This is a genomic window from uncultured Allobosea sp., assembly GCF_945956895.1.
Classification (GTDB): Bacteria; Pseudomonadota; Alphaproteobacteria; order Rhizobiales; family Beijerinckiaceae; genus Allobosea.
In genome coordinates this window covers 1-40,872 of the sequence record NZ_CAMFJF010000032.1, presented here as the reverse complement: position 1 = coordinate 40,872, position 40,872 = coordinate 1, and the positions used below count along the sequence as shown (strand labels likewise).

Sequence of the window (40,872 nt, the reverse complement as noted above, 5' to 3'; positions counted from 1 at the left end):
AGGACCCCAGACTCTGACTCTGGTTGTCTAGGTTCGAATCCTAGTCCCCCAGCCACTTCTGCGTGGCCCGGAAAATCCGAAATCTGACGCGCGCGAACAGGCCACTGGCTGTATTTCGGCCTGTGTCGATCGGTCATCCGGCGTGGCGCCGATCACGTCGCCTTCACCTCTGCGCCTTCGAGGAACACTTCGAGACAGAGCCGCGCATGCCGGGCGCGCTCTTCGACCGTGGGCAGGCGGTCTCCGGGGAAGCGCTTGATCAGCGCCGAGAAGATCATGTCCATCAGCATCCGCGCCATCGCTGCCGCCGGAAAGGGACGCAATCTGCCCCGCTCCTGCTGAGCTGCGAGCCAGTCTTCGAGAAGGCGCCGCGCCGGCTCCGCGCCTTCCTCCACGATCACCTCGCCGATTTCGCTGAAGCGGTCGGAATCGGCGAGGACCAGTCTGATGAAGGCCAGCCGATCGCGATCGTCGATCTCGTCGATGTCGAGGCGGAAGATCGCGGCGAGCGCCTCCGCCAGCGGCAAATCCTCGTCGGGATCGCGCGGCAGCGCCAGCATCGAACGCCGGTGATCGGCCACCATCACGCGGAACAGGTCGGTCTTGGCCGGGAACAGCTGATAGAGCGTACGCTTCGAGACACCGCAACGCGCCGCCACTGCATCCATCGTCGTGCCGCCATAACCGACATCGAGGAACAGGTCGCGAGCGGATCGCACGATCCGCTGCCGCTCGGCCTCGTCGGAGCGCGTCTTCGGGCGCCCGCGCACGCGGCCTTGTCCCCCTGCCATCTCGCCGATTTTGCTGTCTGTCATCGTGGCGTCCGTCATCGCGCCGCAATCCTGGGTTTGACAGTCTCGGAAATCAAGAGATAAGAAACCAATAAGTTTCCAAAAGAGAGTCCGCATGCCGGCCGAGCGCGCCCCCTCCTCTTCCCGTCACGCCTTGCCGAGCGCCCTGTTGCTCGCGATGGCTGTGGCCGCCTGCAATTCCGAGAAGGCTGCAGCGCCCCCGCCGCAACCGCAGCTCCAGGTCAGCGTCGTGTCGCTGCACCCGCAGCCGGTGGCGATCACCGCGGAGCTGCCCGGCCGCGTCTCGGCCAACCTCATCGCCGAGATCCGCCCGCAGGTCAGCGGCATCATCAAGTCGCGATTGTTCCGCGAGGGCAGCGAGGTCAAGGCCGGCGACGTGCTCTACGAGATCGATCCTGCCCCTTATCAGGCGGCACTCGACAGCGCCGTCGCCGCCCGGGCCAAGGCGGAGGCCGCTGTCGCCAATGCCCAGGTGCGGGCCGATCGCTATCGCGAGCTGCTCCTGCGCAATGCCGGCAGCAAGCAGGATGCCGACGATGCAGCCGCCACGCTCGGGCAGGCCCAGGCCGATGTCGCAGCCGCCAAGGCCAGCGTCGAGACCGCCCGGATCAACCTCGCCTACACCAAGGTGACCGCCCCCATCGACGGGCGCATCGACAAGTCGGCGCTGACCCAGGGCGCGCTCGTTACCGCCAACCAGACCGCCATCCTGACTACGATCCGCAAGCTCGATCCGATCAATGTCGACGTCACCCAGTCGAGCACCAACCTGCTGAAATTCCGCAACGACATCGCCGCGGGCCGGCTGAAGTTCACCGGCCCGAACGTCGCGGTGAAGCTGAAGCTCGATACCGGCGACGCCTATGCGCAATCCGGCAAGCTCGAATTCGCCGAGGCGAATATCGACGAAACCACCGGCACCTTCAGCGTGCGCGCCGAATTCCCGAATCCGGAGCGGCTGCTGCTGCCCGGCATGTTCGTCCGCGCGGTGATTCAGGAAGGTATCGCCGAGAACAATTTCCTGCTGCCGCAACGCGCCGTCGGGCGCAACACCAAGGGCGAGGCGACCGCGAAATTCGTCTCGGCCGACGGCAAGGTCGAGGAGCGCGTGCTGACCACGCGCCGCAATATCGGCAATAACTGGCTGGTCGACAGCGGCGTCAAGGACGGCGAGCGCGTGATCGTCGAGGGCGGGCAGCTGGTGCGTTCGGGCCAGGCCGTGACGGTCAAGGAGGTCAGCGTCGACGAGGCGACCGGCGAGCTCAAATCGACCAATCGCCGGGCAGAGCTGCCGGCGGCCGCCATCACGGCGAAGAACTGACATCATGTCGCGCTTCTTCATCGAACGGCCGATCTTCGCCTGGGTCGTTGCCATCGTCATCATGCTGGCGGGCCTGCTGGCGCTGCGCACGCTGCCGATCTCGCAATATCCGCAGATCGCGCCGACGACCGTCCAGATCAGCGCCAACTATCCCGGCGCCGACGCGCAAACCGTCGAGAACTCGGTGACCAAGGTCATCGAGCAGGGCATGACCGGCGTCGACAACCTGCAATACATGACGGCGACCTCGACCTCGACCGGCAACGCCCAGATCACCCTGACCTTCAACAGCCAGGCCGATCCCGACGTCGCGCAGATGCAGGTGCAGAACAAGCTGCAGCTCGTCACGCGCCAGCTCCCGGCGGTGGTGCAGAGCACCGGCATCTCGGTCGCCAAGGCCTCCACCGGCTTCCTGATGGTCGTCGCCTTCGTCTCGAAGGATGGGCGGATGACGACCACCGACCTCGCCGACTATGTCGACTCGACGCTGAACGACACGCTGAAGCGCGTCGAAGGCGTCGGCACGACCCAGCTCTTCGGCGCCGGCTACGCCATGCGCATCTGGCTCGACCCCGACAAGCTGCGGAAATACGCGCTGATGCCCGCCGACATCGCCGCGGCGATCGAGGCGCAGAACACGCAAGTATCGGCCGGCCAGCTCGGCGGCCTGCCGCAGGTCGGCGGCCAGCAGCTCAACGCCACCGTGACGGCGCTCTCGCGGCTGCAAACCGTCCAGCAATTCGAGAACATCATCCTCAAGAGCGGCTCGTCGGGCTCGATCGTCCGGCTGAACGATGTCGCCCGTGTGGAGCTCGGCGCCAAAAGCTACGACACCTCGTCGCGCTACAACGGCCAGCCGACGACTGGCCTCGCCATCAGCCTCGCGACCGGCGCCAACGCGATCGAGACCGCGAAGTCCGTGACCGCGACGATCGAGCGCCTGAAGCAGACCCTGCCCGAAGGCGTCGAGGTCACGTACCCCTACGACACCACGCCCTTCGTGACGCTCTCGATCGAGAAGGTCGTGCACACGCTGTTCGAGGCGATCATCCTCGTCTTCATCGTGATGTACGTCTTTCTGCAGAACCTGCGCGCCACCTTCATCCCGATGCTGGCGGTGCCCGTCGTTCTGCTCGGCACCTTCGGCGTGCTGGCGCTGGCGGGCTATTCGATCAACACGCTGACCATGTTCGCGATGGTGCTCGCCATCGGCCTGCTCGTCGACGACGCGATCGTCGTGGTCGAGAATGTCGAGCGCGTGATGCAGGAGGAGAAGCTCTCGCCCAAGGAAGCGACGATCAAGTCGATGAGCGAGATCACCGGCGCGCTGGTCGGCATCGCCACCGTGCTCTCGGCCGTGTTCGTGCCAATGGCCTTCTTCGGCGGCTCGGTCGGCATCATCTACCGGCAGTTCTCGGTGACGATCGTCACGGCGATGGCGCTCTCCGTCCTCGTCGCGCTGGTGCTCACCCCTGCCCTCTGCGCCACCATCCTCAAGCCGGCCGGCGACCATGGCCACCGGAAGGGCTTCTTCGGCTGGTTCAACCGCAATTTCGAGCGCACCACCAACGGCTATCGCTCCGGCGTCGCCGCCATGATCGCGCGGCCGATGCGCTTCATCGTGGTCTTCCTGCTGATCGGCGGCGGCATGGCCTGGCTCTTCGCCCGCATGCCCTCCTCCTTCCTGCCCGACGAGGACCAGGGCATCCTCCTGACCAGCGTCCAGCTTCCCGTCGGCGCCACCCAGGACCGGACGCTGCGCGTGCTCGACCAGGTGCAGAAGCACTATCTCGAGAAGGAGAAGGACCTCGTCGAAGGCGTGCTGACCGTCGCGGGCTTCGGCTTCGGCGGCCAGGGCCAGAATGTCGGCCTCGCCTTCGTGCGCCTCAAGCCCTTCGCCGAGCGCACCGGCAAGCAGGCGACGGCCCAGGCCATCGCCGGGCGCGCCATGGGTGCCTTCCGCGGGATCAAGGACGGCATGGTCTTCGCGCTCGCTCCGCCGGCGATCCAGGGCTTCGGCAACACCGCGGGCTTCGACTTCTACCTGCAGGATATCGCCGGCGCCGGCCACTCCCGTCTGATGGAAGTCCGCAACCAGTTGCTCGGCCTCGCAGCCCAGAGCAAGCAGCTCACCGGCACGCGCCCGAACGGCCAGGAGGACACGCCGCAATACGCGGTCGAGATCGACCAGGAGAAGGCAAGCGCGCTGACCTTGTCGCTCGCGGCCATCAACAACACGCTGTCGACGGCCTGGGGCTCGGCTTATGTCAACGACTTCATCGACCGTGGCCGGGTGAAGTCCGTCTATGTCCAGGCTGATGCGCCCTTCCGCATGCAGCCCGGCGATGTCGGGCGCTGGTATGTCCGTAACCAGGGCGGCGAGATGGTGCCGTTCTCGGCCTTCTCCAGCGGTCGCTGGACCTACGGCTCGCCGCGGTTGGAACGCTATAACGGCGCCGCCGCCGTCGAGATCCAGGGCGCGGCCGCGGCGGGCATCAGCTCCGGCGCGGCGATGGAGGAGATCGACAAGCTGATGGCGAAGTTGCCCACCGGCTTCAGCCATGAATGGACCGGCCTCTCCTTCCAGGAGAAGCTCTCGGGCAGCCAGGCTGTGGCGCTCTATGCCATCTCGATGCTGGTCGTCTTCCTCTGCCTCGCGGCGCTTTACGAGAGCTGGTCGATTCCCTTCGCGGTCATGCTCTCGGTGCCGATCGGCATCTTCGGCGCCCTGCTGGCGGCGACGCTCTTCGGCCAGACCAACGACGTCTATTTCAAGGTCGGCCTGCTGACGACGATCGGCCTCGCTGCCAAGAACGCGATCCTGATCGTCGAGTTCGCGATCGAGCAGGAAGCCCAGGGCAAGGGTCTGGTCGAGGCGACGCTGGAGGCGGCGCGCCAGCGCCTGCGGCCGATCCTGATGACCTCGCTCGCCTTCGTGCTCGGCGTGCTGCCGCTCGCGGTTGCGACGGGCGCAGGCTCCGGCAGCCAGAACTCGATCGGCATCGGCGTGATGGGCGGCATGATCGCCGCAACCCTGCTCGGCGTCTTCTTCGTGCCGCTGCTCTACGTCACCGTCGTGCGCCTCGTCCGGCGCCTGCGCCAGACCGAGCCGGCAGCGGTCACCGCCGCAGAATGAATGACGGGGCGCCGCCGACCACGGCTGCGCCCCGCTTTCGAAGGTGCTAGACTGTCACGATGACTGAGTTTCCCGACATCATTCGCTCGCCCTTGTCGCAGACCTTCACCCATGACGGCGTCACCGTGCGGGTGGAGATCTACAAGATCGGAGGCACCGACGGCTGGACCCTCGAGCTCGTCGACGAGGAAGGCGGCTCGACCGTCTGGCAGGATGCCTTCGCCACCGATGCCGACGCCTTCGCCGAGTTCACCGACGGGGTCGAGCAGCTCGGCCTCGACCGCCTGATCGACCCGGACGACGACGACCTCGCCACCGTCCACTGAGCGGTCGCTCGCCAGCCATGCGCTATTCCGACGAACTCGACGCGCTCCGTGCCGCCCGCGACGCCCTTCGCCGCCGGATCGCGGAGCGCCTTGCCTTGGAGGCCGGCACGCCGATCGCGGGCGCGCTGCCGGAAGCCTGGCTCACCGCCGCCGACGAAGCGATCGAAGCCTGGAGCAGCGAAGGTGAGGAGGCGCAGGATTCGCGCGCCTTTCGCCCGATCGGGCCGCTTCAGGATCTGCTGGCGGACCATGCCGCACTGGTCGAACGGATCGTCGAGACGCTCGACCGGCGCCTGTCCTAGAGCGTGCTGATTTCACATGGAAACACATCGTCATCCCGGGCTTGTCCCAGGATCCATCGTAGAGCGTGCAACCCTATGATGGATTCCGGATCGGCGCCGCTCACGCGGCTTGTCCGGAATGACGGCATGCTTCCGTGAGAATGAAGCAGGCTTCAGCCCAGAATTGCCCACACCGCCTGGAGCATCAGGTTAAGCGATGAACGAGGAATCCGCACCTAGGCTGCGCTATGCCATGATCGGCGGCGGCCGCGATGCCTTCATCGGCGCCGTGCACCGTCATGCCATCGCGCTCGACGGGCAGGCGGAGCTGGTCGCGGGCGCCCTCTCCTCGACTCCTGAACGCGCCCGCGAATCCGGCCGAGCGCTTGGCCTTGCCGACGCGCATAATCACGCAAGCTGGCAGGCCCTGCTCGAAGCCGAGCACGCCCGCCCTGCCGCGGAACGCGTCGATCTCGTCGTCATCGTCACACCGACCGACACGCATTTCCCCATCGCACAGGCCTTCGCGGAAGCGGGCTTCCATGTCGTCTGCGACAAGCCGCTGACCCATACCGGCGCGCAGGCCACGGCGCTGGTCGAGACCGTCGCCAGCCAGGGCACCGTCTTCGGCGTCACCTACAACTATACGGGCTATCCGATGGTCCGGCAGGCGCGCGAGATGGTACGGGCGGGCGCGCTCGGCCGCATCCGCAAGGTCGTGGTCGAGTACAATCAAGGCTGGCTCGCCACCGCGCTGGAGGCGACCGGCAACAAGCAGGCGAGCTGGCGCACCGACCCGGCGCGCAGCGGCATCGCCGGTGCGCTCGGTGATATCGGCTCCCACGCCGAGAACCTCGTCGCGACTGTGACCGGACTCGAAATCGAGGAACTGGTCGCCGATCTCGGCGCACTCGTGCCCGGCCGCACGCTCGACGACGATGCCAGCATGCTGCTGCGCTTCAAGGGCGGCGCGCGCGGCGTGCTCGTGGCCTCGCAGATCAATGCCGGGCTGGAGAACGACCTGCGCCTGCGCGTCTCCGGCGAGAACGGCACACTGGAATGGCGGCAGGAGGAGCCCAACCGACTCGTCCATCACCGCCGCGAGGGGCCGACCGAAATCTTCACGCGCGCCTCGCCCTGGCTCTGCGAATCGGCCCGCCGCGCCGGGCGGATCCCGGTCGGGCATCCCGAGGGCTTCATCGAGGCCTTCGCCAATATCTATCGCGGCGTCTTCGCCGATATCCGCGCCCGCAAGGCCGACACGACGGCCGATCCGCTCGATACCGACTATCCGACGGTGCTCGACGGCGCGCGCGGCGTGCGCTTCATCGAATGCGCGGTCGCTTCCTCGGTGGAGCGGCGTTGGCTGCCCTTCTCAGGTTGAGCTCAGCGTCCGTCTGACACTGTCGCGCCAGCCCGTGACCTTGCGCTTGCGCTCGCTGGCGGCCATGGCCGGCGAGAAGCGCCGCTCCAGCCGCCATAGATCGGCGAAGCGCTCCGGTTCGGGCAGCAGCCCGGCATCGAGCCCGGCGAGATAGGCGGCACCGAGTGCCGTCGTCTCCAGCACGGTCGGCCGGTCGACCGGCAGGTCGAGGATGTCGGAGAGGCGCTGCATCGTCCAGTCGGAAGCGACCATGCCGCCATCGACCCGCAGCACCGACTGCTTGCCGGCGCCGGCTTCCGGCCAATCGGCCCGCATCGCCTCGACGAGGTCGAGCGTCTGGTAGCAGACACTTTCGAGCGCAGCGCGCGCGAACTCACGCGGGCCCGAGTTGCGAGTCAGGCCGAATAGGGCGCCGCGCGCATGCGCGTCCCAATGCGGCGCACCGAGGCCGACGAAGGCCGGCACCAGATAGACGTCCTGCTCGGGATCGGCGGCTTCCGCGAGCGGCCCGGTCTCGCTCGCTGTCTCGATGATGCCGAGCCCGTCGCGCAGCCATTGCACGGCGGCGCCCGCGATGAAGATCGAGCCCTCCAGCGCATAGGTCCGCTTGCCGCCGAGCTGATAGGCGACGGTGCTGAGCAGGCGATGCTTCGAGCGCACCGGCGTGTCGCCGGTGTTCAGCAGGGCGAAGCAGCCGGTGCCATAGGTCGATTTCACCATGCCGGGCGAGAAGCAGGCCTGCCCGATCGTTGCCGCCTGCTGGTCGCCCGCGATGCCGCGCACCGGAATCGCCGCTCCGAACAATTCCGGCGCAGTGTCTCCGAAATGCGCGGCGCAATCGCGCACTTCAGGGAGAAGCGCGGCCGGGATGCCGAACAGGGCAAGCAAGTCGGAATCCCAGACGCCGCGGCCGATGTCGAACAGCATGGTGCGGGCGGCATTGGTCGCATCGGTCGCATGCACGGCCCCGCCGGTCAGGCGCCAGAGCAGGAAGCTGTCGATCGTGCCGAAGGCGAGCTCGCCAGCCTCGGCCCGGCGCCGGGCGCCGGGGACGTTGTCGAGCAGCCAGGCGATCTTGGTCGCGGAGAAATAGGGATCGATGCGCAGGCCCGTCCGCTCCGCGACCTGCTCCTCATGTCCGGCCGCAACGAGTTTCGCGCAAGCCTGCGCCGTGCGCCGATCCTGCCAGACAATGGCGCGATGGATCGCCCGGCCCGTGCGGCGGTCCCAGATCAACGTCGTCTCGCGCTGGTTGGTGATGCCGATTCCCGCGATATCCCTAGCGGTCAGGCCGCCTTTGGCGATGGCCTCCCTTGCGGTCGTCAGCACGCTGTCCCAGATATCCTCCGGCTCGTGCTCGACCCAGCCCGAGGCCGGGAAATGCTGCGGAAACTCGCGCTGGGCGCTGGCGACCACGCCAAGCGACGCATCGAACAGGATCGCCCGCGAGGAGGTCGTGCCCTGGTCGATGGCGAGAATGTGTCTGGCGGCCATGTCGGTTCCCTGCCCCGTCTTTCGTGCCGGCGGAGACTGGCCGATCAGCCGGCTCCCGCGCAAGCGCGCAGCCGACGGGGTATCCGGCAAGCCTCCTGCTGGGCAAGGTTCTGCTTGGCATGTCGCTTGCCCTGTAGTTAGCTCACGAAGAAGCAGGGCCGCATTGTGCCGCGGCCCCTGTCCGAGCCCCAGGCATCGGACAGGTTGAGGGATTGGGATCAGTGGCGGTCGAAGACCGGCAACAACGAGATGTCGCGCCCATGGCGCGGCCGCAGAGACATGACGTCGATCCGCAGCGGACCGGCGCAATCCCGGTTAGCGCGTCGTTCAAGACCTTCGGACAGCCCGCCGCCCCGCGCCCGCCGGGCGCAACCTATGCCGCGCTCGACCTCGGCACCAATAATTGCCGCCTGCTGATCGCCAGGCCGGCGCAGCATGGCTTCCGCGTCGTCGACGCCTTCTCCCGCATCGTCCGCCTCGGCGAGGGCCTGGCCGCGAGCAGCCGCCTGGCCGATGCCGCTATGGACCGCGCCGTCGAGGCGCTGAAGATCTGCCGCGGCAAGATGGCGAATCGTGGCGTCACCCGCGCCCGCCTCGTCACTACCGAGGCCTGCCGCGCCGCCACCAACGGGCTCGACTTCATCCGGCGCGTCGCAGCCGAGGCGGAACTCGCGCTGGAGGTCATCGACCAGCGCACGGAGGCCGCGCTTGCCGTCTCCGGCTGCGCGGCCTTGGCCGATCCGGCGGCGGAAAGCGTCATCGTCTTCGATATTGGCGGCGGCTCGACCGAGATCGTCTGGCTCGGCGGGCGCAGCGAGGCGCGCGACCCTGCCGCCCGCATCCGCGAATGGGCCTCGCTGCCGATCGGCGTCGTCACGGTCGCCGAGCGCTACGGCGGCATCGAGGTCAGCCGCGAATTGTTCGAGCGCATGGTCGAGGATTGCACGCAGGCGCTCGCGCCCTTCGCCAAGAAGGCGGCGGGAGCCAAGGACGCCCGCAGCTTCCACCTGCTCGGTACCTCCGGCACGGTCACGACGGTCGCCGGCATCCATCTCGACCTGCCGCGCTATGACCGGCGCGAGGTCGACGGGCTGTGGATGCATCAGCGTGACATCCTCACGGTGATCGACCGTTTGATCGAGATGGACTATGCCGCCCGGGCGGCGAATGCCTGCATCGGCCGCGAGCGCGCGGATCTGGTGCTGGCCGGCTGCGCGATCTTCGAGGCGATCCGCCGCGCGTTCCCGAGCGAGCGCGTCCGCATTGCCGATCGCGGCCTGCGCGAGGGTATCCTGCTGCGCATGATGCATGAGGACCGCGCCTGGTGGCGGCGGAAATAGGCTTTTGAGGCGATGAGCAGCGGACAATCTGGCGGCAAAGCTGGCGGCGGCAAGCCTGCGGGCGCGCGCGACATGCGCGTCAAGGTCAAGAAGGCCGGCAAGCTCAAGCATTCCTCGCAGCTCTGGCTCGAGCGCCAGCTCAACGACCCCTATGTGAAGCGGGCGAGGGAGATGGGCTATCGCTCGCGCGCGGCCTTCAAGCTCGAGGAGATGGACGACCGCTACAAATTCCTGAAACCCGGCCAGCGCCTCATCGATCTCGGCTGCGCCCCGGGCGGCTGGTGCCAGATCGCGGCCAAGCGCATCGGGCTGGAGCAGGGCAAGGGCCATATCGTCGGCATCGACCTCCTGGCCGTCGACCCGATCCCCGGCGTCGACCTGATCCAGATGGATTTCATGGCCGAGGAGGCACCTGCCCTCCTGACGGAACGTCTCGGCGGCCGCGCTGACGGCGTGATGTCGGACATGGCAGCCAACACCACCGGCCACAAGAAGACTGACCATCTCAAGATCATCGCGCTCGCCGAGGCCGCCGTCGAGTTCGCACACAGCATCCTGGCGCCGGGCGGCTTCTTTCTCGCCAAGCTGTTCCAGGGCGGCGACAGCGCCGAGCTCCTTGCCGGGCTGAAGCGCGACTTCACCACCGTCCGCAACGTCAAGCCGGCCGCGAGCCGCGCGGATTCGTCAGAGCTTTACGTGCTGGCGACGGGGTACAGGCGGCCGGGCTGAGAAGAATCAGCCGACCAGCGAGAGGGGTGATCGGGCCCGGTCACTCCGGAAAGACATCCCGCGGCAGGTGGTTGGGATCGTAGCTGCCGGGCGCGCTTCGCGCCACGGAACTCCAGATCCAGAAGCCGAAACCGCCGAGGCCGATAAGCGGCCCAACGATTTCGAAGAAGCCCGCCTTACCGCTCAGGCCGATATAGAGCACCAGCAGCCCGGCCCCGCCAAAGATCACCGCCGCGATGAGCGCTACGGCGATCAGGAAGCGATGGCGCCCCTCTGGAATGCCGCGCCGGAAGGTTATATGCGCGGATCCGCCCGCGACGAGGCGACGGTGCAGGTCCTCGACGAAGGCGATGAAGACGGTGTCCCGCTGCGGATCGTCCACACCCCAGGGGCCGCTGGAATGCACGAAAAGCGGCCGGCCGGAGGAAAATGTCAGTTCTGCCAACGCTTCCCAGGGCGAGCGCGGGCCGCCATTTACCGCCTGTAGGCGCACGCCCGTGAGCTTGGCAAAGGACCGCAAGCCCGAGCGGCCATCGAGCTCGTAGGCGATGCCTTCGTCGGTGAGCGTCAGTTCGGCTTCGGCCACCTTCAACCGGGCCGCGCCGTCGCCGACGCAGAGCGTATAGCGCATCTCGTCCGAAGGAGCGGGCGCAGCCTGCATGCCCCAACCTTGCGGCAAGCCCGGCAAACTCGCAAGCTAGGGGCTGCCTCAATCCAGCGGCCTCTGCTCCGCGATCGCCTCGGCGGTGACCTTGCGCGCGCTGACCGGAACATGGCCGGACACCTCGGCGCCGGCATCGGGAGCGAGACGCATCATCCACAGCGCCGACGAAGCCGAGACCAGGCCGACGATCAGGAAGGCCGGCCAGAAGTCCCCGGCCCCCAGATCCTTGCCGCCATGGAGCGCATGCGTGCTCTCAAGGGCGAAGGCGCCGATCGTCACGCCCATCGAAAGCGAAAGCTGCTGGGCGACGCTCGACATCGAGGTCGCGCTCGACATCTCGCGATTGGAGACATCGGCATAGCTCAGTGCGTTGATGCCGGTGAACTGCAGCGAGCGGAAGCAACCGCCGACCAGCAGCACGGACAGCATGATCGCGTGCGGCGTCACCGGCGTGAACAGGCCGGAAGCCGCAAGAAAGGCCGCGCCGATCACCGAATTGACGATCAGCACGCGGCGGAAGCCGAAGCGCGCCAGGATCGTCTTCGCCAGCGTCTTCATGATCAGCGCGCCGGCCGCCGAGACGAAGGTGATCAGGCCCGATTGCAGCGCATCCAGCCCGAAGCCGAGCTGCAGCATCAGCGGCAGCAGGAAGGGAATGGCGCCGATTCCCGTCCGGAAGATCGAGCCGCCGATCACGCCGATGCGGAAGGTCGGGATCCGGAACAGCGACAGGCTGAGCACCGGATAGGGCACGCGCTGCGCATGGAACCAATAGGCCGCCAGTGCCGCCGCACCGCCCAGCACGCACCCATAGGACACGAATTCCGGCACCAGATGGCGTCCGCCGGTATTGAGCCCGAGCATCAGGCTGGCGAAGCCGAACGAAGACAAGAGGAAGCCGCGGATATCGAGGGGCGGAACGTCCTCCTCGCGGATATCCTCGAAGAACAGGCTGGCCAATACGATGCCGACGAGGCCGATCGGGATGTTGATGAAGAAGATCCAGCGCCAGTCGAAATAGGTGGTGATGAAGCCGCCGAGCGGTGGCCCGACCACGGGGCCGACCAGCGCAGGAACCGTCAGGTAGGCGAGCGCCCCGACGATCTCCGACTTGCTGACGCTGCGCAGGATGACGAGGCGCCCGACCGGCACCATCATCGCCCCGCCCATGCCCTGGATGAAGCGGGCACCGACGAAGGCACCGAGCGAGTTCGATACCGCGCAGAGGATCGAGCCGACCAGGAAGACGCAGAGCGCCGAACGGAAGATCGTCCGGGCGCCGAAGCGATCCGCCATCCAGCCCGAGATCGGGATGAAGACGGCGAGGCTGACGAGATAGGAGGTCAGCGCCAGCTTCAGCGCGATCGGATCTTCGCCCAGCGATTTCGCGATCACCGGCAGCGAGGTCGCGATCACCGTGGAGTCGGTGTTCTCCATGAACAGCGCGCAGGCGACGATCAAGGGGAGGAGTTTGGCGCGCTGCAAAGCTCGAACCTTCCGCGCCCGGTCGAATTAGGCGCGCTTGAAATCATAAGCTCGGCTATTAATCGCATGTGCATCAGGTGACGAGAACGAATTCGCGGTTTGCGGCCGGTTTTGCCCGCAACCGGCGCGCTTCTGCCATGCACAGAACTGATGGCTCGGCCACCAACACAATGCCGCCATGCGTTCGCCTTACTCCTAGGTACCCCGCGGCAGCCCCATTTTTCGGGCGCCTGGTTGTGCCGGGCCGTCGCGAGGGGCGCGCGTCGCCAACTGCGGAGAAGCAATATGACGCATATTTCAGATATTTTTGCCGCTCCTCGCCGGCTTTCCCTGAGCGCCCGCATTGCGGCGCTGGCCGTGCTGGCGGGGCTCTCCTATGGAGCTACGGTGGCCGCCCCGGCAGCGGCGGGCTCCAGCGATTGGCGCGCCGCCTGCCAGTTCAAGAATATCCCCGGGAGCGCCTCCGGCAGCATCCAGTACGATGCCTGTATGCATCTCCAAAGCTGCCAGACCATGGCAAACAAGGCCGGGCACGAAATCTTCGGAATGGGCTGCTTCGGAATCAAGCCGGACAACCTTCCCGAGCCCGTCACCAAGCGCTGAGCTTCCTCCAACCCAGGCAAACCCGACCAGCACAGTTCCCTGCAATGGTCGGGTTTGCCTGCCAAGCTTGTGCCGACATATCGCCCCGCTTCGGGCTGCGAATGCCCAGCCATGCGCGTCAGGCCTTTTTGCACTGCAAAAGAATCCGAACTGCGCACTAGCGGAGGCAGCCCGCCCATGCTAACGGGCCTCGTCAACTCGGCACTGGGCCTCTTGCCCTGCCCCCTTGAAAAGCCGGTCCTTCCCGGCGGTCGGAGTTGACGATGACGCTTTCCCTCGACGGTCTGATTCGTGACGGCCTCACCTTCGACGACGTGCTGCTCGAGCCCGGCCCGTCCGAGGTCATGCCGGCGGATGTCGATATCCGCACCAGGCTCACCCGCAGCATCTCGCTGAACCTGCCGATCATCGCCTCGGCGATGGATACGGTCACCGAAGCCCGCATGGCGATCGCCATGGCACAGGCCGGCGGCCTCGGCGTCATCCACCGCAATCTCGACGCCGACCAGCAGGCCGCGCAGGTCCGCCTCGTCAAGAAATTCGAATCGGGGATGATCGCCAACCCGATCACCATCCATCCCGACGAGACGCTGGCCGATGCGCTGGCGCTGATGAAGAACAACGGCATCTCCGGCATCCCGGTCGTCGAGCGCGGCCCGCAGGGCCATAACGGCAAGCTCGTCGGCATCCTGACCAACCGCGACGTGCGCTTCGCCCAGAACCCGGCCCAGCCGGTCTCCGAGCTGATGACCAGGGAGCGGCTGATCACGGTGCGCGAGGGCGTCAGCCCCGACGAGGCGCGCCGCCTGCTCCATCAGTTCCGCATCGAGAAGCTGCTCGTCGTCGACGATCACTATCGCTGTATCGGCCTGATCACCGTCAAGGACATGGAGAAGCAGGTCGCCCATCCGAACGCCGCCAAGGACGTGCACGGCCGGCTCCTGGCTGCCGCCGCCACCACCACCGGCGACCAGGGCTTCGAGCGCTCCGAGATGCTGATCGATGCCGGCGTCGACCTGATCGTCGTCGACACCGCCCATGGCCATTCAGCCAAGGTGCTGGAAGCCGTCAGCCGGGTGAAAAAGCTCTCCAACTCGGTCCAGGTCATCGCCGGCAACATCGCCACCGCCGGCGGCGCCCAGGCCCTGATCGATGCCGGCGCCGACGCCATCAAGGTTGGCATCGGCCCGGGCTCGATCTGCACGACCCGCATCGTCGCCGGCGTCGGCGTGCCGCAGCTCACCGCGATCATGGACGCGGCCTCCGCCGCCTCGAAGGCCGGCGTTCCGGTCATCGCCGATGGCGGCATCAAGTATTCGGGCGATCTCGCCAAGGCGCTGGCCGGCGGCGCCTCTTGCGCCATGGTCGGCTCTCTGCTCGCCGGCACGGACGAGACCCCCGGCGAAACTTTCCTGTACCAGGGCCGCTCCTACAAGGCCTATCGCGGCATGGGCTCGGTCGGCGCGATGGCGCGCGGTTCGGCCGATCGCTACTTCCAGCAGGACATCAAGGATTCGCTGAAGCTCGTGCCGGAAGGCATCGAGGGTCAGGTCGCCTACAAGGGCCCGGTCTCGAACGTGCTGCACCAGCTCGCCGGCGGCCTGCGCGCCGCGATGGGCTATGTCGGCGGCAAGGACCTCGTCGACTACCAGAACAAGGCGCGCTTCATCCGCATCACCAGCGCCGGCCTGCGCGAGAGCCATGTCCATGACGTGACCATCGTGCGCGAGAGCCCGAACTACCCGACCCGCTCTTGAGTCCGGGCAAGCTTCGTGCAGCACTGGCCTGACTGATTCAGGCCGGTGCAGGCACGGGGCTACGCGCGACCATGACTCTGAAGCTGATCTATCCGACGCTGGCGATGATCTTCTGGATTTTCGTCGTCGGCGTCGTCCTGGCTTTCCGCCGCAAGATGGCCTTCGCCAGCGGCGCCGTCCGCCCCGACGAGGTCACGGTCTCGACCGAGCGCTACCCCGTCCCGGCCCGGCTCGCATCGGCGAACTTCACCAACCAGTTCGAAACGCCGGTGGTCTTCTTCGCCATCGTCATGATCGCGATGGAGACCGGCGCCACCGGCTATGTCATGGCGATCCTCGCCTGGCTCTATGTGACGACCCGCATCGTCCACACCCTGATCCATATCGGCCCCAACACATTGCCCCTGCGCGGCGCCGTCTACGGCATCGGCGTTCTCGCGCTGTTCTGCATGTGGCTCGGCGTCCTCGTCTCCGTGCTCTGAGCGGCGGATCCCGGCAACACTCCCGTTAAGCATCTTGCCCGTTTCCGGCAGCGGAAGGCCCGGAAGCGTTGAAGCTTAACGAAAAGTAAACTACACCCCGAATGGCGGCGGACGGTGGACAAGCGTAGTTTGGAGTGACGCGATGTTACGTGTCCGTGAGGTCCCGGCGCGGGTTTTCGTCCGCGAGGGCGAGGTTCTGGCCGCCGCTTCCGGCAAGGCGAAGATCGCAAAGCGCAGCCCCGCGGGTCGCCTGCTGGCGCTTGCCGCGCTCGGGGTCACGCTCGGCTCCGGCGGCATGGTGCTGACGGCCTCGATGGTCCTGGCCGAGAACGACGAGGCCCGCGAGGCCAACATCCGGGAAGTGGCACGCCAGACCGAGCAGACCCGCCTGCGCAACGCGACCTACACCTCGACCCGGCCCGCTCCGCAGGCCAATGCCTATGCGCCCGCCGGCAATGGCTGGCGCCTGCCGCTCATGCAGACGCTGCCGGACGGGCGCCTCGCGCAGCCGCAGGTCGACCTCAACCCCTTCCGCAAATCGGCCCGGAAATCCGCCGACGGGCGACGCAAGATCGCCGGCACGACCTCGGCCACGCTCGATGTGGTGACCGGAGTAGCCGACCGGGCCCAGACTTTCTGCGTGCGCCTCTGCGACGGCTTCCACGCTCCCATCGGCTATGTCCGCTCATCCGGCGACCTGAAGGCCCATGAGGCGATCTGCAAGGCGATGAATCCGGGCATCCCGGTCAAGGTCTTCAAGGTGGCCGCCGGCGGGGCCGGCATTGCCGACGCCGTCGCGGCCGACGGCAAGCGCTATGGCGCCCTGCCGATGGCCTATAGCCACGAGAAGTCGGCCGACCCGGCCTGCCGCCCCGCCATCGTGCAGGCCGGCGAACGGCGCGTCTCCCTGCTGCGGGACATCACCTTGCGGCCCGGCGACAGCGTCGTGCTCGACGGCAAGGTCTCGACCTTCACCGGCGGCTCGGGCTGGCCTTACAGCCGGCGCGACTTCCGCGATTTCCGCACCGCCTCGGAGCTGAGCAAGACCCAGCGCAAGCAGATCGACGAACAGGTCGGCATTTCCCGGATGGAGGCGCAGGCCAGCAGCGTCCGCCGCCAGATGCGCGTCCGCGAGGCGCAATTGCAGGACGACACCGTCGCCAGCGACGCGGTCCTGCGTGGCACGGTCGATCCGACGACGCGCGAGCCGGTCCGCCTGATCTCGCTATCGCTGCCGGCGCGCTAGGTATTCAGTCCCGGCATTTGGTGGATTGGATCGAGCGTGAATCGTTCTGGCTCTGAAGTCCAGCGCTTGCGGATGAACTCGTAGGGTGTGAGGCCTTTCAGGGTCTTCAGGCGCCGGCCGAAATTGGAGGCTGAGACGAAGTCGTCGAGGTGGGGTTCGAGCTGGTCGTGGCTGTCGTGGTGATAGCGCTTGACGGCCGCGTCCTTGATCGTCCGGTTCATCCGTTCGACCTGCCGGTTGGTCCAGGGATGGTTGATCCTGGTGAAGCGATGCTCGATGCCGTTCTCCCGACAGCGCATCGCGAACATGCGGGTGATGTGGCGAGCGGTCGGGCCGTTGGCGTAACGTAGCGGGAAGCGGAGCTGGATGCCGTTGTCGATCCTGTCGGAAGCGGCGGCGATCAAAGCGACCAGGAAGATGGAGGCCGTCACCCTGTTGGCGCTCTCCATCGATTGCGCGAAGGCGAATTTGCTCGTCCGATCAATGGCGACCAACAGGCAGAGCCTGCCCTCGGCGGCATGAACCTCGGCGAGGTCGATCTGGAAGAAGCCGATCAGGAAGGACTTGAACCTCTTTTTCGGCTCCTTGTCGCCCTCGATATCCGGTAGCCGGCTGATGCCGTGCCACTGGAATCCCGTCGGCGCCCTGCTTCAGGATGAACGCCTTCGGGGCGTCCGAACCGAAGGTCCGCGAAGCGAACACTTCGAATCCTTCATCGTCTTCCGCTCCTCCCAGCCCAAGGGAAACGACACGGAAAATTCTAACCCAAAGCGATCCAGTTTTAAGGGCTCGGATCACAGGTCCCGAGATGGTGCGAATGCTCAGCAATCACATGCTTGAAGATAACAAGGTTCGCCTCGCTGACATCGCCGAGACCATGATCGCCCGAGGACCTTGGTGGAAAGCATCGGCCCGGATGCGCTCAATTTGAGAACCAAGCCGTCATCGCTCGCGTATTAAATGACCAACCGGAGCCAAATCGACGCATTCCCTGATTTATGCGCCGAGCCACACAAGCCAGTATTTCCGCGATACAGGCAGTTCGTCACGCCTGCGGCAGCACGTCAGAACCGCGGCGGGCGTTTCTCGAAGAAGGCCCGAATGCCCTCCCGGAAATCGGGCGTCGCCGCGTTGCCGATGAAGGCCTGCTTTTCCAGATCGAGCTGCGCGTCGAAAGAGACCTCGCTCGCGGCCTGAACGAGGGCCTTGACCGCCTTGACGGCGCCGCGGCTGCCTTGGCTCAGGCGCTCGGCCATGGCCTGCGCCGCCTGCACGAGCTCGCCTTCCGGCACGACCCGGTTGACGAGACCGAGGCGCAACGCCGTCTCGGCGTCGATCGCTTCGTTGAGCAGCACGAATTCGAGGGCACGCCGTGGGCCCAGCAATTGCGTGAGCGTCCAGGTCGTGCCGCCATCCGGGTTGGTGCCGAGCTTGGTATAGGCCGAGAGGAAGCTCGCCCCTTGCGTGGCGATCACCATGTCGCAAGCCAGCGCGAGCGCGACGCCGCCCCCCGCCACCGGGCCCTGCAGGGCAGCGATCACCGGCTGCGGCAGCGCCTTGATCAGGCGCATCAATGCGTGGAAGCGCTCGATCAGCAGACCCGCCGTCACGGGTGCCGCAGCAAGATCGGCATCGAAGCGGGACAGATCGCCGCCCGCCATGAAGGAGCGCCCGACCCCGGCCAGGACCACCGCCCTGACGGTCGCATCGGCGGCGATCGGCGCGAAGGCGGCGACGAGCGCATCCGCCAGAGCCTCGTCCAGGACGTTGAGCACCTTCGGCCGGTTCATCGTCACCGTCAGCACGGCTCCCTGCCGCTCGACCAGGACCACGTCGCCTGCGGAAGCCTGAATCGCCTTGTCGCTCGCCATGATGTGCCGTGCCTTTCCAGCCGCCTGCTGACTCAGGCGGGCTTTCGCGTATCGTCGATGATCTTGCCATCGTTGGGCAGTGTCCCCGGTGGAACGAAGGCGACCGTCCCGCGCAATTTCATCACATCGCGCAAGCTCGCCGCCACCGCCTCAGCCAACCCGGGCGGCGGCGCGGCGACCTCAGCGTCGAGATGCATCGCATCGGTCTCGTCGCGGCGCGTGACCACCAGCCGGCAGCGGCCGAGCGCGGCATGGCGCGCCATGATCGCGGCGACCTGCTCAGGGCGCACGAACATGCCCCTCACCTTGGCGGACTGGTCAGCGCGGCCGAGCCAGCCCCGAATCCGCCGGTTCGTCCGCCCGCAAGGCGAGGTTCCCGGCAGGAGGGCGCTGAGGTCGCCGACAGCGAAGCGGATCAGCGGCTTCGTCGGATCGAGGATCGTCACTGCGATCTCACCGACCTCGCCCTCGGCTACGGGATCCCCGGTGCCGGGGCGCAGAATCTCGACGATGATGTCCTCGTTCAGGATCAGCCCGTCGCGGGCCGGACTCTCATAGGCGATGATGCCGCATTCGGCGGTGGCATAGCATTGATAAGCGTCGATGCCGCGCGCGGCGAACTCCGCCTGCAGCGAGGGCGGGAAGGCCGCGCCGGAAACTACGGCCCGCTTCAGCGAGGCGACGTCGCGCCCGCGCGCCGCCGCCTGGTCGAGTAGTATCTTCAGGAAATCGGGCACGCCGGCATAAAGCGACGGCCGGTAGGCCTCGATCAGGTCGAGCTGGGCATCGCTGTTGCCGGGCCCTGCCGGGATGACGGCACAGCCGAGCACGCGCGCGCCGGCATCGAAGCACCAGGCGCCAGGCGTCAGGTGATAGGAGAAGGTGTTGAGCACGACATCACGGCGGCTGGCGCCTGCCGCGGCGAGCGCGCGGGCGACGCGCCACGGATCATCGTCATGGCCCTCGGGTTCGAAGATCGGCCCCGGCGACATCATCAGCCGGCGATAATCGCCAGGACGGCCGGGCAGCAAACCACCGAAGGGCGGCCTCGCGCGCTGGGTCGATGGTAGGTCCGACTTGCGCAGCACCGGCAGAAGAGCGAGCGATGCGCGGTCCGTGACGGCTCCGGGATCAATGCCGCGCAGGTGCCTGCGCCAAGCCGGCAAGGCTTTCGCCGCCGCGATCACCTTGGGCAAACGCTGGAACAGATCGGCCTCGCGGCGTGCGGGCGTCCGGGTTTCCAGGCGGTCGTAGTGCTTGCCCATCGCGCGGCCTCAGGCCAGCCAGCGCTTGCGGCGCCGGTAATGCTTGACCGCGTGATAATCGACCTTCTGATGGCCGCCGAGATAGGCGTCGGCGACGTCGGGATTGGCGCTCAGCACTGCAGCCTCGCCGCTCATCAGGATGCGGCCGTTCTCGATCAGATAGCCGTATTGGGCGATCTCCAGCGCCGCGGTGGCGTTCTGCTCGACCAGCAGGACTGCAACGCCGTCGCGCTCGTTGACGCGCCGGACGATGTCGAAGATCTCGTCGACGAGGAAGGGCGCGAGGCCGAGGCTTGGCTCGTCGAGCATCAGCAGACGCGGCTCGGTCATCAGCGCGCGGGCGATCGCCAGCATCTGCTGCTCGCCGCCGGAGAGATAGCCGGCCTCGGCCTTGGCGCGCTGGGCAAGGCGCGGAAAGGTCTCGAACATCCGGTCGATCAGCGCCGAGACATGACCGCGCTCGCGATGCATGGTCGCCGACGCGATCAGGTTCTCCCTGGGCGTCAGATGGCCGAAGACGCGGCGCCCTTCCAGCACATGGACGATGCCGAGGCGCACGCGCTCAGGCGGATCGACCGCAAGGATCGAGCGGCCGTCGAAGCTGATCTCGCCGCGGGTCACCGCGCCGCGTTCGGGCTTGAGCAGGCCGGAGATCGACTTCAGCACCGTGCTCTTGCCGGCACCGTTGGCGCCGAGCACGGCAACGAGCCCTTTCTCGGGCACTTCGATCGAGACGCCGCGCACGGCGAGGAAGACCTGATCGTAGACGATCTCGATATTGTTCAGCGCCAGCAGCGTCATCGGCCCGATCCAGCAATGGCGGGCGACGCGAGCTTAAGCGCGCCGCCCGGACCTCGTCATTTCCCGGTCTTCTTGAACTCGTCCGAGTTCTTGCGGATCTCCTCCCAGACCACGTCCTGGTTGGCGGCGAACCAATCGGTGATCGGCACGAATTTGGCACCGTCCCAGCGCGCGATCCGGCCCATGCCGCCGCCCTGGTGGTCGTCCTTGGTGATTGTGGTCGGCGGCAGCAGGCCGTCGGCGGTGAAGTTGGTGATCGAGCGCAGGCCCTCGTTGAGCCAGGGGCCGGTGACCGGGCCGTTCGGCACCTTCTCGGCCGCCTTGCGCACGCCCTCGACCATCAGTGTCGCCATCTGGACGCCGTAGTTGTAATAGGCCGTGCCGACCTTGTTCTCCGGGCCCGAGCCTTTGCCCTTGCCGACGACGTCGGCAAGAATGTCCTTGATTACCTTGGGCTCGCGCCCGCCGACGCAGGGCTCGACCTTCATCACGCCCTTGGCCGCCTCGCGCCCGACCACGTCCATGTCGGATTCAGACAGCCAGACGCTGCCCGAGACGCGGTCCATCGGAATGCCGTTGCGGATCGCTTCGGTCAGCGCCACCGTTTGGCCGACGCCGGCGCCCCAGAAGATCACGAAATCGGGCCTTGCCCGACGAACCTGCGGCCAGATCGCCGACTGGTCGTTGCCCGGCGGGGTGTAGGGGAAGGCGGTGAGTTCATAGCCTTCTTTCTTGGCAAGCACGTTGAGGATCGGCAGCGGCTCCTTGCCGAAGGGCGTGTCGATATGGACGAAGACGATCTTCTTGCCCTTGAGGCTGCCCTTCTCGGTTTTCTTGAACTGCTCGATGATCAGCCCAGCCTGGGTCCAGTAGTTGATCGAGAGCGGCAGGACGTAAGGAAAGACGCTGCCATCGGCCGCGTCACTGCGGCCGGAATAGGCGGTGATCATGTTGATCTTGTCCTCGAGCGCGCGCGGCACCAGCGCGCGCGCCACCGGCGTCGAGAGCGGGTCGATCAGCACAGCGCCCTCGCGCTTGCCGCGCTCATAGGCCTCGATGGCGCGCGGCAGGTCGTTGGCGTGGTCGGTGATGTCGGCGACGATCTTGTAGCCGCCGACGCCGCCGCGATCGTTGACCAGCGTGAAGTAGTCGCGCTGGCCCTGGTTATATTCCGAGGTCACGAAGGTGTAGATGCGGGTGAAGTCCTGCGGCAGCGAGAAGCGGACGATCTTCTCCTGGGCGAAGACGCGGACCGGCAGGGCGAGCGGCGCGGCGAGCGCAGCCGAGCCGGCGATGAAAGAACGGCGATCGAGCGACATCCTGTTTCCTCCAGCCCTGTCGTTGTTCAAGGCACCGTCACCGCTGGGCATGGCGGAACGGCCAGACAAGCAAGTAGTTGCGGAAATTCGCGTAGATCTTGGCGAGGCCGAGCGGCTCGTAGAGCAGGAAGCCGATCACGAGGGCGCCATAGGCCATCAGGGGCAGATGGGCGCGCAGGTCGATCGGCAGCGACCAGCCAAGCGTCCCGGCAGTAAAGCCGAGCAGGTTGTTGAGCAGGATCGGCGCGAACAGGATCAGCGCCGTACCGAAGAACGGGCCGAGCACGCTGCCGAGCCCTCCAACGATGATCATCGCCAGGATCTGGATCGAGAGCTCGATATGGAACTGGTCGGGCGAGATCGCCCGAAGATAGGTCACCGCCAGAACCGAACCGACGACGCCGCCGATGAAGGACGAGACCCAGAAGGCGAGCAGCTTGTAGCGGAAGGTCGAGATGCCGAGGATCTGCGCGGCATAGTCCTTCTCGCGCAGCGCTGCCAGCGCCCGGCCGAAACTGGTGCGCCGAACGTTCAGCATGAAGAGCGTGATCATGAAGCAGACGCCGAAGGCGAGGTAATAGGTCGGCAGGTCGCCCTGCAGGGGAATACCGAGGAAGCGCACCGGCGGCACCTGCAAGGTTGCCAGCGAGCCGCCGCTGATCACCGAGGAATGCGAGATGACGAAGTCGACGACGTACTGCATGGCGAGCGTCGCCATCGCCAGATAGATGCCCTTCATGCGCAAAGCCGCACCGCCGAACATCGTGCCGATGGTGGCGCTGAGCAGGCCGCCGACGATCATCGCAATCTCGAGCGGCACGCCGAGACGAACCAGGTGCACCGAGCCATAGGCGCCGATGCCCATCACCGCGCCATAGCCGAGATGGATCTGGCCGGACCAGCCCATCAGCAGGTTGAGGCCGAGCGCCGCCGAGGTCCAGATCAGCCAGGGCAGCAGGTAGCCGGAGACGTAGAGCCGGTCGAACAGGAAGGGGGCCGCCAGCAGAAGGAGGACGACCGCAATGATCAACCCGCGGTCGAAGCCGAGCGGGAAAAGCTGGCGCTCGTCCTGATAGCGCGTGTGGCGGATGCCGGCGCGACGATAGAACACGGCGTCAGACCCTCTCGATATGGTGGCGGCCGAACAGGCCGTGCGGCTTGAGCAGGAGCGTCACCAGGATGATCACGGCCGCGACCACGTCGCGTGAGCCGCCGCCGACCAGCGGGTCGAGCACACCGGTCGCGAGGCTCTCGGCCACGCCGACGATGACGCCGGCGACGAGCACGCCGGGGATCGAGTCGAGCCCGCCGAGGATCGCGATGGCGAGCGCCTTGATCAGCAGGAGCGAGAGAGACCAGTCGATGCCCTGGGTGCTGCCCCAAAGCACGCCGGCAGCGGTGGCGGAGACGGCGGCGAGGCCCCAGGCAACGGCGATCGCACGCTCGACCCTGATGCCGACCGACCAGGAGGCGGTCTGGTCGTCGGCGACGGCACGCATCACCACCCCGAAGCGCGAATTAAAGAAGAGCAGCGAGAGCACGATCAGGAGCAGCGAGATCGAACCGCCGATCAGCGTGGCGCGGTTGATCAGCAGATCGCCGACGAAGAGCGGTTGTTGCGGCATGCCGATGTCGAGGCGCTTGACCGCCGCGCCGAAGACGCCGGGGAGCAGCCCGCGCAGCATGATCTCGACGCCGAGCGTCAGCATGATCGTCATGATCACCGGCTGGCCGATCATCCGGCGCAGCGCGATGCGCTCCATCAGCAGGCCGAAGCCGAACATGGCGACAAGCGCTGCCGGGATCGCGAGCCAGATCGGCAGGCCAATGAGAGTCGCCAGCGCCCAGGTGACATAGCCGCCGGTCATCGCGATGGCGCCCTGGGCGAGATTGGCGGTGCCGGATGTCTTGTAGATCAGTACGATGCCGAGCGAGACCAGCGCATACATCAGGCCGACGAAAACGCCGTTGGCCGAGAGTTCCGCGAGCAGGATCCAGTCCATCAGGCGACGACCTCGCTGATCTTGAGTGTCCGTCGGATCACGCCGCGCTCCCCGTTCTCATAGGCGATGGTGGCGTCGAACACGGTCTCGGTCGCGCCGCCATAGAGCGCCTCGATCAGCGAGGCGTAAGTGGTCTCGATGACGTTGCGGCGCAGCTTGCGAGTGCGGGTGATCTCGCCGTCGTCGGCGTCGAAATCCTTGTGCAGGTTGACGAAGCGCCGTACGCGCAAGCCTTCCGGCTGTGTGCCGTTGACGTGCCTGACCACCTGCCCGACGAGCCCTTGGACCTCCGGCTTCTGCGAGAGCTCGGCATAGGAGGTATAGGAAATGCCGCGCTCCTCGGCCCAGTGGCCGACCGCGTCGAAATCGATGCAGACAATGGCGGTGAGCAGGTCTTGGCCGGCGCCGATCACCGCGACATTGCGGATATAGGGGCTGAACTTCAGCCGGTTCTCGATGAAGTTCGGAATGTAGCGCTCGCCGGAAGCCGTGCGCACGACCTCGCTGACGCGGCCGAGCACGATGAGCTCGCCATCCTCGTCGATGCGCCCGGCGTCGCCGGTGTGCAGCCAGCCCTCGACCAGCGCCTTGGCGCTGCTTTCGGGATCGTCATAGTAGCCGTCGACGACCGAGGAGGAGCGCACCAGGATCTCGCCGCTCTCGTCGATGCGGATCTCGCTGCCCTCCATCGGCTTGCCGACGGTGTGGAGCTTGACCTGCCCTTCGGTCTGCGCCGCCGTCAGTGCGCAGGTTTCGGTCTGGCCGTAGAACTGCTTGAGACGGATGCCGAGCGCCCGGAAGAACAGGAAAGTATCCTCGCCCAGCGCCTCGCCGCCGGTGAAGGCGCGCTCAGCCCGGTCCAGTCCAAGATGATCTCGCAGCGGCGCGTAGACCAACGCATTGCCGATCCAGTCGAGCAGCTTCTCCTTCGGTGTCAGCACACCGCCGGACAGGCGCTTGCGCTCGAAGGCGACGGCGCGCTCCATCGTTGTCTCGAACAGCCAGCGCTTGAACGGCGTCGAGTTCTTCATGCCGACCTGGACGCGCGTCAGCATCTGGTCCCAGGCGCGCGGCGCAGCGAGATAGAAGGTCGGCGAGACCTCGCGCAGGTCGCGCAGCACGGTCTCCTGGCGCTCGGGGATGTTGATCGTCGCCGCCATCATCATGCCGGCGCCGAGCGTGAAGACGAAGTCACCGACCCAGGCGGTAGGCAGATAAGCGTAAAGCTCCTCGTGCTTGTGGAAATAGCCGCTCGCGCCGGCGTTGAGCAGGCCGCCAGCGACGTTGCGGTGGCGCAGCGGAATGCCTTTGGGCAGGCCTGTCGTCCCGGAAGAGTGCAGCAGCACTGAGATGTCGTCGGCCTGCGGCCCGTCGACGAAGCGCAGGACGAGATCGGGCTCGCGCTCTAGCCGTTCGCGCCCCTTCGCGACCAGCGCATCGAGCGACATCAGCCCGGGCATATCGTAGCCGTCGAGCCCGCGCTCGTCGTCATAGAGGATGGTGGCGACGCGTCCGGTCGCGGCCCTGAGTTCGAGCAGCTTGTCGACCTGCTCCTGATCCTCTGCGATTCCGACGGCAGGCGCGCCATGCCGGGTCGCAACGATCAATTCCTGCAGCGGGACATCGGGAAAAACCGGCGACGGGAAGGCCCGCAGCATGTTGGCGGCGAGCATGGCGTAATAGAGCCGCGGGCGGTTGTCGCCGATCACGGTCATGGCGGCGCCAGCGACCAGCCCAACCTCTTCCAGCCCGGCCGCCATGGCGGCGATCTCCGCGAAAACCTCGCGCCAGGCCTGCTCCTGCCAGATGCCGTAGCGGCGCTCCCGGAAGGCGACCCGATCGCCGAACTGCGCTGCGTTGCGGGCTAGCGCTGCGATCAAAGTCGCCGGCTCGCCATTGGCGGCGACCGGCCAATGGGCCACCTCCTTGATCTTGCCGTGCGCCACCGTCATGCCGCGCTCCCGGCCTGGTGGCGCTTGGCGGCTCGCTCGCCGAGATAGGCGCTGACCACGCTCGGATGCGAGATCGCCGCCTGCGGCTCGCCTTCCGAGATCACCTCGCCATAGCTCAAGACCACGACGCGATCGCAGATCGAGGTCACCACGTCCATGTGGTGCTCGATGATCAGGGTGGTGACGCCGCGGGCTTCGCGCGCATCGAGGATGAAGCGGGCGATGTATTCCTTCTCCTCCTGGTTCATGCCGGCCATGGGTTCGTCGAGGATCAGCAGGCGCGGCTCGGCGACGAGGGCGCGCGCCAGCTCGACGCGCTTCTGCAGGCCGAGCGGGATCACCTCGACTGGCTCGTCGCGGATGTCCTGTAGCTGCATGAATTCGATGATCTCTTCGACGACGCGCCGGTGCGCCAGTTCCTCGCGCTCCGCCCACCACCAGTAGAACAGAGCCCCGAGCGCGCTTGGCTTCATGTGGGTGTGGCGGCCGATCAGGATGTTGTCGAGGACGCTCATGCCCTTGAACAACGCAAGGTTCTGGAAGGTGCGGGCGACGCCGCGCGCGGCGACGCGATGCGGCTTCAGCGCGGTGATATCCTCACCGAACAGACTCACCCGCCCGGCATTGGGCGGGTAGAAGCCGGTGATCACGTTGACCATCGTGGTCTTGCCGGAGCCGTTCGGGCCGACGAGGCCCAGGATCTCGCCCTGGCGGACATCGAGCGACACGCCTTTCAGTGCGCGCAGCCCCCCGAAAACGCGCTCGATCCCAGCGCACGAGAGCGCGACAGGCGCGCCGGCGGCATCCGCGACGGGACGGTATTGAGCTTCATTCATCCGAGGCACTCGCCAGCGGGAGACCGCGGACGATGATTGCTACCGCAGCATTTGCCGATGCCTGACGCGTGCGCGGCACCGCCGGATGAACGGCGTCCTCTCCCACGATGTCCTCCCCGGCTGCGCTCGCTTGTTATCTATGTGGGCGTCAGCTCGATAGAGCTAATGAATACAATTCATCTTTTGCTGTCAACTCTTCCGCACTCGGGTTCCGCCACCGTTGCCAACTGCGCTTTTTCGCACAGGCGCCCCTGAAACATCCCCTGAGGTCGTTCGGCACGGAGATCTCGATGCGACCCGGCTGGCGCCCTCTCAATGAACTCGACTCAGCTCACCGGAATGGCGGAAGAAAGACAGGACAAGCCTGCCGCACCGGCCAACGCCGCCTCGTACTCACCCGCCAGTCGCCGACAAAGATCGGCCGCCCCCGGTACATCGTCAATCGCGCCGACGCCCTGCCCCGCCGCCCAGATGTCGCGCCAGGCCTTGGCTTCCGTCGTGCCGAAATCATAGCCGGCCGGCTTGCTGACATCGTCGGGATCTCGCCCTGCAGCCACGATGCTGGGGCGCAGGAAATTGCCGTGCACACCACTGATGGCAGGGGTGTAGACGATATCCGCTGCGGAAGCGTCGAGCAGCATGGCCCGCAAGGCATCGGGCGCCAGGCTCTCGCGCGTCGCCATGAAACGGGTGCCAAGATAGGCCATGTCGGCGCCCGCCATGCGGGCAGCCGCGACCTGCGCACCGTTGCCAAGCGCCCCGCCAAGCACGAGCACACCATCGAAGATGCGACGGATATCTGCCAGCGCCGCGAAGGGATTGAGCGGGCCGGCATGACCACCGGCCCCGGCCGATACCGCGATCAGCCCGTCGACGCCTGCATCGGCCGCCTTTGCCGCAAAAGCGAGGCTCGTCACATCGTGGAAGACGAGGCCGCCATAGCCTTGCACGGCCTTGATCAGGTCTCGATTGAGGCCGAGCGAGGTGATGACCAGCGGCACCTTACGCTCGATCACGACGGCAAGATCGGCATCGAGGCGCGGGTTGCTGCGATGGACGACCAGATTGACGCCGAACGGCGCAGCATCGCCCGCGCCGTCGAGCCGCCCCGCGATCTCGTCGAGCCAGTCGGCGAAGCCCGCCGTGGTCCGCCGGTTGAGCGCCGGAAAGCTGCCGATAACACCGTTTTGGCAACAGGTTACGACAAGATCAGGGCCGGAGATCAGGAACATCGGCGCGGCGATGACGGGGACGCGCAGGCGCCCGGCGAATGCGACAGGCAATGGCAATGACACGCCCCCTAAGGCAAAGGGCCAGCCCGGCCCGAGCGCCCATCCGGCAAGAGACGGCGGGCAACCGCCCTCTTGCTTCGAGGGCACAGATGATGAATGGTATTTTTTAACGTCGAGCCCGGCGTGCCAGACCAACGCGCCGCCGCCCGGACCGGGCGCTCCGGACGCCGGAAAGCGACCGGAGCGCTTCCGCGCCTCGTGTCAACAAGGATCATCATGCCGCCCCGCAGCGCCGCGAAGCGACAGGTCAACCGGCTTCCGCCGGAACGCCGCATCTCCGACATCATGGCCGCGGCCAAGGAGGTCTTCGTCGAGAAGGGCTACAACGATGCGCTGATCACCGATATCGCGCTGCGCGCCGGCGTGGTCGAGGGCAGCATCTACCGCTTCTTCGCCAACAAGCGCGAATTGCTGGTCAAGGTCGTCGAGCACTGGTTCGAGGAGATGCTGCGCGACGATGCCGAGCAGTTCGCCGCAGTGCGCGGCAGCTGGAACCAGATCCGCTTCATCGTCTACACGCATCTCACCTCGATCCACCGCGATCCGGCGCTGTCGCGCCTGATGTTCCAGGAGATCCGCCCGGCACCCGATTATCGCGGTTCGCATCTGTTTGAGCTGAACCGCGCCTACACCCATCGCCTCGTCGATGTGGTGAAGGCAGGCATCGCCGCGGGCGAACTCAGGCCGGAGGCATCGCCGAGCCTGGTGCGCGATCTGGTCTTCGGCTGCATCGAGCATCGCACCTGGGCCTTCCTGCGCGGTGAAGGCAATTTCGATCCCGCCGAGATGGCAGATGCGATCACCAATCTGGTCCATCACGGCCTGATGCTCGGCAGCGAACCGAATTCCCCGATGGAGAGCGTGATCACCCGGCTGGAAGCCGCGGCAGCCCGACTCGAGGCCACGACCGGGATCGCCTCGGCGAAGACTCCTTCCAGCTTCCCGCGCTGAGGTCATCGCCTACTCGTTGCCCCGACGACCCGGACCATCGAAGAAGGCCGGGCGCGGGATCGTCCAGGTCTCGCCCCAGAGCTGCGCCCCGCCGGCGACATTGAGCACCTCGCCGGTGACATAGGCTGCTGCCGGCCCGCAGAGATAGGCGCATGCCTCCGCCACCTCCCAGGTCGTCGCGGTCCGCATCATCGGGTTGGAGCGCGGATAGGCCTTGATTTGCTCGGGATCGTAGACCCGCCAGCCCGGCGTCTCGATCGCCCCCGGCGCGATGCAGTTCACCCGGATGTCGAGCGGCGCCCACTCCACCGCCAGCGCCTGGGTCAGGCCGACCACGCCGGCGCGCGCCGCGACCGTGTGCGCCACGCCGTGCAGCCCCTGCCGCGTCACCACCACGATCGAGACGATGCTGCCCGGACGCCGCGCGTCGCGCCAGCGCCGGGCGGCCTCCTGCATCATGTACCAGGTGCCGTTGAGGTTTGTGTCGACGACCGCGTTCCAGCCCTTCGTCGAGAAATCGATCGCCGCCTGCGGGAACTGGCCGCCGGCGCTGTTGACGAGGATATCGATGCCGCCGAATTCGGCCGCGATCCAGTCGTGCAGCGCCGCGATCGTCGCGGGATCGCGGACGTTTACCGTCCTGGCCGCCGCCTCCAGCCCGGCGGCGCACATCGCCACGACCGCCGCCTCCAGCCTGCCCTCGTCGCGGCCGGCGATGATCACCCGCGCACCGAGCCGACCGAGCAGCCAGGCCGTGGCGCGGCCGATGCCGCCGGCACCTCCGGAGATCAGAACGGTCTTGCCGGCGAAGGCCTCCGGCCCATAGACCGTCGGCAGCACGGCGAGATCGGCGTCCTCCAGCCCGAGTTCGCGGGCGTCGGCCTCAGCCATGACGCTCCATCCCCTTCAGCAATTCACCGGCGATGATCATCTTGCGCACCTCGGTGGTGCCGGCACCGATCTCGAGCAGCTTGGTGCTGCGAAAGAGCCGGTTGATCTCCGATTCCCAGATATAGCCGGCGCCGCCATGGACCTGCACGGCCTTGTCGAGGACATCGTGACAGGCCTGCGCCGCATACATCACCGAGGCCGCGGTCAGGCGGTGGATGTCGCCGCGCCCGCCGCCACCCACTTCGAGCGGCGCCGCTTCGGCCAGCGTGCGATAGCTGAAGCTGCGCATGGTCTCGACCAGCACATACATCTCGGCCAGCATCGACTGGACCATCTGGAAGGCGCCGATCGGCTTGCCGAACTGCTTGCGGGTCTTGGCGTAGTCGATCGAGAGCTCGAGCGCCCGCTCGGCGATGCCGAGGCAAAGCGGCGAGATCATCGCGCGCTCCAGATCGAGCCCGCTCATCACGATCGCGACGCCCTGGTTCTCCGCACCGACGAGGTTGGCGGCGGGAACGCGGCAATCCTCGAACAGCAGCTCCGCGGTCTGGCTGCCGCGATAGCCCATCTTGACGAGCTTCTGCGCCACCTTGAAGCCAGGAAACCCCTTCTCGACGATGAAGGCGGAGATGCCGTGAGCGCCGCGCTCCTTGTCGGTCTTGGCGTAGACCAGGAGCACGTCGGCGACCGGGCCATTGGTAATGAAGATCTTGCTGCCGTTGAGGATGTAGTGGTCGCCGTCGCGACGCGCGGTGGTGCGCATCGAGCCGAGCGCGTCCGAGCCCGCACCCGGCTCGGTCAGGCCGAGCGCGCCGATCGTCTTGCCCGAGCAGAGATCGGGCAGGTACCGGCGCCGCTGCTCCTCATTGCCGTTGCGGTAGATGTTGTTGGCGCAGAGATTGTCATGCGCGACGACCGAGAGCGCCATGGCATGGTTCCAGCGGCTGAAGCCCTGCAGGACCAGCCCGGCCTGAAGCAGATCGAGCCCCGCCCCGCCATATTGTTCGGGAATCGTCGCGCCCAGGAAGCCATTGGCTCCGATCCGGCGGAAGGCCTCGTCCGGCCACCATTCTTCATCGTCCATGCGCTGCGACAGCGGGTAGAGTTCGGTACGAGCGTAACGATCCGCCCCATCGAGAATGGCGTCCTGCTCCTCGTCGAGGCCGAAAGCGTGGGCGCGGTTGCTACCGTTCACGGAATTCACGTCGGTCTCCTCCCTCGCTTCGTATTCGAGCGAGCCTTGAGCCATTCGGCTCTTTTAATTTAGTGAGCGTATTTCATCAGCGACAAATCCCGCTGTCAACGCCGAACGGGCGCGGTCAATTGGAACAATCCATTGGCGAGAGATTTAGCGCCCCTCATCGAAGGGCGCCCTATTGACACTTCAAATGAATTGAAATCATTTATTTGGCGAAGGCTCCCGAGCGAGCTGCGCAGGGACGAAAAACCGTGAGCGAAGAGATCATCACCCGACGCGAGGGCGCGGCGCTGGTCGTCACGATCAATCGCGAAAGTCGTCGCAACGCTCTGAACGAAGCGGTCGCCGAGGGGATCGTCGCTGCGCTCGACAAGGCCGAGGCCGATCCCGAAGTGCGCGCCGTCGTCCTCACCGGAGCCGGCGACAAGGCCTTCTGCGCCGGCGGCGATCTCAAGCCGAATGCCGACGGAACGCCCTTCACCATCGAGGCGGCCGATCCTCGCCACTATGTCGCCCGGCTGCTGCGCCGGATGGATGCCTGCCGGCTGCCGCTGGTGGCACGGGTCAATGGCCATGCGCTGGCCGGCGGCTTCGGCCTGGTCTGTGCCTGCGACCTCGTGGTGGCCCGCGACGACGTTCAGCTGGGAGTGACCGAGGTCAGGGTGGGTCTCTTCCCGATGATGATCCTGCCCTATCTGATGCGGGTGCTGCCCTACCGACGACTGATGGAATTCTGCCTCACCGGCGAGACCATCCGGGCGGGGGACCCGGAAGCCGGCGCGATCGTCAACTATGCCGTACCGGCCAGTGAGCTCGACGCGAAGACGAATTGGCTGGTCGGCCGACTCGTCGACAAGTCGCCGACCGGCATTCGCCTGGGCAAGCAGAGCCTCGTCAAAATTCGCGAGATGTCGACGGATGCGGCGCTCGAATACGCCCAGTTCATGCTCGCCAACATGGCTCGCACCGAGGATGCGCGCGAGGGCTTCGCCGCCTTCGCCGAAAAACGCCCGCCGGCCTGGACCGGGCGGTGAACGCCATGCGCGAAAACATCCGTATCGGCTGCGGAGCCGGCTTCTGGGGCGACAGCCCGGAAGGCCCGCGCCAGCTCGTTCGCCAGGGCGGCATCGACTACCTCGTGCTCGACTATCTGGCCGAGATCACCATGTCGATCCTCGCCCGGATGAAAGCGAAGAACCCGGCGCTTGGCTACGCCACCGATTTCGTCTCGCTGGTGATGAAGCCGCTCGCCCGCGAGATCGCGGAAAAGCGCATCCGCGTCGTCACCAATGCCGGCGGCGTCAATCCCGAAGCCTGCCGCGGCGCTCTGCTCGCCGCCTTCGAGGAGGTCGGCGTCGACTTGAAGGTCGCGATCGTCACCGGCGACGACCTCTCAGGCGAGGCCGAGCGCCTGCGCGCCGCCGGCATCACCGAGATGTTCTCCGGCACGCCTTTCCCGGAGAAGATCGCCAGCATCAACGCCTATCTCGGCGCCTTCCCGATCGCCGCCGCGCTCGCGACTGGCGCCGATATCGTCGTGACCGGGCGCTGCGTCGACTCCGCCGTCGTACTCGGCCCGCTGATCCACGAATTCGGCTGGAAGCCAGAGGACTATGACCGGCTCTCGGCCGGCAGCCTCGCCGGCCACATCCTCGAATGCGGCGCGCAGGCGACCGGCGGCATCGTCACCGATTGGCGCGACGTTGCGGACGACTGGGCCGATATGGGCTTTCCGTACGCCGACTGCCACGCCGATGGCAGTTTCGAGATCGGCAAGCCCGATGGCACAGGCGGGCGGGTCAGCCCGGCGACCATCGCCGAGCAGGTCGTCTACGAGGTCGGCGATCCCGCCGCCTATATGCTGCCGGATGTCTGCTGCGACTGGTCGCAGGTGAAGCTGGAAAAAGCCGGCCCCGATCGCGTGCGGGTTTCCGGCGCGCGCGGGCGGAGGCCCTCGGCCAGCTACAAGGTCAGCGCCACCTATGCCGACGGTTATCGCTGCGCGGCGACGATGATGATCGTCGGCGATGACGCGGCCGTACGGGCCGAAGCGGTCGCGGCGGCGATCCTTTCCCGCTGCGGCCGCTTGATCCGCGAGGCCGGCTTTCCGGATTTCACCGAGACCTCGGTCGAGACTCTGGGCGCCGAGGCGAGCTACGGCGCCCGGAGCCGGGCCCGGACGACGCGCGAGGTCGTGCTCAAGATCGGTGTGCGCCATCCGAGCAAGGAGGCGCTGCAGGTCTTCGCCCGCGAGATCTATCCGGCCGCGACCGCGATGGCGCAGAGCCTGACCGGCTTCGCTGGCGGCCGGCCGGAACCGCAGCCGGTGATCAGGCTGTTCTCCTTCCTGGTCGACAAGACCGAGCTGAGCCCGACCGTCTGCCTGGGCGAGACGTGCCTGGCAGTGCCGGCGCAGATCCCCGCCGCAGCCACGCACGCGCCCTCGCCTGCCAGCACCGATGCGGAAGGCGCGGAAGCCGTCGGCGAAACAGCCACCGTCCCACTCGTTGCCCTCGCCTTCGGCCGCAGTGGCGACAAGGGCGATATCGCCAATATCGGCGTGATCGCGCGCGATGCCGCCTTCCTGCCCTGGCTGCGTCAGGCGCTGACGCCAGAAGCCGTCGGCCGACACTTCGCCCATCATGTCGCAGGCGAGGTCGAGCGCTTCGACTGGCCCGGCCTCAACGGCTTCAACCTCGTCATGCACCGGGCGCTCGGCGGCGGCGGCATCGCCTCGCTGCGTCACGACCCACAGGGCAAGGCGATGGCGCAGGTGCTGATGAGCCTGCCGGTGCCGGTGCCCGCAGCCTGGCTTGCGCCGGGCGGCCCCCTCCACGGCTCCAAGACCACGGACGACGCATGATGACGGCCCCGGACGACAACCCGCCCTTCCGCAAGGTCCTCATCGCCAATCGCGGCGAGATCGCCTGCCGGGTGATCCGGACCCTGCGCGAGATGGGCATCGCCTCGGTCGCGATCCACCACCCCGTCGAGGCCCGCGCCCGGCATGTGCGCGAGGCCGACGAAGCGGTTGAGATTTCCGGTGAAACCCCGGTCGCGGCCCATCTCGACATCACCCAGATCGTCGATGCCGCCCGCGCGGTCGGAGCCGACGCGATTCATCCAGGCTATGGCTTCCTCTCCGAGAATGCCCGCTTCGCCCGCGCGGTCGCGGAGTCCGGCCTCACCTTCATCGGCCCTGACGCCGAGACGATCGCGCTGATGGGCGACAAGATCTCGGCCCGCCAGTTCGCTGCCGATCACGGCGTCCCGGTCGCCCCCTCGGTGATGCCGACCGAGGACCTCGCCGAATTCACTCGCCGGGCGACGCAAATCGGCTTCCCGCTGCTGATCAAGGCGGCAGCGGGCGGCGGCGGCAAGGGCATGAGCATCGTCCGCAGCGCCGCGGAGCTGGAAGGCGCGGCCCGCCATGCCGCCAGCGAGGCGCAACGCTATTTCGGCGACGGGCGCGTCTATGCCGAGCTCTTTGTCGAGCGACCCCGCCATATCGAGGTGCAGGTCTTCGGCGACGGCAAGGGCGGCGCCATCCATCTTTTCGAGCGTGAATGCTCGGTGCAGCGCCGCTTTCAGAAAATCATCGAGGAGGCGCCGGCGGCGAACCTGCCGGCTGGCCTGCGCGACGAGATCTGCGCCTCGGCGGCCCGCCTCGCGGCGGCGGCGAACTATCGCAACGCCGGCACGGTCGAGTACATCCTCGGCGCCGATGGCCGCTTCTTCTTCCTGGAGATGAACACGCGCCTGCAGGTCGAACATCCCGTGACCGAAATGATCACCGGGCTCGACCTCGTCAGGCTGCAGGTCGAGATCGCCGCCGGGCGCGACCTCCCCTTCACGCAAGATGCCGTAACTGCCGATGGCCACGCCATCGAGTGCCGGATTTGCGCCGAGGATCCCGAGCGCGACTTCCTGCCCGAAACCGGCACGATTCTGCATCTCGACGCGCCGCAGGCAGCTTACCTGCGCTTCGAGAACGCGCTCGACCGCGGCCAGCGCGTGACCGCCGACTTCGACCCGATGCTGGCAAAGCTCGTCGCGCATGGGCCGGACCGCGCCAGCGCGACGCGGCGCGCCATCGCGGCGCTGCACGATCTCGCCTTGCTCGGGGTCAAGACGAATATCGATTACCTCGCCCGCGTGCTGGCCCATCCCTCTTTCGCCGCCGGCGAGCTGCACACCGGCTTCGTCGCCCAACACAAGGTGATGCTTGCTGCCCGCGAGCCGGATGTGGCGACGCGCGACATGGTGCTGATCGCCGCGGCGCTCGGCCTGCGCGATTTCCGCGATCTCATCCTGGGCGTACCTGAGCCGCACGCCTCGATCGGGCCTTGGAGGAACTGAGCATGGTCCTCAAGCTCGATCTCGACGGCACCGTCCACCACGTCACCATTCTGGCGCGCCGGCCGCACCTCGTGCTCTCCGTCGATGGCCGGCGGCATGTCGTCGAGTGTCTCGACGAGGCCGGCGACGGCAGCCGCCGGCTGACTGTAGATGGCGAGTCGATCGCCTTCGCCCGTGCCGGCAGCGCCGACGGCGCCATCATTCGCCTGGGCGGGCGCAGCTTCGTGCTGCACCGGCGCGATGCTGCCGAGGAAGCCTCGGCAGCCGGTGGAGGGGCGAATGTCGTGCGCGCACCGATGCCGGGCACCGTCGTCGTGGTCCACAAGCGCATCGGCGACAGGGTCCAGCGCGGCGAGACCGTCGTCACGATCGAAAGCATGAAGCTGCAGATGAAGCTCGATGCGCCACGAGACGGCGAGATCGCCGAGATCACGGCGCGCGAGGGCGAAGGCTTCGACAAGGACGCCGTGCTCGCCCGTCTCGCGGCCCCGGCGGAAGGCTGACCCGATGTCCAGACTGCAATCGTCGATCAACACCGCCTCCGCCGACTTCCGCCGCAACGAGGCGCATAACCGCCGTCTCGTCGCCGAATTCCGGGCGAAGCAGGAGGCCGCACGTCACAGCCGCCCGCAGCGCGACCTCGACCGCCTCGCCCGCCAGCAGAAGATGCCGCAGCGCAAGCGCATCGAAATGCTGCTCGACCCCGGCACGCCGTTCCTCGAATTGTCCTCGCTTGCCGCCAACATGGCCTATGGCGGGGAATCGCCTTCCGCGAGCTCGATCGTCGGCATCGGCATGATCTCAGGTCGCGAGGTGATGATCCGGGCCGACGATCCCTCGGTGAAGGGCGGCGCCTGGTATCCCCTGACGGTCAAGAAGATCGTCCGCGCTCTCGACATCGCCATGGAGAACCGGCTGCCGGTCGTCCATCTCTGCGATTCCGCAGGCGGCTTCCTGCAATTGCAGTCGGAGCTGTTTCCGGACCGCTATATGGGCGGGCGGATCTTCCGCAACCAGTCGCTTCTCTCGAAAGCGGGCGTGAAGCAGCTCGCCCTCGTCTTCGGCCATTGCACCGCCGGCGGCGCCTATATCCCCGGCCTGTCCGACTACAGCGTCATCGTGCGCGGCACCGGCGCGGTCTTCCTGGGCGGCCCGCCGCTGGTGAAGGCTGCGACCGGCGAGGACGTCACGGTCGAGGAGCTCGGCGGCGCCGAGATGCACACCAGCGTCTCCGGCACCTGCGACTATCCCGCCGACAGCGAGGAGCACGCCATCGAGATCGGCCGCGAGATCGTTGCGCAATGGGGCCGGCTGCCCCGCTGGGAGGCGCAGCGCGAGGCGCCGGAGGAGCCGTTCTACGATCCCGCCGAGATCTACGGGATCGTGCCCGACGATATCAAGAAGGCCTTCGACATGCGCGAGATCATCGCCCGCATCGTCGATGGCAGCCGCTTCCATGAATACCAGCCGGCCTATGGCACGACCCTGGTCTGCGGCTTCGCCAATATCTGGGGCTACAAGGTCGGAATCCTTGCCAATAACGGCGTGCTCTTCAACGATTCCTCTCTGAAGGGTGCCCATTTCATCGAGCTCTGCAACCAGAACGACACGCCACTGGTCTTCCTGCAGAACATCACCGGCTACATGGTCGGGCGCGAATACGAGCGCCGCGGCATCACCAAGGACGGCGCCAAGATGATCATGGCGCAGAGCTGCTCGCGGGTGCCGAAATTCACGGTGATGTGCAACGGCTCCTTCGGCGCCGGCAACTACGGCATGTGCGGGCGCGCCTTCGACGGGCGCTTCCTGTTCTCCTGGCCGAACCACCAGATCGGCGTGATGGGCGGCGACCAGGCTGCGAACACGCTGGCCGAGGTCAAGGCCAACCAGATGAAGCGCAATGGCGGCGCGGTCGACCAGAGCGAGATCGAGCGGCTCTGGGAGGAAACGCGAAAAGCCTATCAGGAGCAGCTCTCGGCCTATTACGCGACCTCCGAGCTCTGGGACGACGGCATCATCGACCCGGTCGACACCCGCAATGCGCTCGGCGTCGCGATCTCGGCCTCGCTGAACGCCCCGCTCGGCCCGCCCGGCTACGGCGTCTTCCGGTTCTGAGAGGTCCGGCCATGCCCGATCCGATCCGCCTCTATCTCGATTTCGCCTCGCCCTACTCGTATTTCATGCTGGCGCCGCTCCGGCAGCTGGCGCAGGCGCATGGCCGAGAGCTCGAGCTGCGGCCGATCCTGCTCTGGGCCGTGTTCAAGCAGCAGGGCGTCGAGAACCCACTGGGAAAGCCGGCGCGCCGCGGCTATTTCCTGGAGGATGTCGTCCGCTCGGCAGCCTTCTTCGGCGCCCCCTTCCGGATCCCCGAACCGCTGCAGATCTCGGCCCATCTCGCGGGGCGGCTTTTCCACGCCCGAACGGCGGCGGCACCGGAGGCCGGGCCGGTACTCGCGACTGAGATCTTCGAGCGGTTCTTCGCTCGAGGCGAGGACATCACCAAGCCGGAGGTGCTGGCGGCCCTGCCCTGCCTCGCCGCTCTCCCCGCCGATACGGTCCGCGAGATGCTCGACGGCGCGATCGGCCGCGAGCGGCTGGCTCATGCGATCGAGAAGGCCTGCGCCGACGGCGTCATCGGCGTCCCTTTCGTCACGCTTGACGGCGAGAGCTTCTTCGGAGCGGATCGCCTGCCCCAGATCGCCTGGCGTCTGGAACAGCAACGCGCCGCCGCGGCGGCACGGCTCTGAGAAGCCGAAGGAGGATCTCCGATGAGTGCCGAGGCTCTGGAAGACGCCCTGAAGGCAACGGCCTATGTCGATGCCGACTCGGCGCCGATCCGCGACTTCGTCGCAACCCATGCCGGCGGGGGGGCCGCGCGCGAGCGGGCGATCCGGCTCTATTACGCCGTCCGCGATGCGGTGCCGTATGACCTGCGCTATTTCGGGGTGGAGGAGGAGATCTTCGTCGCCTCGAACTGCCTCGCCTCGGCCGGCTCATTCTGCGTGCCGAAGGCGCTGACGCTGGCGGCGGCGGCCCGCGCGGCCGGCATTCCCGCGCGCATCGGCTTTGCCGATGTGCGCAACCACCTGGCCTCCCCGCGCATCCTGATGCTGATGGACAGCGATATCTTCCGCTGGCACGCTTACACGCTGCTCTTCCTCGATGGCGCCTGGGTCAAGGCGACGCCTGCCTTCGATCTCGGCTTCTGCGCGCAGTTCGGCGTCCAGCCGCTCGAATTCGACGGGCGGACGGATTCGATCTTCCATCCCTTCGACACCAGCGGGCGCCAGCACATGGAATATGTGCTGGACCGCGGCACTCATGACGACATGCCTTTCGAGGCGTTCCGCCGCGACATGCAGGAAAACTATCCCCGCCTGATCGTGGCCATGGCCGCGGACCGCGAACGCCGCGCAGCAGCCGCTCGAACCCAGGCCACACCGGAAACACGATCATGAGCGAAGCTGTCTTCATCGTTGGCGCGGCACGGACCGCGATCGGCAGCTTCGGCGGCTCGCTCGCCGGTCATACGCCGGCCGCCCTCGGCGCGCAGGTGACCCGCGAGGCCCTGAAGCGGGCCGCGATGGCGCCGGAGCAGGTCGGCCACGTCGTCTTCGGCAATGTGATCCCGACCGAGCCGCACGACGCCTATCTCGGCCGCGTCGCCGCCGTGCAGGCCGATATTCCGGTCGCCGTCCCGGCGCTGACGCTGAACCGCCTCTGCGGCAGCGGCGTGCAGGCCATCGTTTCCGCCGCCCAGTCGATCATGCTGGGCGATGCCGATACCGCCGTCGCCGGCGGCGCCGAGGTGATGAGCCGCGCGCCGCATTACCTGACGGTCGGACGCTTCGGGCAGCGGCTCGGCGACACCAGCATGCTCGACGGCCTGACCGGCGTTCTGACCGATCCGTTCGGCAACGGCATCATGGGCATCACCGCCGAGAACGTCGCCGCCGCCTACGGCATATCGCGGGACGACCAGGACGCCTTCGCGGCCGAGAGCCAGAGGCGAGCTGGCGCAGCGCGCGCCGCAGGCCATTTTGCCGATCAGATCCTGCCGATCGAGGTAACGCGCGGGCGCAACCAGGTCCTCTTCGACGCCGACGAATACCCGAAGCCGGAGACCACGATGGACAGCCTCGCCAAGCTGCCGACGGTGTTCAAGAAGGGCGGCACCGTCACAGCCGGCAATGCCTCCGGCATCAACGACGGCGCAGCGGCGGTGGCGCTGGCTTCGGAGCGTCATGTGCGGGCGGCGGGCCTCCAGCCGCTGGCCCGGATCGTGGGCTACGCCCATGCCGGCGTCGAACCAGGGCTGATGGGCATCGGCCCGATCCCGGCCGTCGGATCGCTGCTGAAGCGTACCGGGTTGTCGATCAGCGATTTCAGCTTGATTGAATCGAACGAGGCTTTCGCGGCCCAGGCGCTCGCCGTGTCCCGCGTGCTCGGCATGGACCCGCAGGTCACCAATCCCGATGGCGGCGCCATCGCGCTCGGGCATCCGGTTGGCGCGACCGGCGTCATCCTCACGGTCAAGGCCATCTCGCATCTGCGCCGGAGCGGCGGGCGCTACGGCCTCGTCACCATGTGCATCGGCGGCGGCCAGGGCATCGCGCTCGCGATCGAACGACTGTAGGGACAGCCGAGCAAGTTCCCGCTTCGCCTCCGTGACTGCAGCATGTTGCACCCGCTTTACAGCATGCCGTTAGAGGTCTTTCGCAGTGACGTGCAGGACAATTGTCTGCGCCTTATCGCCGCCATGGCCGCCGACTGCGAACGCCGCGCCGACCGATGCCCTGCCCTCACCCGTTCTTGAGGAAGATTCCTTCACTCCGCCAGCGTTGCAGTGAGGGCCGCAGCTTCGGGCCGTTCCGTCCGTCGAGCGAGCCTTGATAATATCCGGCCTGCTGCAGGCGTTGCTGCACGGCACGGATTGTATCGGCCGACCAGTTCTTGCTGGATTTGGTCAGCTCCTCGATCGTAGCGCCCGAATCCGCGGTGACGGCGCGCAGCAGGAATTCGGCCGCGGACGCCGGATCCTTCGGCGTGCCCCGGCCTTCATCGAGCAGGACGG

General features: G+C 67.0%; 36 protein-coding genes and 1 pseudogene. 20 read left to right on the top strand and 17 right to left on the bottom strand.

Annotated features, from left to right (window positions below):
* Positions 1-152 precede the first annotated feature (152 nt).
* Positions 153-815, bottom strand: coding sequence for a TetR/AcrR family transcriptional regulator (locus Q0Q02_RS16365; RefSeq protein WP_293810820.1), 663 nt, complete (start codon positions 813-815; stop codon positions 153-155).
* Between the two features lie 91 nt (positions 816-906).
* On the opposite strand from Q0Q02_RS16365, the gene Q0Q02_RS16360 reads away from it, so the two are divergent.
* The 5 genes from Q0Q02_RS16360 (at position 907) to Q0Q02_RS16340 (ending at position 7,260) form a co-directional block, all read left to right on the top strand.
* Positions 907-2,133 carry an efflux RND transporter periplasmic adaptor subunit gene (locus Q0Q02_RS16360; RefSeq protein ID WP_293810818.1) on the top strand — a complete coding sequence of 409 codons (1,227 nt, stop codon included), beginning with the start codon at positions 907-909 and terminating at the stop codon, positions 2,131-2,133.
* A 4-nt stretch (positions 2,134-2,137) separates the two neighbouring features.
* Complete coding sequence (locus tag Q0Q02_RS16355) at positions 2,138-5,269, top strand: efflux RND transporter permease subunit (RefSeq protein ID WP_293810816.1); 3,132 nt, start codon at positions 2,138-2,140, stop codon at positions 5,267-5,269.
* A 59-nt stretch (positions 5,270-5,328) separates the two neighbouring features.
* Entirely contained in the window at positions 5,329-5,595 is a 267-nt protein-coding gene (locus tag Q0Q02_RS16350; RefSeq protein WP_293810814.1) for a hypothetical protein, read from the top strand.
* 17 nt (positions 5,596-5,612) lie between these two features.
* Positions 5,613-5,897: a hypothetical protein gene (locus tag Q0Q02_RS16345; protein ID WP_293810813.1), complete on the top strand. Its 285-nt coding sequence runs from the start codon at positions 5,613-5,615 to the stop codon at positions 5,895-5,897.
* Positions 5,898-6,093: 196 nt separating this feature from the next.
* Positions 6,094-7,260 (top strand): Gfo/Idh/MocA family oxidoreductase, encoded by a 1,167-nt coding sequence (locus tag Q0Q02_RS16340; protein WP_293810811.1) that lies wholly within the window; start codon positions 6,094-6,096, stop codon positions 7,258-7,260.
* On the opposite strand, the gene glpK is transcribed toward Q0Q02_RS16340, so the two are convergent.
* A complete protein-coding gene (gene glpK / locus Q0Q02_RS16335; protein WP_293810809.1) occupies positions 7,252-8,754 on the bottom strand; it encodes a glycerol kinase GlpK in 1,503 nt (500 codons plus the stop codon). The two genes, Q0Q02_RS16340 and glpK, sit on opposite strands and share 9 nt — an antisense overlap.
* A 260-nt stretch (positions 8,755-9,014) precedes the next feature.
* Here glpK and Q0Q02_RS16330 point away from each other — a divergent pair, with 260 nt between their 5' ends.
* Positions 9,015-10,094, top strand: a complete 1,080-nt coding sequence (locus Q0Q02_RS16330; RefSeq protein WP_293810807.1) for a Ppx/GppA phosphatase family protein — start codon at positions 9,015-9,017, stop codon at positions 10,092-10,094.
* Between the two features lie 12 nt (positions 10,095-10,106).
* Entirely contained in the window at positions 10,107-10,823 is a 717-nt protein-coding gene (locus tag Q0Q02_RS16325) for an RlmE family RNA methyltransferase (protein WP_293810805.1), read from the top strand.
* Positions 10,824-10,863: 40 nt separating this feature from the next.
* Here the strand turns inward: Q0Q02_RS16325 and Q0Q02_RS16320 are convergent, their stop codons facing one another.
* Together Q0Q02_RS16320 and Q0Q02_RS16315 are read right to left on the bottom strand one after the other, a co-directional pair.
* Positions 10,864-11,454 (bottom strand): hypothetical protein, encoded by a 591-nt coding sequence (locus Q0Q02_RS16320; protein WP_293810804.1) that lies wholly within the window; start codon positions 11,452-11,454, stop codon positions 10,864-10,866.
* Positions 11,455-11,532: 78 nt separating this feature from the next.
* Positions 11,533-12,972, bottom strand: a complete 1,440-nt coding sequence (locus tag Q0Q02_RS16315; protein WP_293810803.1) for a DHA2 family efflux MFS transporter permease subunit — start codon at positions 12,970-12,972, stop codon at positions 11,533-11,535.
* A gap of 285 nt (positions 12,973-13,257) precedes the next feature.
* On the opposite strand from Q0Q02_RS16315, the gene Q0Q02_RS16310 reads away from it, so the two are divergent.
* From Q0Q02_RS16310 to Q0Q02_RS16295, 4 genes are all read left to right on the top strand, one after another.
* Positions 13,258-13,575, top strand: coding sequence for a hypothetical protein (locus Q0Q02_RS16310; protein WP_293810802.1), 318 nt, complete (start codon positions 13,258-13,260; stop codon positions 13,573-13,575).
* Positions 13,576-13,838: 263 nt separating this feature from the next.
* Positions 13,839-15,332 carry an IMP dehydrogenase gene (gene guaB / locus Q0Q02_RS16305; RefSeq protein WP_293810801.1) on the top strand — a complete coding sequence of 498 codons (1,494 nt, stop codon included), beginning with the start codon at positions 13,839-13,841 and terminating at the stop codon, positions 15,330-15,332.
* 71 nt (positions 15,333-15,403) lie between these two features.
* Positions 15,404-15,814: an MAPEG family protein gene (locus Q0Q02_RS16300; protein ID WP_293810800.1), complete on the top strand. Its 411-nt coding sequence runs from the start codon at positions 15,404-15,406 to the stop codon at positions 15,812-15,814.
* Positions 15,815-15,956: 142 nt separating this feature from the next.
* A complete protein-coding gene (locus tag Q0Q02_RS16295; RefSeq protein ID WP_293810799.1) occupies positions 15,957-17,060 on the top strand; it encodes a DUF2865 domain-containing protein in 1,104 nt (367 codons plus the stop codon).
* On the opposite strand, the pseudogene Q0Q02_RS16290 reads toward Q0Q02_RS16295, so the two are convergent.
* The 10 genes and pseudogenes from Q0Q02_RS16290 to Q0Q02_RS16245 all read right to left on the bottom strand — a co-directional run.
* Positions 17,057-17,758, bottom strand: a pseudogene (locus Q0Q02_RS16290) (integrase core domain-containing protein); the annotation flags it as partial. The gene Q0Q02_RS16295 and the pseudogene Q0Q02_RS16290 overlap by 4 nt on opposite strands.
* A gap of 366 nt (positions 17,759-18,124) precedes the next feature.
* Positions 18,125-18,931 (bottom strand): enoyl-CoA hydratase-related protein, encoded by an 807-nt coding sequence (locus Q0Q02_RS16285; RefSeq protein ID WP_293810798.1) that lies wholly within the window; start codon positions 18,929-18,931, stop codon positions 18,125-18,127.
* Positions 18,932-18,963: 32 nt separating this feature from the next.
* On the bottom strand, positions 18,964-20,196 hold the full coding sequence (locus Q0Q02_RS16280; protein ID WP_293810797.1) for a phenylacetate--CoA ligase family protein: 1,233 nt from the start codon (positions 20,194-20,196) through the stop codon (positions 18,964-18,966).
* A 9-nt stretch (positions 20,197-20,205) separates the two neighbouring features.
* A complete protein-coding gene (locus Q0Q02_RS16275; protein ID WP_293810796.1) occupies positions 20,206-20,997 on the bottom strand; it encodes an ABC transporter ATP-binding protein in 792 nt (263 codons plus the stop codon).
* A gap of 56 nt (positions 20,998-21,053) precedes the next feature.
* Positions 21,054-22,316: an ABC transporter substrate-binding protein gene (locus tag Q0Q02_RS16270; protein WP_293810795.1), complete on the bottom strand. Its 1,263-nt coding sequence runs from the start codon at positions 22,314-22,316 to the stop codon at positions 21,054-21,056.
* 37 nt (positions 22,317-22,353) lie between these two features.
* Positions 22,354-23,427: a branched-chain amino acid ABC transporter permease gene (locus Q0Q02_RS16265; protein WP_293810794.1), complete on the bottom strand. Its 1,074-nt coding sequence runs from the start codon at positions 23,425-23,427 to the stop codon at positions 22,354-22,356.
* 4 nt (positions 23,428-23,431) lie between these two features.
* Positions 23,432-24,319: a branched-chain amino acid ABC transporter permease gene (locus tag Q0Q02_RS16260; RefSeq protein WP_293810793.1), complete on the bottom strand. Its 888-nt coding sequence runs from the start codon at positions 24,317-24,319 to the stop codon at positions 23,432-23,434.
* The gene (locus Q0Q02_RS16255) at positions 24,319-26,271 is read right to left on the bottom strand and encodes a long-chain fatty acid--CoA ligase (protein ID WP_293810792.1); all 1,953 of its coding nucleotides are present in this window, start codon (positions 26,269-26,271) and stop codon (positions 24,319-24,321) included. Before Q0Q02_RS16255 ends, Q0Q02_RS16260 begins: the two co-directional genes overlap by 1 nt.
* Positions 26,268-27,107 (bottom strand): ABC transporter ATP-binding protein, encoded by an 840-nt coding sequence (locus Q0Q02_RS16250; protein WP_293810791.1) that lies wholly within the window; start codon positions 27,105-27,107, stop codon positions 26,268-26,270. The genes Q0Q02_RS16255 and Q0Q02_RS16250 overlap by 4 nt, the downstream gene beginning before the upstream one ends.
* 326 nt (positions 27,108-27,433) lie before the next feature.
* On the bottom strand, positions 27,434-28,390 hold the full coding sequence (locus Q0Q02_RS16245) for an NAD(P)H-dependent flavin oxidoreductase (RefSeq protein WP_367275038.1): 957 nt from the start codon (positions 28,388-28,390) through the stop codon (positions 27,434-27,436).
* A 225-nt stretch (positions 28,391-28,615) separates the two neighbouring features.
* On the opposite strand from Q0Q02_RS16245, the gene Q0Q02_RS16240 reads away from it, so the two are divergent.
* Complete coding sequence (locus Q0Q02_RS16240) at positions 28,616-29,350, top strand: TetR/AcrR family transcriptional regulator (RefSeq protein WP_293810789.1); 735 nt, start codon at positions 28,616-28,618, stop codon at positions 29,348-29,350.
* A 9-nt stretch (positions 29,351-29,359) separates the two neighbouring features.
* On the opposite strand, the gene Q0Q02_RS16235 is transcribed toward Q0Q02_RS16240, so the two are convergent.
* Together Q0Q02_RS16235 and Q0Q02_RS16230 are read right to left on the bottom strand one after the other, a co-directional pair.
* Complete coding sequence (locus Q0Q02_RS16235; RefSeq protein ID WP_293810788.1) at positions 29,360-30,241, bottom strand: SDR family oxidoreductase; 882 nt, start codon at positions 30,239-30,241, stop codon at positions 29,360-29,362.
* Entirely contained in the window at positions 30,234-31,445 is a 1,212-nt protein-coding gene (locus tag Q0Q02_RS16230) for an acyl-CoA dehydrogenase family protein (protein ID WP_293810787.1), read from the bottom strand. The genes Q0Q02_RS16235 and Q0Q02_RS16230 overlap by 8 nt, the downstream gene beginning before the upstream one ends.
* A 245-nt stretch (positions 31,446-31,690) precedes the next feature.
* Between Q0Q02_RS16230 and Q0Q02_RS16225 the strand changes: the two genes are divergently transcribed.
* Genes Q0Q02_RS16225 through bktB form a run of 8 tightly spaced genes read left to right on the top strand, consistent with a single transcriptional unit; the run spans position 31,691 to position 40,434 of the window.
* Positions 31,691-32,473, top strand: a complete 783-nt coding sequence (locus Q0Q02_RS16225) for an enoyl-CoA hydratase-related protein (protein ID WP_293810786.1) — start codon at positions 31,691-31,693, stop codon at positions 32,471-32,473.
* A 5-nt stretch (positions 32,474-32,478) separates the two neighbouring features.
* On the top strand, positions 32,479-34,302 hold the full coding sequence (locus tag Q0Q02_RS16220) for an acyclic terpene utilization AtuA family protein (protein WP_293810785.1): 1,824 nt from the start codon (positions 32,479-32,481) through the stop codon (positions 34,300-34,302).
* Positions 34,299-35,798: a biotin carboxylase N-terminal domain-containing protein gene (locus Q0Q02_RS16215; protein WP_293810784.1), complete on the top strand. Its 1,500-nt coding sequence runs from the start codon at positions 34,299-34,301 to the stop codon at positions 35,796-35,798. Before Q0Q02_RS16220 ends, Q0Q02_RS16215 begins: the two co-directional genes overlap by 4 nt.
* A gap of 2 nt (positions 35,799-35,800) precedes the next feature.
* On the top strand, positions 35,801-36,301 hold the full coding sequence (locus tag Q0Q02_RS16210; RefSeq protein WP_293810783.1) for a biotin/lipoyl-containing protein: 501 nt from the start codon (positions 35,801-35,803) through the stop codon (positions 36,299-36,301).
* 4 nt (positions 36,302-36,305) lie between these two features.
* Positions 36,306-37,913: an acyl-CoA carboxylase subunit beta gene (locus Q0Q02_RS16205; protein ID WP_293810782.1), complete on the top strand. Its 1,608-nt coding sequence runs from the start codon at positions 36,306-36,308 to the stop codon at positions 37,911-37,913.
* A gap of 11 nt (positions 37,914-37,924) precedes the next feature.
* Positions 37,925-38,545, top strand: a complete 621-nt coding sequence (locus tag Q0Q02_RS16200; RefSeq protein ID WP_293810781.1) for a 2-hydroxychromene-2-carboxylate isomerase — start codon at positions 37,925-37,927, stop codon at positions 38,543-38,545.
* Positions 38,546-38,566: 21 nt separating this feature from the next.
* Positions 38,567-39,256: a transglutaminase domain-containing protein gene (locus tag Q0Q02_RS16195; RefSeq protein WP_293810780.1), complete on the top strand. Its 690-nt coding sequence runs from the start codon at positions 38,567-38,569 to the stop codon at positions 39,254-39,256.
* Positions 39,253-40,434: a beta-ketothiolase BktB gene (gene bktB / locus Q0Q02_RS16190; protein ID WP_293810779.1), complete on the top strand. Its 1,182-nt coding sequence runs from the start codon at positions 39,253-39,255 to the stop codon at positions 40,432-40,434. The genes Q0Q02_RS16195 and bktB overlap by 4 nt, the downstream gene beginning before the upstream one ends.
* A gap of 166 nt (positions 40,435-40,600) precedes the next feature.
* On the opposite strand, the gene Q0Q02_RS16185 is transcribed toward bktB, so the two are convergent.
* Positions 40,601-40,872 (bottom strand): peptidoglycan-binding domain-containing protein (locus Q0Q02_RS16185; RefSeq protein ID WP_293810778.1); only part of this gene is annotated, 272 nt, incomplete at its 5' end.

Coding starts and splice junctions, on each gene's coding strand:
- Q0Q02_RS16365 (WP_293810820.1), bottom strand. CDS start 815: ATGACAGACAGCAAAATCGGCGAGATGGCAGGGGGACAAGGCCGCGTG.
- Q0Q02_RS16360 (WP_293810818.1), top strand. CDS start 907: ATGCCGGCCGAGCGCGCCCCCTCCTCTTCCCGTCACGCCTTGCCGAGC.
- Q0Q02_RS16355 (WP_293810816.1), top strand. CDS start 2,138: ATGTCGCGCTTCTTCATCGAACGGCCGATCTTCGCCTGGGTCGTTGCC.
- Q0Q02_RS16350 (WP_293810814.1), top strand. CDS start 5,329: ATGACTGAGTTTCCCGACATCATTCGCTCGCCCTTGTCGCAGACCTTC.
- Q0Q02_RS16345 (WP_293810813.1), top strand. CDS start 5,613: ATGCGCTATTCCGACGAACTCGACGCGCTCCGTGCCGCCCGCGACGCC.
- Q0Q02_RS16340 (WP_293810811.1), top strand. CDS start 6,094: ATGAACGAGGAATCCGCACCTAGGCTGCGCTATGCCATGATCGGCGGC.
- glpK (WP_293810809.1), bottom strand. CDS start 8,754: ATGGCCGCCAGACACATTCTCGCCATCGACCAGGGCACGACCTCCTCG.
- Q0Q02_RS16330 (WP_293810807.1), top strand. CDS start 9,015: ATGGCGCGGCCGCAGAGACATGACGTCGATCCGCAGCGGACCGGCGCA.
- Q0Q02_RS16325 (WP_293810805.1), top strand. CDS start 10,107: ATGAGCAGCGGACAATCTGGCGGCAAAGCTGGCGGCGGCAAGCCTGCG.
- Q0Q02_RS16320 (WP_293810804.1), bottom strand. CDS start 11,454: ATGCGCTATACGCTCTGCGTCGGCGACGGCGCGGCCCGGTTGAAGGTG.
- Q0Q02_RS16310 (WP_293810802.1), top strand. CDS start 13,258: ATGACGCATATTTCAGATATTTTTGCCGCTCCTCGCCGGCTTTCCCTG.
- guaB (WP_293810801.1), top strand. CDS start 13,839: ATGACGCTTTCCCTCGACGGTCTGATTCGTGACGGCCTCACCTTCGAC.
- Q0Q02_RS16300 (WP_293810800.1), top strand. CDS start 15,404: ATGACTCTGAAGCTGATCTATCCGACGCTGGCGATGATCTTCTGGATT.
- Q0Q02_RS16295 (WP_293810799.1), top strand. CDS start 15,957: ATGTTACGTGTCCGTGAGGTCCCGGCGCGGGTTTTCGTCCGCGAGGGC.
- Q0Q02_RS16285 (WP_293810798.1), bottom strand. CDS start 18,931: ATGGCGAGCGACAAGGCGATTCAGGCTTCCGCAGGCGACGTGGTCCTG.
- Q0Q02_RS16280 (WP_293810797.1), bottom strand. CDS start 20,196: ATGGGCAAGCACTACGACCGCCTGGAAACCCGGACGCCCGCACGCCGC.
- Q0Q02_RS16275 (WP_293810796.1), bottom strand. CDS start 20,997: ATGACGCTGCTGGCGCTGAACAATATCGAGATCGTCTACGATCAGGTC.
- Q0Q02_RS16270 (WP_293810795.1), bottom strand. CDS start 22,316: ATGTCGCTCGATCGCCGTTCTTTCATCGCCGGCTCGGCTGCGCTCGCC.
- Q0Q02_RS16260 (WP_293810793.1), bottom strand. CDS start 24,319: ATGGACTGGATCCTGCTCGCGGAACTCTCGGCCAACGGCGTTTTCGTC.
- Q0Q02_RS16255 (WP_293810792.1), bottom strand. CDS start 26,271: ATGACGGTGGCGCACGGCAAGATCAAGGAGGTGGCCCATTGGCCGGTC.
- Q0Q02_RS16250 (WP_293810791.1), bottom strand. CDS start 27,107: ATGAATGAAGCTCAATACCGTCCCGTCGCGGATGCCGCCGGCGCGCCT.
- Q0Q02_RS16240 (WP_293810789.1), top strand. CDS start 28,616: ATGCCGCCCCGCAGCGCCGCGAAGCGACAGGTCAACCGGCTTCCGCCG.
- Q0Q02_RS16235 (WP_293810788.1), bottom strand. CDS start 30,241: ATGGCTGAGGCCGACGCCCGCGAACTCGGGCTGGAGGACGCCGATCTC.
- Q0Q02_RS16220 (WP_293810785.1), top strand. CDS start 32,479: ATGCGCGAAAACATCCGTATCGGCTGCGGAGCCGGCTTCTGGGGCGAC.
- Q0Q02_RS16215 (WP_293810784.1), top strand. CDS start 34,299: ATGATGACGGCCCCGGACGACAACCCGCCCTTCCGCAAGGTCCTCATC.
- Q0Q02_RS16210 (WP_293810783.1), top strand. CDS start 35,801: ATGGTCCTCAAGCTCGATCTCGACGGCACCGTCCACCACGTCACCATT.
- Q0Q02_RS16205 (WP_293810782.1), top strand. CDS start 36,306: ATGTCCAGACTGCAATCGTCGATCAACACCGCCTCCGCCGACTTCCGC.
- Q0Q02_RS16200 (WP_293810781.1), top strand. CDS start 37,925: ATGCCCGATCCGATCCGCCTCTATCTCGATTTCGCCTCGCCCTACTCG.
- Q0Q02_RS16195 (WP_293810780.1), top strand. CDS start 38,567: ATGAGTGCCGAGGCTCTGGAAGACGCCCTGAAGGCAACGGCCTATGTC.
- bktB (WP_293810779.1), top strand. CDS start 39,253: ATGAGCGAAGCTGTCTTCATCGTTGGCGCGGCACGGACCGCGATCGGC.